Origin of the sequence: Sphingobium sp. SJ10-10 (genome assembly GCF_036038995.2) — a bacterium.
Taxonomy (GTDB): domain Bacteria; phylum Pseudomonadota; class Alphaproteobacteria; order Sphingomonadales; family Sphingomonadaceae; genus Sphingobium.
In genome coordinates this window covers 1,019,114-1,076,784 of the sequence record NZ_CP158132.1, presented here as the reverse complement: position 1 = coordinate 1,076,784, position 57,671 = coordinate 1,019,114, and the positions used below count along the sequence as shown (strand labels likewise).

Genomic DNA, 57,671 nt, shown 5'->3' with positions numbered 1-57,671 from the left:
AAGCCCCAGCGCCACCCAAGCGCCTGTCCCATCCAATTGGCCACCGGCACGCCGATGACGGTCGCGACGGTAAGGCCGGTCATCACCCGCGCCACCGCTAGCGCTCGCCGGTCGCTCGGCACCAGAGACGCCGCCACCAGCGCCGCAACGCCGAAATAGGCGCCATGGGGCAGGCCGCTCAGAAAGCGGAACAGAAGCATGGTCGCATAATCGGGCGAAACGGCGCTGAGGCCATTGCCGATCGCGAACAGGGCCATCAATCCGATCAGCAGCGTCCGCCGGGGCAACCGCGCGCCAAGCACGGCGATCAGGGGTGCTCCGACTACCACACCCAGCGCATAGGCGCTGATCGCATGGCCCGCCATCGGCTCGCTGATCCGAAGATCGTCCGCGAAAAAGGGCAACAGACTCATCGCCGCGAATTCGGTCGTGCCGATGGCGAAGGCCCCCATGGAGAGTGCAAGAATGACAAGAGCGGGATGAACCGCGCGGCTGGCCTGCGCCATCGGCTGCTCCATGTTGCGATGCGATAGGGGTTAAGCCCCGCACATGATCACGTTACCATGGAGAATCAAGCTGTAGCCCGGATGAATTTATTGCAGGTGCGTTGATATGAGGCGCAACTCAGGCGGGTTTGGCATGGCTGGTATCGAGCATCTTGCCATCGGTGATGACAACCAGATCGCCCAGCTTCGTCACGCCGAACAGCTTTTTCGCGAAGGGTTTGGGCACGCCGATGCAGCCATGGGTGGCATTGCCCCACTGCACGTCGCTGCCGTGGATCGCCACGCCGTCGCTGGTGAGCCGCAGCGTGTAGGGCATGGGCGCGTTATTGTAGGTGCGCGAATAATGATCCGCATCCTTCTCCGTAATGGGAAAGGCTCCGATCGGACTGGGCTTGTCGTCCGCGCCATAGATGATGACTGCTGATCCGATCTCATAGCCTGCCCGGAAGACGGATAGCGTTTGCGCCTTGAGGTCGACGGTGATGATGACCGGTCCCGTTGCGGGAGCGCCGCCTTCGTCCCAGACATAGTCGCCATGGCGAAAGGGGCCGTCGATCGGCAGAACGCGCTTCACCAGCAGTGCATGTGGATCGACCGTTACGGGCTGGGCGCGGGTCCGTTCGATGGGCTTGGCTGGGGTGGCCGCTTTGGTCGCCCGAACAGCAGCGGGCTGGTGCGGCGCAAGGTCGCGTCCGCGTCCCATCGACAGGCCCAGCAACAGCGCCACAGCCGCGATGCCGCCGCCTATCGCCAGCTTCACCCCTGTCGAAATCCGTCCCGCCATGAACCGTCCGTCACCGCAAAAAACCTTCGCCGGATTATCGCAGAAAAAGGTTAAGGCTTCAGCCCTCGCGCTCTACCTCCGCCGCCGCAATGGCGGTCAGGTTCAAAATTCCCCGCGCCGTCACGCCGGGCGTCAGCACATGGACCGGCTGCGCCAGCCCCACCAGCATCGGCCCGACCGTAGGCGAACTGGACGAAGCCGACAGCGCCGTCAGCGTGATGTTCGCCGCATCCAGATTGGGCATGACCAGCAGATTGGCCGGACCTTCGAACCGTGAATCCGGGATCAGCCGTTCGCGCAACCCCTGGCTCAGCGCGGCATCGGCATGCATTTCGCCATCGACCATCAATTCGGGCGCGACCTTCCTCACCAGCTTGAGCGCCTCGCGCATCTTGCGCGCGCTGGGCGAGTGGGACGCCCCGAAATTGGAGTGCGAGAGCAGCGCTATGCGTGGCGTCAGGCCGAAATGCTTGAGCTCCGTCGCCCCTAACAGCGTCATTTCCGCGATCTGCTCCGGCGTCGGATCGGGCACCATGTGGGTGTCGGTGATGAACAGCGCACCGGCGTCCAGAATGAGTCCCGACAGCGCATAGATACGGCTGTTGCCCGGAGTGCGGTCGATGATGCGCAGCACATGCTCGACCTCGCCCCAATATTCGCTGTTGCCGCCGACCAGTGCGGCATCGACGCGGCCGGTGCGCAGCAGCATGGCGGCGGTGACGCTCGGACGGCGGTAGACATGACGCACCACCTCGTTGGACGATACGCCCCGCCGCGCGGCAACGCTCCGATAGGCCTCGACCAGTTCGCCCATCAACAGATGATCGGTTTCGGGATCGACCACCTCGACATCGCGGTCCAGTTGGAAACGCAGACCCAGATCCGGCAGCTTCTGGTCCAATATCCGCCGCCGCGCCACGATGACCGGGCGGACGATGCCTTCGTCCAGCGCATCCTGAATGGCGCGCAGCACGCGCTCATCCTCACCCTCGCCATAGGCGATGCGCCGCTGGGTGCCTCGTGCAGCTTCGAACACCGGCAGCATGAGCTGAGCCGAACGCGTGTTCTGCTGCGTGAGCTGGCGTTTATAGGCTTCGAGGTCCAACTGCTTCTTGGCGACGCCGCTGTCCATCGCCGCCTTGGCGACGGCGGTGGCGATTTCTGCAATCAGGCGGGGGTCGAAGGGGGTGGGAATGATATAGTCCGGCCCGAAGACCAGCTTGCGCCCGCCATAGGCCTGCGCGACGCTGTCATGGGCGGGCATCCGGGCGAGATTGGCTATGGCGTCGGCGGCGGCGACCTTCATCGCCTCGTTTATCTCGGTCGCCCGCGCATCGAGTGCACCCCGGAAGATATAGGGGAAGCACAGGACGTTGTTGACCTGATTGGGATAGTCCGAGCGGCCGGTCGCGATGATCGCGTCGGGGCGGGCTTCTCGCGCCGCTTCCGGGCGGATTTCCGGTTCCGGATTGGCGAGCGCGAAGATCAGCGGATTGGGCGCCATCAGTGGCAGCCATTCGGGCTTCAGCACGCCCGGCGCCGACAGGCCCAGGAACAGGTTCGCGCCCGGCAACACGTCGGGCAGGGTGCGCGCATTGGTCGTGCGGGCATAGCGGGCCATGTTCGGCAACATGCCCTCGCGTTCCGAATGGATGACGCCATCCTTGTCGGTCAGCGTCACATTCTCGATCGGCAGCCCCATCGACACCAGCAGGTCGACGCAGGCCAGTGCCGCGGCGCCCGCGCCGGACGTGACCAGCTTCGCATCGGCCAGCGTCTTGCCCTGCAACACCAGCGCGTTGCGCACGGCCGCCGCGACGACGATGGCGGTGCCATGCTGGTCGTCGTGGAAGACGGGGATGTTCATCCGCTTCTTCAACTCCGCCTCGATGGCGAAGCATTCCGGCGCCTTGATGTCCTCCAGATTGATGCCGCCGAAGGTCGGCTCCAGCAGGGCGACGGCTTCGATGAATTTCTCGGGATCGGTGGTGTCGACCTCGATGTCGAACACGTCGATATCCGCGAATTTCTTGAAGAGGACGGCCTTACCCTCCATTACCGGCTTGGAAGCCAGCGCGCCGATGGCTCCCAGCCCCAGCACCGCCGTGCCGTTGGAGATCACCGCGACCAGATTGCCGCGCGCGGTATAGTCCATCGCCTTTTCGGGATCTTCGGCAATGTCGATGCAGGGCGCGGCGACGCCGGGCGAATAGGCCAGCGCCAAGTCGCGCTGGTTGACCATGCGCTTGGTCGGTTCGATCCTCAGCTTTCCGGGTTGCGGATAGCGGTGATAGTCTAGGGCGGCGCGCCGGGTGTTTTCGTCCATGGGATGGCCTCTAGAGTTATTTGGAGCGAAATGGAACATTTCGCGGCTCGGAAATCACGGCATCAAAAAGGCTGCTTTTCCGCTGGGGCAATGCCCGACCGCTCCCAAGGCGGGCTGGGGGCATAGAGTTGACCAAGAAAATCGACAAAGGCGGTGATGGCGAGTGGCGGATTATTCTGCGGCAGATGAACGGCATAAAGGCCGACATCCGACGATCCCGCGTGATCCGGCATGATCTGCCGAATGTCGCCGCGTTCCAGCGCGTCGCTCACGTCCCAGAGCGAGCGCAGCGCGATCCCCACGCCCGAAAGCGCCAGTTCGCGCACCATTTCGCTGCTGTTCGTGCGGACATGGCTGTCACCTTCGACGGAAGTCGCGCCCCTGGGGCCGATCAGTCGCCAGGGCAATTGCCCATCCGCCGCGAGCAAGCGATGTTTCCGGAGATCGGAGATCGTCTCCGGCACCCCGAACCGCTCCAGATAAGCGGGCGCGGCGCACAAGACCCGCCGGTTGGTCGCCAGCCTGCGCGCGGCCAGCCCCGGCCCCGGATCGGCACTGATGCGAATGGCGAGGTCCGCCCGCGTTGCCAGCAGGTCGGCATAGTCGTCCGACAGGTCGATCTGCATCCGCACCTTGGGATGCGTTTCCAGAAATCGGCCCAGATAGGGCGCGACATGCATCCGCCCGAAGGATGTCGGCGCCGATACCCGCAAAGTCCCCGTCGCCTCCGCCGAAGCGCCGGACACGCGCCGCTCCGCCTCATCCAGCGCCGCCATGATCGCGCGCAGATCGTCATGCAGCCGCTCGCCCGCCGGGGTCAACGCCAGCCGACGCGTCGTCCGGTGGATCAGCCGGGTGCCCAGCCGCTCCTCCAGCCGAACCAGCCGCTTCGACACCATGGCGGGCGAAATATTCAGCCGCCGCCCCGCCGCCGCCATGCCGCCTTCGTCCACGATGGTCGCGAACAGGTCATAATCCGGGTCCATCATTTGTTTCACCAGAGGAAAATCTGAATTCAAATAATATCGTCTACCGAACATAATGCGATCCGTCTATGGTCCCGCGCAAAAGGAGATCATCCCATGACCAGCATGACCGATCGCGCAGGCCTCCAGGTCGCGCAGCAACTCGCCAGCTTCATCGAGGAACGGGCGCTCCCCGGCACGGGCATAGAGGCCGGAGCTTTCTGGCAGGGCGCCGCCGCGATTTTCGCGAAGTTCGCCCCGGAAAATGCCGCGCTGCTCGCCAAGCGCGATGCAATTCAGGAGCAGATCGACGCCTGGCACGGGGAAAGCGGCGGGCGCAGCTTCGATGGCGCGGCCTATCAGGGCTTTTTGCGCGAGATCGGCTATCTCGTCCCCGAACCCGCGCCGTTCCAGATCGGCAGCGAGAATGTCGATGACGAAGTCGCCCGCCTCGCCGGGCCGCAATTGGTCGTTCCGATCCTCAACGCCCGTTTCCTGCTGAACGCCGCCAATGCGCGCTGGGGCAGCCTCTATGACGCGCTCTACGGCACCGACGCGATTCCCGGCGCGGCGGCGGGCAAGGGCTATGATGCGCAGCGCGGCGCGCAGGTCATCGCTTGGGCCAAATCCTTCCTCGACGAAGCCATTCCGCTCGCTGGCGGCTCTTGGGCTGACCTTACCGGCGGCGACATCCAGTTGGCCGACCCGGCCCAATATCGCGGCAAAAGCGAAAAGGGCCGCCTGTTCCGCCATAACGGCCTGCACATCGAAGTCGTCTTCGACCGCTCGCATCCGATCGGCAAGGACGACCCTGCCGGCATAGCCGACGTCATCCTCGAATCCGCCCTTACCACCATCTGCGACCTGGAAGACTCGGTCGCCGCGGTGGATGCGGAGGATAAGGTCGCTGCCTATTCCAACTGGCTCGGCCTGATGCGGGGCGACCTCAGCGACACGTTCGAAAAGAATGGCGCGATGATGACCCGCGCGCTCAACCCGGATCGCAGCTACACCGCGCCCGACGGTAGCAGCTTAACCCTGCCGGGCCGCAGCCTGCTGTTCGTCCGCAATGTCGGCCATCTGATGACCACCCCGGCAATCCTGCTCGCCAACGGCCAGGAAGCTCCGGAAGGCATAGTCGACGGCATCGTCACCACGCTGATCGCCTTGCACGACCTCACGAGAGAAGGCGGCAACAGCCGCACCGGCAGCGTCTATATCGTCAAGCCCAAGATGCACGGCCCTGAAGAAGTCGGTTTCACCAACCGCCTGTTCGACGCCATTGAGGATCTGCTCGGCCTTGCCCGCCACACGCTGAAAGTCGGCGTCATGGATGAGGAACGCCGCACCTCTGCCAACCTCGCCGCCTGCATCGAGGCAGTGAAGGACCGCATCGTCTTCATCAACACCGGCTTCCTCGACCGCACCGGCGACGAGATGCACACGTCGATGCGCGCCGGCCCGATGATCCGCAAGGGCGAGATGAAGACGTCCGACTGGATCACGGCCTATGAAGACCGCAACGTCCAGATCGGCCTGGCCTGCGGTCTTTCCGGCCGCGCCCAGATCGGCAAGGGCATGTGGGCCGCGCCGGACCGCATGGCCGACATGCTCGACCAGAAAGTCGGGCATCCGAAGAGCGGCGCCAACACCGCCTGGGTTCCGTCCCCCACCGCAGCGACGCTGCACGCGACTCACTATCACCGCATCGACGTCTTCGCCCGCCAGACCGAGCGCAAGGCCGAAGCTATCGCTTCGCTCGACAAGCTGCTGACCATCCCGGTCGCGCAGGGCCGCAACTGGTCCGAAGAAGAAATCGCTCAGGAACTGGACAATAACGCGCAAGGCATCCTTGGCTATGTCGTCCGCTGGGTCGATCAGGGCGTCGGCTGCTCCAAGGTTCCCGACATCCACGATATCGGCCTGATGGAAGACCGCGCCACGCTGCGCATTTCCTCTCAGCATATGGCGAACTGGCTGCTCCACGGCGTCTGCACGGCGGAACAGGTCGACGCCGCCTTCACCCGCATGGCGGCCAAGGTCGATGCCCAGAATGCCGGCGATCCGCTCTACCGGCCCATGAGCGGCAATCCGTCCAGCCTGGCCTGGCAGGCCGCGCGCGCTCTGGTGTTCGAAGGCGTCGGCCAGCCCAATGGCTATACGGAACCGCTGCTCCACAAATATCGCGCGCTGGCGAAGGCGGCGGCGTAACCAATGCGCCCCCTCCCGCTATCGGGAGGGGGCAAATGGGACGCTACCCGTCCCAATCCAAAACCCCATCGACCGATATTCCAATAAACGACGAAAAGCCCCGCTTGTGCGTTGGAGCGCTTCCCACTAAATCGCGCCTCATGACCTCGACCAACGACATTCGCCGCTCCTTCCTCGACTATTTCGGGGCCAACGGCCACACCATCGTCCCATCGGCGCCTCTGGTGCCGCACAACGACCCGACGCTGATGTTCGTCAATGCGGGTATGGTGCCGTTCAAGAATGTCTTCACGGGCCTTGAAACCCGGCCTTACAACAAGGCGACGTCGAGCCAGAAGTCGGTCCGCGCCGGCGGCAAGCATAACGACCTCGACAATGTCGGCTACACCGCGCGCCACCACACCTTCTTCGAAATGCTCGGCAATTTCAGCTTCGGCGACTATTTCAAGGAACAGGCGATCACCCACGCCTGGACCCTGCTGACCAAGGAATGGGGCATCCCGGCCGAAAGGCTGACCGCCACCGTCTATCACACCGACGATGAAGCCTTCGACCTTTGGAAGAAGATTGCAGGCCTGCCCGTGCACAAGATCATCCGCATCCCCACCAAGGACAATTTCTGGGCGATGGGCGATAGCGGCCCTTGCGGTCCCTGCTCGGAAATCTTCTACGATCATGGCGAACATATCTGGGGCGGCCCTCCGGGAAGCCCGGAGGAGGATGGCGACCGCTTCGTCGAGATCTGGAACCTCGTCTTCATGCAATATGAGCAGGAAGCGAATGAGATCGTCTCCGAACTGCCCAAGCCGAGCATCGACACCGGCATGGGCCTGGAACGCGTCGCCGCTGTACTTCAGGGCGTCCACGACAATTACGACACCGACACTTTCAAGGCGCTGATCGAGGAATCGGGTGCGCTGACCAAAACCGCTATCGATGGCGAGCATAAGGCCAGTCACCGCGTCATCGCGGATCACCTGCGCTCGACCAGCTTCCTGATCGCGGATGGCGTGCTGCCCGCGAACGAAGGCCGCGGCTATGTGCTGCGCCGCATCATGCGCCGCGCCATGCGCCACGCCCACATCATCGGCGCGAAGGAGCCGTTGATGCATCGTCTGGTCGGCAGTCTCGTCTCCGAAATGGGCGGCGCCTATCAGGAACTGGTCCGCGCCCAGCCGCTGATCGAGGAAACGCTGCTGCGTGAGGAAACCCGCTTCCGCAAGACGCTGGAAAACGGGCTCAAGCTCCTCGACGAAGCGACCGGCGACTTGCACGAAGGCGGCACGCTCTCCGGCGAAACCGCGTTCAAGCTCTACGACACTTTTGGCTTTCCCTATGACCTGACCGAAGACGCGCTGCGTTCGCGCGGCCTCGGCGTCGATCGCGAAGGCTTCGACAAGGCGATGGCGGAGCAGAAGGCCGCTGCCCGCGCCGCATGGAAGGGATCGGGCGAAAAGGCGTCGGATGAAATCTGGTTCGACATTGCCGAAACCACCGGCAGCACCGAATTCATCGGCTACACCGCCACAGTGGGCGAGGGCGAAGTCCTCGCGCTGGTGAAGGACGGCGCGCGCATCGATGCGGCGGGGCCGGGCGATGAAGTCATGATCATCACCAATCAGACGCCTTTCTATGGCGAAAGCGGCGGTCAGATGGGCGACGCGGGCACGATCAGCTCGCAGGCGGGCTTAGTCGCGGATGTGGAAGATACAGCCAAGCCGCTCGGCCGCCTCCACGCTCACAAGGCAAAGGTCGGCGCGGGCAAGATCAAGGTTGGCGACACCGTTCACCTGAGCGTGGACATCAACCGCCGCGACCGCATCCGCGCCAACCATAGCGCAACGCATTTGCTGCATGCCGCACTCCGCAACCAGTTGGGTGCGCATGTCACACAGAAGGGCAGCATGGTCGCGCCGGAACGCCTGCGCTTCGACTTCTCCCATCCGGAGGCGCTGACCCATAGCCAGATTTCCGCGATCGAGGCTGAAGTAAACGAGCAGGTCCGCCATAATGAGGCGGTGACGACCCGCCTGATGACGCCCGACGACGCCATCCAGGCGGGCGCCATGGCCCTGTTCGGGGAGAAATATGGCGATGAAGTCCGCGTTCTTTCGATGGGGAAGGGTGACGCGCACAGCTATTCGGTCGAACTCTGTGGCGGCACCCATGTCCGCGCAACGGGCGACATTGCGATCTTCAAGATCATTTCGGAATCTGCCGTCTCATCCGGCGTCCGCCGCATTGAGGCGCTGACTGGCGAAGCGGCGCGCCTCTGGCTTTCCGACCGCGAGGATCGCCTGCGCCAGTCCGCCGCCGCGCTCAAGACAACGCCGGAGGAAGTCCCGGCCCGCATCGCCGCGCTGGTCGAACAGAGCCGCAAGCTCGAACGCGAATTGGCCGAAGCGAAGAAGGCATTGGCTTTGGGCGGCGGCGGCTCCGCTCAGGCGGCAGGCCCCGAAAAGGTCGGCGCCATCAACTTCATCGGTCAGGTCATAGAAGGCCTTGACCCCAAGGAGCTGCGCGGCCTGGTCGACCAGAACAAGGCGATCTTGGGCAGTGGCGTTTCCGCAGTCCTCGCCGTGGTCGACGGGCGTGCCACCATCGCCGTCGGCGTGACCGATGATCTGAAGGACAGCATCAGCGCCGTCGACCTCGTCCGCGCGGGCGTGGAAGCGCTGGGAGGGAAGGGCGGCGGCGGCCGTCCGGATATGGCCCAGGGTGGTGGCCCTGAAGGCGACAAGGCGCAGGCCGCGATCGACGCGGTCAAGGCTACCCTCGCCAACGTCCCGGCCTAAGTCCAATCCCCTGCTGTAAGCGGGCCTTTCACCTGTCTAATAAGGGTGGAAGGCGGACATCATTTCTGTCATCCCAGCGAAAGCTGGGATCTCAGGCGATAGTGCACGGCCCGGCCTCACGAGATCCCAGCCTTCGCTGGGATGACGATATTATCAAACGTCCGCTCCTGGTTAATTACTGCCGCCCATTACCCCAATACACATTTCCCTACCCGACATCATCCCGATCAGGCTATGCCGCACCGGACTTCTGACCCATAGGAAAAATCCAAGAAAACGACCTTCTTTCGCGCTTCTATCCATGTAACCTATCACCCAAATTATTCTCCGGCATCTGAGGCCAGCCATGGACCTGCCCGCGATCCTTGCTGATATCGTCGCCCAAGCCGCGACCCGGGAAGATCGCGGTACCGTCGCCAGCTATATTCCGGAGCTGGCCAAGGTCGATCCCGGCCAGTTCGGCATCGCCATAGCCACCGCCGATGGCCGCCTGATCGAAGGCGGCGACTCCGACATCGGCTTTTCGATCCAATCCATTTCCAAGGTCTTTGCGCTGACCCTCGCGCTCGGCAAAGTCGGTGACCAGCTCTGGGAAAGGGTAGGGCGGGAGCCATCCGGCAATGCCTTCAACTCCATCGTCCAACTGGAGCAGGAACGGGGCATTCCGCGAAACCCCTTTATCAATGCGGGCGCGATCGTCGTCGCGGATGTCAATCTGGGCGGCCATCAACCCCGCGTCGCCATCGGGGAAATGTTGCGCTTCGTGCGCTATCTGGCCGGGGACGACAGCATCGCCATCAATGAAGCCGTGGCGGCTTCCGAAACCGCGACCGGCTTCCGCAATATGGCGCTCGCCAATTATATGCGCGCCTTCGGCAATATCAGGCACCCGGTCGATCTGGTGCTCGGCACTTATTTCCACCAATGCGCGATCGAAATGAGCTGCCGTCAGCTTGCCCTGGCCGGACGCTACCTGATGCTCGACGGTCAGCATCCGGAGGGTGGCCGGGTCGTTTCGTCCAGCCGGGCCAAGCGCATCAATGCCCTGATGCTGACCTGCGGTCATTATGACGCATCGGGCGATTTCGCTTTCCGCGTCGGCATTCCCGGCAAATCGGGAGTCGGCGGCGGGATATTGGCGATCGTTCCCGGTCGCGCCTCCATCGCCGTCTGGTCCCCCGGCTTGAACGAAAATGGCAACAGCCAACTCGGAACATTGGCTCTGGAAGAACTGGCCCGCCGCACCGGCTGGTCGGTTTTCAGCCCGCCGCGAGACGAGGCTTAAGGCACCTCATCCGCGCGCAATCGCCGCAGCTTGGGCGCCGTCTCAAGCTGGGCGGCATCCTTGATGTCCATTCGCAGGTCTTCCCGCATCTGATGTATGGAGGCGATCACCGGCCCCATCGCCACGCCCAGGTCGACCAGCGCGGTTTCCGCCAGTTGAAGCGAGCTTTCCAGAGTTTCCGGAACCGCGTCGCTCGCGCCCGCCCGATAGAGCTGGGCCGCATGATCGGTGTCCCGCGCGCGCGCGATGATCGGCAAGTCCGGCACCCAGCCGCGCACGCGCTTCGTCACGCGGATGGAAAGGACGGGGTCGTCCATCGTCAGGATCAACGCGCGCGCATGACCCAGGCGAAGCTTGTCGAGCATTTCGGTCCGTGACACGTCCCCGAACAGGATGGGATATCCCCTGCGCCGGGCCTCTGCGACGACATCCGGATCGGATTCCACGACGATGAAGCGCTGTTTATGCAGGTTGAGCAAGTCGCACACCATGTGCCCCACACGCCCGAAACCGATCACGACGGCAGCGGCTTCCGCATGATCTTCGCTGATTTCGGGCGCCTCTTCGCCTAGCGCCATTTCCAGCCGCCGGGCAACATCATGGCCCAGCCGCGCCAGCAACGGCGTGATGGTCAGTCCGATTGCCGTCACGATCTGCCAGAAGGCGGCGGTGGAGGGCAATATCAATTGGGCGGCGGCGGCGGCGGAAAGCACGATGAGGGTAGTTTCCGATGGACTGGACATCAGCACGCCGACTTCCAGCGCGACACCTTTCCTCGCGCCGGAGAGGTACAGCAACGCGGCGGTTACAAGCGTCTTGGCAAGAACCACTCCCACTACGGCCAGAATCAGATTTGGCCAATTGGCAAGGATGACGCGCACGTCCAGGCCCATGCCGACGGTGATGAGGAAGACGCCCAGCGCCAGACCCTTGAACGGCGCGGTCATGACCTCGACCTCGCCATGATAGTCGGTTTCGGCAATCAGCAGACCTGCCAGAAGCGCGCCGACGATCGGTGACAGGCCGGCAATGGAGGTCGCCATGCTGGAAACGATGACGACCAGAAGACTGGCGGCGAGAAACACTTCAGGGCTTTTGGTGCGCGCGGCCTGGCTGAAGATATGCGGCAGGCAGAGGCGTCCCAGGACCAGCATGATGGCGATGGTGATGCCGCTTTTCAGCAGCGTATCGGCCAGTTCGCTCCAGGGGCCCTCAGGACTGGCTGCCACGGAAGGCGCGAGGGCGCCCAGCATGAAGATGATCGGGACGAGTGCCAGATCCTCGAAAAGCAGCATGGAAAAGGCGGCGCGGCCCACGGCGCTCTGTGTGCCGACCATCGGCAGAACGACCGCCGTCGATGACAGCGCCAATGCGAGGCCAAGGCCGAAAGCGCCGGCGGGCGCCTGACCCAGTAAATAAAGGCCAAGTGCAATAAGAGTACCGCCGCCGATTAATTCTGCCGCGCCGACACCAAATACTTGAGTCCGCATGGTCCAAAGACGACGAAAGCTCAGTTCCAGCCCGATGGAGAAAAGAAGCAGGATGACGCCGAGTTCGGCAAAGGGCTCTATCGCCGCCCTGTTGGAAATGGTGACATGATAGAGCCAGGGATATTGGCCGACCAATGCGCCCAATCCGGACGGTCCCACTGCCAACCCGACCAGGATGAAGCCGATGACCGGGCTGATCCGAAGCCGGGCGAATCCTGGAATGACCAGCCCCGCTGCCCCCAATATGACGAGGGAATCGCTGAAGCTTTGTGGATTGATTGCACCGGCCATGACCGATCATCACCACAAATGAGGCGGATATCCAGCAATAAGCACTGGAATTGGGAAATTAGCGCCTGGAAAAAAAAGCTGGTGCGGACGGCGGGACTTGAACCCGCATTCCCAGGGGGAGGCGGATTTTAAGTCCGCTGCGTCTACCGATTTCGCCACGTCCGCTCGGGCCGTTACCCCCTGAAGGCTAACGGCGCAGAGGTCAAGGATGTGCTTGAATCAGACCGCAGCTTTTGTGTTCAACCGCTCGCGCATTTCCTTTCCTGGCTTGAAATAGGGAACGCGCTTCGCGTCCACCGGAACCTGCTCCCCCGTTCGCGGATTCCGCCCGGTACGCGCATCGCGCGCCCGTGTCGTAAACGCGCCAAAGCCGCGCAATTCCACTCGACCGCCACTTGAAAGGCGGTCGACTATTTCCTTGAAGAAAAGATCGACGATCCTTTCCACTTCCTGGAGGTTGAGGTTTGGATTTTCCTCAGCCAATTTTTGTATCAGTTCCGAGCGTATCATTGGTCCTCCAGACTCCCCCTTCTGGTTCCCGCTTAATTTATAATGAATCCTCAACGTTCTGACAATTGGCCAATATCGGTATGTCTTTCTCATTATGGGAAAAGAAAAAGCCCGCCGGAGCTAAGTTCCGGCGGGCTCTATTACTTAAGTTAGATATCGAAGGAGACCTTAGCCTTCGCTCTTCGCCTTCAGCGCTTCGCCAAGGATGTCGCCCAGCGACGCGCCGCTGTCGGACGAGCCATATTGAGCCACGGCCTGCTTCTCTTCAGCGATCTGCATCGCCTTGACCGAGAAGGTCGGCTTCTTGGCGCGGTCGAAACCTGTGACCATGGCGTCGAACTTCTGGCCGATCTGGAAGCGTTCCGGACGCTGCTCGTCGCGGTCGCGGCCAAGGTCGCTGCGCTTGATGAAGCCGGCGGCGCCATCTTCGCCCGCCTGGACTTCCAGGCCGCCGTCGCGCACTTCCAGAACGGTCACGGTGACGATCGCGTTCTTGTTGAGGCCAGCAGCCGCAGCGGCGGTTCCGCCAGCGGCCGGGCCGCCACGCTCAAGCTGCTTCATGCCAAGGCTGATGCGCTCCTTCTCGACATCGATGTCGAGAACGACGGCCTGAACCGTCTCGCCCTTGCGGTGCAGGGCCAGCGCGTCTTCGCCCGAAATGCCCCAGGCGATGTCCGACATGTGGACCATGCCGTCGACGTCGCCGTCCAGGCCGATGAACAGGCCGAATTCGGTCGCGTTCTTGACTTCGCCCTCGACGGTCGAACCGATCGGGTGACGTTCGGCAAAGCTGTCCCAGGGGTTGTTCTGGGCCTGCTTGAGGCCGAGCGAGATGCGGCGCTTTTCGGGATCGACTTCGAGCACCAGAACTTCGACTTCCTGGCTGGTCGAAACGATCTTGCCGGGGTGGACGTTCTTCTTGGTCCAGGACATTTCCGAAACGTGGACCAAGCCTTCGATGCCGGCTTCCAGCTCCACGAACGCACCATATTCGGTGATGTTCGTGACGCGGCCCGACAGCTTCGCGCCGACCGGATACTTGGCGGCAGCGCCTTCCCACGGATCGCTCTCGAGCTGCTTCATGCCAAGGCTGATGCGCTGGGTGTCGCGGTTGATGCGGATGATCTGGACACGGACGGTGTCACCGATGTTGATCATCTCGTTCGGGTGGTTGATGCGCTTGTACGACAGGTCGGTGACGTGCAGCAGACCGTCAATGCCGCCCAGATCAACGAACGCACCATAGTCGGTGATGTTCTTGACGACGCCCTCGATGATCTGACCTTCGGCCAGCGTCTGGATGAGGCCGCTGCGTTGTTCGGCGCGGGTTTCTTCCAATATGGCGCGGCGCGACACGACGATGTTGCCGCGGCGGCGATCCATCTTGAGGATCTGGAAGGGCTGCGGAATGTCCATCAGCGGCGTAACATCGCGCACGGGGCGGATGTCGACTTGGCTGCCGGGCAGGAACGCCACGGCGCCGTCGAGATCGACGGTGAAGCCGCCCTTGACGCGGCCGAAGATGACGCCTTCGACGCGGGCGCTTTCGGTGAACTCGGATTCCAGCTTGTCCCAGGCGGCTTCGCGGCGCGCGCGGTCGCGCGACAGCATGGCTTCGCCATGGGCGTTTTCGACGCGGTCGACATAGACTTCGACTTCGTCGCCGACCTTGAGGTCTGCCTTCTGGCCTGGCGCAGCGAATTCACGCAGCGGCACGCGGCCTTCCGACTTCAGGCCGACGTCGATCAGCGCCATGTCGTTTTCGATGCCGGTAACGGTGCCCTTGACGACGCGGCCTTCGAAGCCGCCGTCCTCGCCACCGAGAGAATCATTGAGAAGCGCGGCGAAATCGTCGCGCGAGGGGAATGCCGTAGAGGCCATAATATAGTCCTTCACTCGTCATTGCTGGCCTACCGGTTGTCTCCGGTGGTCTTTCAGGCCAAAGCGCCCGCACGGCCGAATACCGTGCGAACATCCGTTCGGCCCTGACGAGTCGACGCCCCGCGGATAAGCGAAAAGGGCGCCTGGGAATCCCAAGCGCCGTCATCGCGTCAGGCTTTTGGCCGACGTTCCAACTGAGCGTCCACCAGTGCAATGGCCTGCTGGACGGCCGCGTCTATAGTCAAATTGCTGGTGTCGAGCAAGTCCGCTCCATCCGCCACGCGCAGGGGGGCATGATCGCGGCTCATGTCGCGAGTGTCGCGGGCCTGAATGTCCGCGATCAGGCTGTCCATATCGGGGTGGCTGCCATGCGCCAGGGCGTCGTCATAACGGCGCTGGGCACGGACATGGACGCTGGCGGTGACGAAGATCTTGGCATCGGCATCGGGCGCGATGACCGTCGCGATGTCGCGACCGTCCAGGATGGCGCCGCCGGGCTGGGTGGCGAAGTCGCGCTGACGCTTGACCAAGGCCTTGCGGACGCTCTGATGGATCGAAACGCGGGAGGCGAGCGATCCGACGGCTTCGTTGCGGAGCGCCGGGTCGTTCAGCATCGCGTCGTCAAAATCGCAGGCGGCCAGCGCGTCGGCTTCATGATCGGGATCCCCGCTGGCCTTGAGGACGGCGAGGCCGACCGCGCGATAGAGCAGGCCGGTATCGAGGACGGGCAGGCCGTAATGGCGGCCGAGCGCCTTGGCGATCGTGCCTTTGCCCGATGCGGCTGGGCCATCCACGGCGATGATCATGATGTTTTGCCTTTCCGCAGCGCCTTGGCGAGACCGATCAGAGCAATGAAGGCCCAGACGACTTCCAGCGCCATCGACGCGACGTTGAAATGAACCATCAGCGAATAGATCAGCAGCAGCGAGCCGATCAGGTTCAGCAGGTTGAAGAGGGTGAAATTGAGCAGCTTCGCCATGTTGCTATAGGCATAGGCAATGACCATCAGGCCGCTGCCGATCAGGCCTATGATGTTGGCGAGGTCGAAATTCATGCCATGGCGCCGAGCGTCTGCAACAGGCCGGTGAAGCCGGGGAAGCTGGTCGCGACCGGGCGCATGTCGTCTATGGTGACGCCATTTTTCGACACGAGGCCGGCGATTGCGAAGCTCATGGCGATGCGATGGTCGAGCTTCGTGGCGATCGGGCCGCCGCCGGGAAGGAGCGCGCCGCCGCTGCCCTCTATGACGATGCCGTCCTCCAGTTCCTCGACCGTGACGCCAATGGCGCGCAGGCCCGCCGCCATGGTGGCGATGCGGTCCGATTCCTTGACGCGCAATTCTTCCAGACCCCGGAAGATGCTGCGCCCCTCCGCGAAGGCGGCGGCGATGAAGGCCACGGGATATTCGTCGATCATCGACGGAGCGCGGGCAGGATCGGGTTCGACGCCCTTGAGCGCCGAGGCCGTGATGACGAGGTCGCCCACCGGCTCGCCGCCCACGTCGCGTGGATTTTCAATGGCGATATCGCCACCCATTTCGCGCAGCAGGTCGACAAGGCCGGCGCGGGTCGCGTTCAGGCCGACATTGGCGATGATGACCTTGGATCCGGGAACCAGCAGCGCGGCGACCATCGGGAAAGCGGCGGAGGAAGGGTCGCCGGGCACGACGATCGACTGTGGGCGGAGTTCGGCTTCGCCCTTCAGCGTGATGATGCGAGTGCCGTCCGTCTCGACTTCCACATCGAGATCGGCGCCAAAGCCCTTCAGCATCTTTTCGCTATGGTCGCGGGTGGGGATGGGCTCGACGATACGCGTGATGCCTGGGGTGTTGAGCCCCGCGAGCAGGATGGCCGACTTGACCTGCGCAGAGGCGACGGGGAGGCGATAGTCCAGCGGCACGGCCGGGCATGCGCCACGCATGGTCAGCGGCAGACGGTCGCCGGGGCTGGTCGTGAAGCTGGCGCCCATGCGGGACAGCGGTTCGGTGACTCGGGCCATGGGACGTTTGCTCAAGGAGGCGTCGCCGACGAAGGTGGCGGTGATCGCGTGGCTGGCGACCAGACCCATCAGCAGGCGGGTCGAGGTGCCGCTATTGCCCATTTCGAGCGCGCTTTCGGGCTGGAGCAGGCCGCCCACGCCGACGCCGTGAATGTGCCAGATGCCTTCCTCATCCTTGCGGATGTCCGCGCCCATGGCCCGCATGGCGGCGGCGGTGGCAAGGACGTCTTCGCCTTCCAGCAGACCTTCGACGCGGCTTTCGCCCACGGCCAGCGCCGAGAGCATCAGTGAGCGGTGCGAAATGCTCTTGTCGCCCGGCACGGTGACCGAACCGGAAAGCGGCGGCGCGGCAGTGAAGGTCATGGGAGTTGGGTGGTCGAAAGAAGCGGTCACGGGTCAATCCGTCTGGAAGGAACTGAAAAATTGCGCCCGGCTTTTGACAGCGCGGTTTGGCTATGGCAAGGCGCCGTCTCTTCGCGGGCGACCCAGTCGTGCCGCGTAATATCCATTTTGAGCACTCGCAAGAAGGACAAGGCCGGACATGGTCAAGGCTGAATGGGGCACGAAGCGTACCTGCCCGAAATGCGCCACGCGCTTCTACGACCTGGGTAAGGATGACCCGGTCACCTGCATCAACTGCGGCACGGCCTGGGAACCGGAACCGGTACTGAAGTCGAAGCAACCGCTGCCCTATGAGGAAGCGCCCAAGAAGGTCATCGAAACCGCCGATGGCGAAATCGAGACGGCTGATGACGATCTGGATCTGGATCTGGACGTTGATGATGACGGTGATTCGCCGGATAATGACGTCGATCTGGGCGGTGACGACGACCTGGGCGTCGACGCCGCCGCCGATGATGGCGACGACGACAATTAAGTGAATTTTATGCTTGCCAAGGAGGAAGCTGCCACCTAATGGCAGCGACCTCGCAGGCGCCGGACCCAAACGGCGCCGACACTGGAAAACGGGGCCTTAGCTCAGCTGGGAGAGCGCCTGCATGGCATGCAGGAGGTCAGCGGTTCGATCCCGCTAGGCTCCACCAGTTTTTCGGATAAAGAAAATGTCCGTGGGGCATTTTCCCGAAAAACTCCCGAACGTAAGCGAAGGGCGTGGTGAGGTTGCAAACGACCTCGATCAACGCTCCCTAATGCAAATGAGGGACATCCGGCCGACGGCGCGAAGCCGGACATGGTTCGATCCATTGGGATGCGGTATGATGCCGCGCAACGATGGGGCCTTAGCTCAGCTGGGAGAGCGCCTGCATGGCATGCAGGAGGTCAGCGGTTCGATCCCGCTAGGCTCCACCAATTCCCGGGCAAGAAAATGCTCGGACATATCCTCACACTAAGCTCTCAAACGTCGGAAGAGAGACCGTAAACTTGGCAGGGATGCCGCAGGGCTGAGTGATGCTCTGTCGTATTTTGGCCAAAAGTGGACGTTTGATAATATCATCATCCCTGCGAAAGCTGGGATTTCGAGCGATAGCGCACGACCTAGCCTCAAGAGATCCCCGCTTTCGCTGGGATGACGGAAATGAGGGCCATCTTACCCATTGCCACTCCGGGTTTCGCGGCCAGACAATCACCCAAGCTCATCCAAAAGGCCGGCGACGCCGTCGCCCCGCATATAATTCTTTCCATCTCAGCGCTTCACGCTGCATCTGACTTGGGTTAGTCCCCTCAAGATCATGCACGGGGGCAATTTTTCGCGATGAGGGTGAAGTAGGGCGTAATGACGTTGACCCCACTTGCCGCCGTGATTCTCGGCGTCGTGCTGGCCGGATGGCTGGGCGCGGCGATCTGGGCGCTGTCGAGCGGCCAGCGCCGGCGTCGCGAAGGCATGCAGGCTCAGGGCAAGCTGGATCGGCTGTCGATTCTGCTTGCCTCCGCGCCGGCTGCCCCCATCGTCATCCACCCTGATGGCCGGCTGGAAGCGGCCGACCGGCTCGCCAAATGGCTTGGCAAGGATCGGGTACCGACCTTCGTGTCCGAACTGACTGCGCCCGACGGCGGCCTGGAAGCCGATGACGCTGCCGCATTGGCGCAGGAAATCGCCGCCGCCCAGCGCGCGGGCCGCAGCTTCGCGCTGCCGGTGCGGGGCGTCGATTCGTCCCGCCTGTTGCTGGTGCGGGGCGCGCCCGCGGGGCCGGTATTGGCCGAAAGCGGCGGGGTCGTGCTCTGGATTTTCGACGCGACCGACAGCCAGTCGGAAATCCAGACGCTGAAGGGCAAGGTCGAACAGCTCCGTGAGGCGCTGGAAGCGCTGGCGGGACTGGTGGAGGCCGCGCCCTTCCCGATGTGGCATCGCACGGCGGACATGCGGCTCAGCCTCGTCAACACCGCCTATGTCCGGGCGGTGGACGGCGAAAGCGCCCGCGAAGTCATTGCCCATGGCACCGAACTGGTGGAGACGGTCGGCGGCCTCACGCCACAAGCTGCCGCTGCCCAGACGCTTGCCGACGGCACGCCCGTCGAGCGCATGGTGCCGGCCACGATCGACGGCGAAAGGCGGACCATGCGCGTCGTCGACGTCCCGCTGGGGACGGCGGGCGTGGCCGGTTTCGCGATGGACCAGAATGAGCTGGAACAGTCCCGCGTCGAACATCGGCGGCTGGAGGCGGCGCAGCGGGACTTGCTGGACCGCCTGTCCGCCGGCGTGGCGCGCTTTGGGTCCGACCGGGCGTTACGTTTCTGGAACCAGCCCTTCATGAGCCTGTTCGGGCTTGACCAGGAGCGGTTGGCGGACAATCCGCCCTTCGAGCGGGTGCTGGACCAGATGCGCGAAGCGCGGCGACTGCCCGAAAACCGGGACTTCCCGGCGTGGCGCGCGGAAAGGCGCGACTGGTTCCTCTCGCCCGATCCCCGCGAGGAAAATTGGCTGCTGGCCGACGGCACCCATTTGCGCGTCTATGGACAGCCTTTGCCCGATGGCGGGCTGTTGCTGATCTTCGAGGATCGGACCGAGCAAGTCCAGTTGTCGAGCGCGCGCGATACGCTGCTCCGCGTCCGCACGGCGACATTCGACAATCTGTTCGAATCGATCGGCGTATTTTCCTCCGATGGGCGCCTGCATCTTTGGAACAGCCGTTTCCGCTCGATCTGGGACGTGTCCGAGGATTTGCTGGCAAAGCATCCGCGCATCGACGAACTGATGCGAGCGGTCCAATCGCGCCTCGCCAAGCCGCAGCAGGCGAATCTCGTTCGCGAACTGGTGCGCGCCGCCACGGTGGAGCGCAAGCAGCGCGTCGGCCATGTCGGCTTCGCGGATGGGCGCATCTTCGAATTCGCGGCGATCCCGCTACCCGACGGCAATGCGCTATTCACCATGCTCGACGTCACCGACAGCCGCCGGGTCGAGCAGGTGCTGCGCGACCGCAACGACGCGCTGGAGCAGGCGGATAAGGTGAAGACCGCCTTCGTCACCAATATGAGCTATGAGTTGCGCACGCCGCTCACCACCATCGCCGGTTTCGCGGAAATGATGAGCGCGGGTTATGCGGGAGAACTCAGCACGTCCGCCAGGGAATATGTCGACGGCATTCTGCAGAGCACCAACCGGCTCTCCATGCTGATCGACAATGTTCTGGATTTGACGCAGGGCGAGGCGGGGATGCTGCCCATCGAAAAAGCGCCGGTGGACCTGGCAGTGGAAGCCCGCGATGCCGTGGCGCGGATCAAGGGCGACGCCACGGCCAAGGGGATCGACCTTGCCATGTCGCTCCAGTCCAGCCTGGGCACGGTGCAGGGCGACAAGCGCCGGATCGGCCAGGCGCTGGATCATCTGCTGGAAAATGCGGTGCGCTATTGCAGCCGGGGTGGCCGCGTCCTGCTGCATGGCGACGGGACGGCGGACAATGCGCGTCTTGTCGTGTCGGATAATGGTCCGGGTATCAGCGCCAAGCGGCAGGGGACCATCTTCGACGCTTCCTCCCGGACCGAGCAGGCGCGCAACGGCGGCAAGGCCGGGATCGGCCTGCCGCTCGCCAGGCAATTGGCGCAGGCGCATGGCGGGACGCTGCAACTGGTGTCGGAACCGGGGCAGGGCACCATGGTCGTGATCGAGCTGCCCCGTGACTGAGAACGAAATCATCCTGGCGGGGGAGGGCGAGATGCTCGCATTCGGCCATCGTCTGGCCGCCTTCGTTCGCATCGGAGACGTCATTGCACTGGAAGGCGGGCTTGGCGCAGGCAAGACGACGTTGGCCCGAGGCATATTGGAAGGGCTGGGGCTGGAGGAAGAAGCGCCCAGTCCCAGCTTTGCCATCGTCCAGCCCTATGACATTCCCGAAGTCCGCCTGCCCGTTGCTCATGTCGACCTCTACCGGCTCGACAGGCCCGAGGAAGCGGAGGAACTGGCGCTGGACGAGTATCTGATGGACAGCCTGCTGATCGTCGAATGGCCCGACCGGCTGGGAGAGGGCGCCTGGCCCGATGCCTTGCGGTTCCACATCGGCATCGAACCCAACGACGCTCGGCGCTTGACAGCGCGCGTGCCGGGCGCTTGGACGGAGCGATGGTCACAGATATGATCCCGCCCGCCGCCGCTCCCGCTTTCCTCGCGCAAGCGGGGTGGGAGCATGCCGCCATCGTGCCGCTGGCCGGCGATGCGTCTTTCCGCCGCTATTTCCGGGTGATTGACGGTGCGCGCCGGGCGGTGCTGATGGATGCGCCGCCGCCCCATGAAGACCCGCGCCCCTTCATCGCCATTGCAGAGCATCTGACGGCGAACGGCTTTGCCGCGCCACAGATATTGGCCCGCGATCTGGAAGAGGGGCTGGTCCTGATCGAGGATTTCGGTGATCTGCGCGTCAAGGAGCATGTCGAGAACGTGCCCGACGCGGAATGGAATGTGTATAGCCGCGCCGTCGATTTGCTGGCTGCCCTGCATCGTCTGCCTCCCGCCGATGTTCCGCCCTATGACCGCGCCGTCTATCAGCGCGAAGCCGGCCTTCTGACCGAATATTATTGTCCTGCCATTGGTCTGCCGGTGGATGAGGATGCCTATGTCGAGGCTTGGGACGCGGTCCTGCCGATCGTCGAGCAATCGGCCAGCCCGGTCGTCACGGTGCTGCGCGATTTTCATGCGGAAAATATCATGCTGATCGATCGGGCGGCCTCCCATGGGCTGGGCCTGCTCGATTTTCAGGACGCGCTGGCCGGGCACCCGGCCTATGATCTTGTTTCGCTGTTCCAGGATGCGCGGCGCGACGTCTCCCCCGCTCTGGAGGCGGCGATGCTCGATCATTATCGCGCCATCGCCAACCCACCGGCCGACTTCGACGCCGCCTATGCCGTGCTGGGAGCGCAGCGCAATGCGAAGATCATCGGCATCTTCACCCGCCTTTGGAAGCGCGACGGCAAGCCGCGCTATCTTTCCTATCTGCCCCGCATGTGGGATCTGCTGGAGCGCGACCTCGCCCATCCCGCGCTCGCGCCGGTGGCGGCGTGGTTCGCGGCCAATATCCCCGCCGACAAGCGTCATCACGCGTTAGAGGATTTCGTTCCCGCATGATCGATACCGCGATGCTGATGGCCGCCGGATTGGGCAAGCGCATGCGCCCGCTGACCGCGACCCGTCCCAAGCCGCTGGTCAAGGTGGCGGGCAAGCCGCTGATGGATCATGCGTTGGACCGGCTGGCGGCGGGCGGCATCCGGAAGGTGGTGGTCAATGTCCACTATCTGGCCGACACGGTCGAGGCGCATCTGCATGCGCATTGCAACGGCATGCAGGTGGCGATTTCCGACGAACGCCGGAAGCTGCTGGAGACCGGCGGCGGGTTGATCCATGCCAGGGAGCAGCTTGGCGATGCGCCCTTTTTCTGCGCCAATAGCGACAATCTGTGGATTGACGGCCCACAGGAAACGCTGGGCATGATGCGGAAGATCTGGGATCCGGAGCGCATGGATGCGTTGCTGCTGCTGGTCCCGCTGGCCCGCGCCAATTGCCATAAGGGGCCGGGCGATTTTCATATGGACGCGAATGGCCGGCTGACCCGGCGCAAGACGGCCCATGTCGCGCCTTTCGTGTTTACCGGCGTCCAGATCATGTCGCCCAGCCTGCTGGTCGATCCGCCGTCGGAGGTCTTTTCGACCAATGTCTTCTGGAATCGGGCGATAGAGGCGGGGCGCCTCTTTGGCGTCTCGCACCAGGGTCTGTGGTTCGATGTCGGTACGCCGCAGGCCATCCCCGCCGTGGAGACGATGCTGGCCTATGGGTGACCGCACCCGCCCGGCGCTGTTCAACATACCGGCGCACCGCGCCTTTTCCGATGCGCTGGTCGCGGGCATCCTCGCCCAGCATGGCGGCGATCCGATGCGGCTGGCGCAGGGCATGATCCTGTTGCCCAATAATCGCGCCATCCGGTCGGTCAGCGACGCTTTCGTGCGGAAATCGGGGGGCGGGCTACTGTTGCCGCGCCTTGTCGCATTGGGTGATGCCGATTTGGGCGAACAGGTCGGCAGCGCGCTCGATCCGCTGGGCGAGGATGAGGCTGTGCCGCCCGCCATAGCGCCGATGCGCCGCCAGATGATCCTGGCGCGGATGGTGCAGCAGGCTTCGGCGCATCCCGTGGACGCGGGGCAGGCATTGCAACTCGCCCAGGCGCTGGGCACGGTCCTCGATCAGATACAGGTTGAGCGGCTTTCGGTTACCGCGCTGGCCGATCTCACTTTGTCTGACGAACTGTCGCAGCATTGGCAGACCTCGCTCAAGCTGTTCGGCATCCTTCTGGCGCAATGGCCGCAGGAACTGGCGCGGCTCGGTTGCATCGATCTGGCGGATCGCCGCAATCGGCTGTTGGATCGTGTGTCCGCCCGCTGGGCGAAGGTGCCGCCCGAGGGCTTCGTCATTGCCGCGGGCATGTCCACGACGGCCCCGGCGATTGCGGCGCTGCTGCGGCGGATCGCGCTGCTGCCCAGGGGCGCCGTTGTCTTCGCCGGTCTGGACCAGGAGATGGATGGCGACGCCTGGGATGCTATCGGTCCCTTCGACGCCGATCCACTGACCGGCCGGGCGCCCGCAGGGCATGAAACCCATCCGCAATATGCCCTGAAGCGCCTGCTCGACCGGATGAGCGCGACACGCGACGATGTGGCGCTCTGGCGCTGGGGCAGTGAGCATGACGCCCGCGCCGTGCGGGGACGCAATATTTCCAACGCCATGCTGCCGCCGCGCCTGACCAGCCGCTGGCGCGACCTCAAGACGGCGGATCGCTCGCTCGCGGGGGTGGAGGCGCTGGAGGTCGCGACACCCGGCGAGGAGGCGCAGGCCATCGCCATTGCTCTGCGCGAAGCGGTGGAGACGCCGGGCCGCACCGCCGCTCTGGTGACGCCGGACCGGCAATTGGCGACCCGCGTGTCCGCGCATCTCAAGCGCTGGGGCATCGACGCCGACGATTCCGCCGGGCAACCGCTGTCTCGCTTGCCGCCCGGAACCTTGCTGATCGCCATGGCGGAAGCATTGGCGGAACGCTTTGCGCCGGTTGCGTTGCTAACCCTGCTCAAGCATCCGCTCGTCATGCGCGGGGAGGGGCGGCTCGCCTGGCTGGAGGGCGTGCGGGGTCTCGACCTGCTGCTGCGCGGGCCAAGGCCGCAGGCGGGGATCGTCGGTCTCGACCTGCTGCTTGGCGACCGCGAGGGTGAAGATCGGCAGCGCACGCTGCGCGCTCGCACGCGGCAGTGGTGGGTGGAAGCCCGCACCCTGCTCGAACCGTTGGAGCAGGCCTTTCTGGCCGCGCCGGACCTGGCCGGGCAGTTGGCGGCCATTCGCGAACATGCCGGTCGCCTGTCGCACGATGCGGTCTGGGCCGGGCATCAGGGCCATGCCGCCGCCGACCTCTTCGCTGAGATGGAGGAGGCGGCCAGCGAAGGGCCACGCCAGGCCGACATACGCGCGCTGCCAGCCCTGTTCGATCATCTTCTGGGCGGGCTGTCGGTGCGCCCGCCGCAGGGGGGACATCCCCGCATCAGCATCCTCGGTCTGATCGAAGCCCGGCTGGTGCAGACGGACCTGATGATCTTGGGCGGCCTTAACGAGGGTACATGGCCGGGCTTGCCCGCGCCCGATCCCTGGCTGGCGCCGCGCATCCGCCGGGAAATCGGGCTGCCGGGACTGGAAAGCCGGATCGGCCTTGCCGCCCATGATTTCGCGAGTGCCTTGGGCGCGCCGCAAATCCTTATCACGCGGTCCCGGCGCGGGTCGGGTGGCCCGGCGGTCGCTTCGCGCTTCTGGCTGCGATTGAAGGCCATGACCGGGCCGCAATGGAAAAGCGCCGATCGCTATGCCGCGCTGGCGCAAGCGATCGATCATGCGGCGGACCACCGGCCCGCCAACCGCCCGGCGCCGGTGCCGCCGCTGTCGGTGCGCCCGAAAGTCATTCCCGTCACCGATGTGGATCGGCTAAAGGCCGACCCTTACGCCTTTTACGCCAAGCGCATCCTGCGTCTGGCACGGCTCGATCCGGTGGACGCCGATGCCGGGCCGGCCTGGCGCGGCACGGCGGTGCATGAAATCCTCCAACGATGGGCGGAGGAGGGCAGCGGCGACCTGGCCGATCTGGAGGCTCGGGCGCGGGCGATGTTCGACCGGCCAGACGTACATCCCTTGCTGAAAGCGCTCTGGCAGCCGCGCCTGATCGAAGCGATCCGCTGGATCGCCGCCGAGGTGGCGAGCGACCTCGCCGCTGGGCGCAAGATCCTTTCCGTCGAGATTGACGGCCGTGCGGACATTGCAGGGGTCACGCTCACCGGCAAGGCCGACCGCATCGACCTGTTGCCGGACGGGAAGCTCGGCATTGTCGACTACAAGACCGGCAAGCCCCCCAGCGCCCGGCAGGTCAAGGCTGGCTATGCGCTCCAGCTCGGATTGCTGGGTCTGATCGCGGAGCATGATGGCTTTCCCGGTCCCCACACGGCGCCTGTGGCGGGGAGCTTCGAATATTGGTCGCTCGCCAAGAAGGGCGATGCTTTCGGCTATCGGGAAAGCCCGGTCGATCCGATGGGCAAGCGGGACAAGATCATCACCGCCGACTTCACCTCCCAAGTCTATGCGCAGTTCGAGGATATTGCCGCCACCTATCTCCTCGGTTCGGCGCCCTTCGATGCGCAGGTGAACCCCGAAGTCGCGAACTATGGCGATTATGACCAGCTCATGCGGCTGGAGGAATGGTATGGCCGCGACGATGGCTAAAAAGGCCAAGGCTTTGCAACCGCTGGCCGGCGCCCAGGCGCAGGCCGCCGCGCCCGACGCCCATGTGTGGCTGTCGGCATCGGCGGGCACGGGCAAGACCCATGTGCTGACCGCGCGGGTTTTCCGTCTGCTGCTGCAAGGGGTGCGGCCGGAAAATATCCTCTGCCTGACCTTTACCAAGGCGGGCGCGGCGGAGATGGCCGATCGCATCCATGACCGGCTCGCCGCCTGGGTGCAGATGGAGGAGGGCGATCTCTTCCACGATCTGGAGGCTCTGGGAGAGGAGTCCGGCCCGGAAGCCCGCGACCGGGCGCGCCGCCTTTTTGCCGAAGTGCTGGAGTCGACTGGCGGCGGCCTGCGCATCCAGACGATTCACGGCTTTTGTCAGCAATTGCTGACCGCTTTCCCGCTGGAAGCTGACTTGCCCCCCGGCTTCCGGCCGCTCGACCAGCGCGAGCAGGCGACGCTGGCGCGCCAGACGCTGGCCGACATGGTGGTGATGGCGCAGGAACAGGGCGACGATGCGCTGATCGAGGCTTTGCAGGCGCTCAGCCTGCGCATGGGCGAGGGCGGCGCGGAGAATTTCCTGCTGCGCTGCGCGGCCCGGCTGGACGCGCTCAAGGCCTTGCCGGAGGATATCGCGCCCTGGCTGCTGCGGGAACTGGAACTGCCCGAAGGCGATATCGACGCTCATATAGCCACACAGTGCGCGGACGACCTGTTCGATATGCGCACGCTGATATGGATCGCGCAGGCCAATGCGGATTGGGGCACGGGTCGGGCGCTGGAGCGCTGCGACCGGATCGCGCGCTGGCGGAATCTCGATCCGGCGGCGCGGGCGGCCACGCTCACCGATCTTCATGCCGTCTGGGCGAAGGCCGATGGCGAACTGATCTCTACCGCCAAGGGCTGGGCGCCCCCGGTGGATGGCTATGGTGACGCCATTGCGCGCATGCATGAGCGTTGTGCCGAACTGCTGGGCCTCAGGCTCCGCGCCGCCTATGCCGCTTTGCTCGCCAAGGCGCTGCACGCCGGGCGGGTTTATGCCCGCGCCTATGCCGAGGCCAAGCAACTTGCGGGCGCGGTCGATTTCGACGACCTGATCGCCAACACCGCGCAACTGCTGTCCCAGCCCGGCATTGCCGACTGGATACGCTTCAAGCTCGACCAGCGCATCGACCATATATTGGTGGACGAGGCGCAGGACACCAATGTCAGCCAGTGGCAGATCGTCGGCGCGCTGGCGGCGGAGTTTTTCGCGGGCGAAGGGGCGAAGGGCGACAAGGTCCGCACCATCTTCACCGTGGGCGATTTCAAGCAGGCGATCTTCGGTTTTCAGGGCACCAGCCCCGAATCTTTCCGGGCCGCGCAGATCGTCTTTCAGCGCCATGCCGAGGATGCGAGTCATCCTTTTTACGACCTCTCGCTTCAGCACAGCTTCCGCTCGACGCCCGCGGTTCTGGATGTGGTCGACCGCACCATCGCGACGCTGCGCGCCGAGCGTTTCGGGCTGGAACCGGGCGAAGTCCGGCATATCAGCGCGAATCGCTTCCCCGGCGAAGTGCTGCTCTGGAAGCCTGTCGTTGCGGGCCTGTCCGACGAGGCCGAGGGGGAAGAGGATTGGGCCGCCGATCAGGAGCGCGTGCTGGCGCAGACCATTGCGCGCCAGATCAGGCAGTGGATCGATGACGGGCTGATGCTGGAAAGCCGAGGTCGCCCGGTGACGGCAGGCGACATCATGATCCTGGTCCGCCGCCGCAGCGAACTGGCGCGGCTGATCGTGGCCCGGCTCTATGAGGAAAAGGTCGCGGTGGCGGGCATCGACCGCCTGCGGTTGAACGCGCCGCTGGCGGTGCGCGATCTGCTGGCGGCGCTGCGCTTTGCCGTGCAGCCGGAGGATGATCTGAACCTCGCCGCGCTGCTGGTCTCGCCGCTGATCGGGTGGACACAGGACGCGTTGATGGACCGCCTCATCAACCGGCGCACCGGGCTGTGGCAGCATCTGACGCAGACGCTGGATGACATGTTGCTGGAGCCGCTCCGCCAGTTGCTGGGGCAGGCGGACTTCACCACCCCCTATCGCTATCTGGAGGCGATATTGTCCGGCCCGATGGATGGCCGCCGCCGCCTGATCGAGCGCTTGGGCTCCGAAGCCGCCGATCCGATCGAGGAATTGCTGAACGCCGCGCTCGCCTTCGAGAATGACGATTATCCCTCGCTCCAGCGCTTCATCGACTGGTTCGACCGGGGCGAGGTGGAGATCGTACGCGATGCCGCCACGCAGGGCGATTCGCTGCGTCTGCTGACGGTGCATGGCGCCAAGGGCTTGCAGGCGCCCATCGTCATCCTTGCCGATGCCTGTCTTGATCCGGATGCTGGCAATCGCGCGGATTCGCTCGAATGGAACGGGTTGCCGATCATCGCTCCGCGCAAGGCGGAACGGCAGGGCGCGATCGGACAGGTGGCAGAGGAAGCGAGCGCCGTCGAACGCGCGGAACATTGGCGCCTGCTCTATGTCGCTCTGACGCGCGCGGAAGAAAGGCTGGTGGTCGCCGGATCGCTCGGACCCAGGGCCAAGGGGGAGGTCAAGCCCGAAAGCTGGTATGCGGCTGTCGAAGCTGCGCTGATCTCGCTGGAGGCGGAATGGGAGGCCGATCCGCTCTGGGGGGCGCGGCGTAGTTGGCGCGGGAGTGAGATTCTCCCTCCGAAGGCGGCGGAATCCGCAATTGCGGAAAATCAGGCGGTTCATAACGAGCCGCCCTGGCTGCGTCGACCCGCGCCAGCCGAAGCCCGGCCGCCGCGCCCCTTGGCGCCCTCTGCGGCGGTGGAAGACGATGTGCCCTATCCGCCGCCGACCCCTGCGATGCGGGATGCGGCCGAGCGGGGCCGCTGGTTGCATCGGCTGTTCGAGCGGCTGGCCGATGTGCCGCCCGACAGCCGCCGCCTGCGTGCCGACAAATGGCTGGCGCAACAGGGTCTTGCCGATCCCGCGCGGCGGCATGACGTCATTGAACAGGCGTTGCGCGTTATCGAAGACCCGCAATTTGCCGGGCTTTTCGGACCGGATGCGCTGGCCGAAGCGCCGATCGCCGCCGTCGTGGGCGAAGCGGTGATCGCCGGAACCGTCGACCGGCTGCGCATCAGCGACGATCTGGTGCAACTGATCGATTTCAAGACAGGCCGCATATCGCCGCTTGTCGTGGAGGAGGTTCCGCTGGCCCATGTCCGGCAGATGGCGGCCTATGCCGCCGCGTTGCAGGTGATCTTCCCCGATCGCAGGATCGAGGCGGGGCTGCTCTACACCGCCGCGCCCCGGCTCATCACCCTGCCGTCCGAGCTGCTGGCGCGGCACAAGCCGGGCTTTCCGTCCGCGCAGGAGAATTTGCCGCTTCCGCCCGTTGAGACGGACGCCACTCCGTCCTAAATATCTGCCAACCGAAGGAGATACCCAAAATGGCTACCAAGGCAGTCACCGACCTGAGCTTCAAGCAGGACGTCATCGATGCGGACAAGCCTGTCCTCGTCGATTTCTGGGCGGAATGGTGCGGCCCGTGCAAAATGATCGGCCCCGCTCTGGAAGAAATTTCGGAAGAACTGGCTGACAAGGTCGTCATCGCGAAGATCAATATCGACGAAAATCCCGATGCGCCCGGCAAATACGGCGTGCGCGGCATTCCGACGATGATCCTCTTCAAAAATGGCGAAGCCGCCGCCACCAAGGTCGGGGCGGCGCCCAAGAGCGCGCTCAAGGGCTGGATCGAAAGCGTTCTTTGATGGAATGAGGAAAGGCCGGTCTCGGCCTTTCCAAAATATGCTCCTGCGGTGGCAGGAGCATATTTTATCTTAGGTCAGCGGGATCATGACAGTCTCGGCATAGGCTGGCTTTTCGCGCAGCCTGTCATACCAGGCGCGCGCATGCGGCACCTTTGGCCGCTCCATCTCCAGCGTGAAGAAGGTGTGGGCATAAACGCCCATCGGCACGTCCGCGACGCCGAAGCTTTCCCCCGACAGCCAGGGCTGCCCGGCCAATGCGTGGTCGAGGATCAGCATCGCTTCACCCGATGTCCGCGCCGACTTCGCCAAGGCCGCCGCATCCCGATCTTCCGCTTTCCTGCGGATCAGGTTCACAAAGGCATCCCGCTGCGCATCGGCAAAGCTGAACTGCCAATCCATCCATTTGTCGCCCTGCGCCCGTGCCGCCGGATCGGCAGGCCACATCGGCTCAGGCGCATAGCGTCCAGCCAGATAGCGCAGGATCGCGTTGGATTCCCACAGCATAACATCGCCATCCTCGATCGTCGGGATCAGGCGGTTGGGGTTCATCGCGACATAGGCGTCGCTCATGCCGAACTGGCCGCCGACATCATGGCGAACATAGGGAAGGCCGATTTCGCCGGCGAACCAGGCCACCTTCTTCACATTATGCGAGTTGAGGCGTCCCCAGATCGTCAGCATATCCGTCCTTCCCTATTTCAGCGGAACAGCCGCTCCGCCGCCAGATCCCAAAGGCGCGGTGACGAAGCCCCCAGCAGCCCGCGCCGCAGATCGCCCACGACATAGGGCGATCCGTCCAGCCGCTGGCACCGCCCGCCCGCTTCGTTGAGAAACAGCGTCCCCGCCGCATGATCCCAGGGCAAAGTGCGCGCGAAGACCGAAATGTCGTTCTGCCCCAGCACCAGGCGCGGATATTGCTCCGCGGCGCAGCGGGGAATATCCACCAGTTGGAAACTGGCCTTCGACCGGCGCTTGATGTCGGCGCGTTCTTCATCGGTCATGAAATAGACGGCGAGCGCGGCGATTGGCAGCGCTTCGCCGCTTTCCCGGGCATAGACCTGCTCGCCATCGATATGGCTGCCCGCGCCCAATATGGCGTGGCATAGACGTCCCGTCAGCGGGTCCAATATCCACCCGGCCAGGATTGTCCCCGAATCGGCCAGCGCGACCATGATGCCGAAGGGCGGCTTGCCCGCTGCGAAATTCCCCGTCCCGTCGATCGGGTCGATGATCCAGTTCAGCCCTTCGCCTGCGCGGTCCAGGATGGCGGGATCGGCAGCGCAGGCTTCCTCCCCGATGATGCCTGCTTCAGGCAATAAGGCGGCCAGCCCTTCGGCCAGTCGGATTTCGCTTTCCTTGTCCGCGATGGTGACGAGGTCGTCGGCCGCTTTCTCGCTGACTTCATGGCTGGCGAGATTCTGGTAGCGCGGCATCACGACGTCCCGTGCCACTTCGCGCATCAGCGCGACGACAGGATCGTGCAATTCGATCGGCATCGGCTCCGCCCTATTCTCAGCTACGATAATCCGCGTTGATCGAGATATAGCCGTGAGTCAGGTCGCATGTCCAAACCGTCGCCCGACCGTCGCCCAGCCCCAGATCGACGCCGATCAATATGTCCTGCCCCTTGAGATGGGCCGCCACCGGCGCTTCGTCATAGCCCTCGACCGCCAGGCCGCACGAAGCCACCTGAGTCGTGCCGAAGCGGATGGAGAGCTTGTCCCGGTCCGCAGGCTCGCCCGCCTTGCCGATTGCGGCCACCACGCGGCCCCAATTGGCGTCCTCCCCGGCGATGGCGGTCTTCACCAGCGGCGAATTGGCAATGGAGAGGGCGATGCGATGCGCGCTGGCGTCGCTTTCCGCGCCCTCGACGCTGATCTCGACGAACTTCGTCGCGCCTTCGCCGTCGCGCACCACCAGATGCGCAAGCTGGCGGCAGAGATCTCCCAGCGCGGCCGCAAAGGCATCGGCCCCCGCGTCATCCATGGAGGCGAGCGGCGCATTGCCCGCTTTACCTGTCGCGAAGGCCAGCACCGTGTCGCTGGTCGAGGTATCGCTGTCGACCGTGATGCAGGAGAAGGTCTTCCTGTTGGCGGCGGACAGCATCTGCTGCAACAGCTTGGGATCGATGGCGGCGTCGGTGAAGATATAGCCGAGCATCGTTGCCATGTCGGGCGCGATCATTCCCGAACCCTTGACGATCCCGACCAGCTCGACCCGCGTGCCGCCGATCATGGCGGAGGCCTGGGCGCCCTTGGCATAGGTATCGGTCGTGCCGATGGTCGTCGCGGCATCTTCCCAGCCACAGGGGGGGGCCGTGAAGGCGGCTTCCAGACCCGCCTCGGCCTTGTCCACCGGCAGCGGAACGCCGATCACTCCGGTCGAGGAGATGAAGATATCCGAAGGCTGGCAGTCCAGATGATTGGCGACCTTGGCGGCGATCGCCTCCACGGCGGCGCGGCCGCGATGCCCGGTAAAGGCATTGGCATTGCCCGCATTGACCACCAATGCCCGCGCCGATCCCAGCGGAATGGCGTCCCGGCACCATTCCACCTCGGGGGAGGGGCATTTGCTCTGCGTCGTGACGCCCGCGACCGCCGTGCCTTCAGCCAGCTCAACATAGGTGAGGTCGCAGCGGTCCCAATTCTTGTAGCGCGCTCGCGCCACGCGAGCCGTGACGCCCGCAATGGGCGGAAGATTGGGGAAAGCGGCGGGGGCGAGGGGCGAGCGTTCAGTCATGCCCGTCGATTAGCGCAATATGCCCGTCCGTCAACGGCGAGATGGGCGGATATACAGCTTTCCAACGCCGTCCGGCATGGCGAGCATTCGATAGGCGCGCTGCTTTGCATAGACGATCAGGCTGTCGTCGGGCCGCAGAGGCAGTTTGCGCGTTCCCATTTCATAGCCGACCAATATGGCCTCGGGCGGATCGCGGTCCAAATCCATCAAGGTTGCCGGAATCATCGCATGAATGTTGCGCGCTTCGGCCTTGTCCATCGTCCATCCCGTCCGATAGACGAAGGGGCCTGGGGCAAAGCGCCGGTCGATGTTCAGGCCGCTATCGACCAGTTGCTGGGGCGAAAGGCTGACGATCTCGTCATCGCCGGTCAGAGCGCGCACCTGCGCGCCCGCCCAGCGAGCATTGGCGCTCGCGGTCAGGATGGGTGATCCGTGGCGCGTCATCGCCGCGACATGGCGGCCCGACGGCAACAGCCCCGGCACAGCGGCAAGGCAGAGCAAAGCGATCAAACCCGGCCGCATACGACCATGCCATGCCCGCGCATCGTCCAGCATGATGCCGAGCGCCAAGCCCAGCGGCGGCAGCAGCGGCATGACATATTGAAGCTGGGACGGCGTGGGCAATGCAGCGCCGATCAATCCACCGCCGATCATCCAATAGGCAAACTGCCTCTCAGGCGGGCAGGCTCGCCCGCGATTCGCCCACGCATGACCAAGGATCATGGCAAGGCTCATCAGAGCCGGTCCCCGCCAGAGATATTTTGCGAGATCCGCGAATTTCTCACCCAATGCCAGCTCGTCGCCCGCTCCATTGGCCGCATACCAGGCGAAGGGAGCGCTCGCGGCAAAGGTGACGACGCCATAGGAAAAGGCGGCTGGCGCTGCGGCCCAGGCCATGAGCATCGGCGCGATCCCGGCCAATGCGCCAAGGGCGAGCCAAAGGGCATGGCGACGATAGGCCAACAGGGCAAAGCCACCCGCCGCCGCGCCCAATGGAATGAAATTGAGCTTGGCGGCGATCGCCAGTCCGAAGAACAACCCCGCCGCGAACCAGTGGCGCCGCCGCCCGATGTGCAGCGCTGCGATCATCAGGAGCATCGCCAGCGTGGCCAGCATGGTCGGCAGCATGTCGTTGCGGATCACGCTGGCGGTGAACTGAAACGCGGCCGTCGTGGCCATGAAGATGGTCGCGAGGGCCGCGCTGCGGCGTGAAACGCCTGCCCGGCGCTGAACAAGATATAGCAGCAGGAGTGTGCCCACCGCGCAGGCCGCCGTAGCGAGCCGCATCGCCGCCAGCATCTTTCCCGGAAACGCCCAGGCGAGCAGCGCGAACAGCCAAGCGTGCAGCGGCGGCTGAAGGTAGAGGAAGTCCCGATAGATCAGCATGTGCGAACTGAACCAGGCACCTGCGATATATTGGCTCTCATCATGATCGAAAGGCGTGGCGAGCGCCGCAATCCCGAACCAGAGGAGGGCCGCAACCGCCGCCATCACGATAAAAGTCGCGCCACGCAACTTCATGCGGGCAGGGGCGGGAACCATCGTCAAATGCCTCTCATTTTATCAGGCTTTGGCACAAGACGCCGCGATCCGCCAATATCCCGCTTATCCGATCATTTCGTTTCGGAAAATTGGGGCGGTCACCCCTTATTACACTGTCGCGCCATGCCTGCTCTGATTGACTAACGCCTGTGCGCCCCCTAAATCGCCGCGCATGTCTGCGTGCGTCGCCCTTAAGGCGCGCGCGTCCCCTTTTGTCAGGAACTTGCATGTTCGGCGCACTCGCCAAGTCCATTTTCGGCTCCTCCAACGACCGCTATGTGAAGTCGCTGGGCAAGACCGTCGAACAGATCGCGTCTTTCGAACCCACCATCTCCGCGATGACCGATGAGGAATTGACGGCGCAGACCGTTCGATTCCGGGAGCGGCTGGCGCAGGGCGAAACCCTGGACAGCCTGCTGCCCGAAGCCTTCGCCACGGTGCGGGAAGCCGCCAAGCGCACACTGGGCCAGCGCCATTATGATGTGCAGATGGTCGGCGGCATCGTCCTCCATCGCGGCGAGATCGCGGAAATGCGCACGGGCGAGGGCAAGACGCTGGTCGCGACGCTTGCCACCTATCTGAATGCGCTGGAAGGGAAGGGCGTCCACGTCGTCACGGTGAACGACTATCTCGCCAGCCGCGACTGCGAATGGATGGGGCAGGTCTATCGCTTCCTTGGCCTCACGACCGGCGTGATCGTGCCGAACCTGTCGGAAGACCAGCGGCGCGAGGCCTATAACGCCGACATCACCTATGCGACGAACAACGAACTCGGCTTCGACTATCTGCGCGATAACATGAAGTATGACCGCGCATCGATGGTGCAGCGGCCTTTCAACTTCGCCATCGTCGACGAGGTGGACTCGATCCTGATCGACGAAGCGCGCACGCCGCTCATCATTTCGGGGCCGACCGATGACAAGTCGGAACTCTATGTCTCGGTCGACGCCATCGTGAAGCGGCTGGACGAGGCCGATTATGAAAAGGATGAGAAGCAGCGCACCGTCACCCTGACCGAGGACGGGACCGAGAAGATCGAGCGCATGCTGGAAGAGGCGGGGCTGCTTCAGGGCGCCAACCTCTATGATTTCGAGAACACCGCCGTCGTCCATCACGTCAATCAGGCGCTGCGCGCGAACGCCATGTTCCGCCGCGACATCGATTATATCGTCAAGGACGGCAAGGTCATCATCATCGACGAGTTTACCGGCCGCATGATGGACGGCCGCCGCTGGTCGGATGGTCTGCATCAGGCGGTGGAAGCCAAGGAAGCGGTGAATATCGAGCCGGAAAACCAGACGCTCGCCTCCATCACCTTCCAGAATTATTTCCGCATGTACCCCAAGCTGGGCGGGATGACCGGCACGGCAGCGACCGAAGCGACCGAATTCTTCGAAATCTACAAGATGAACGTCGTCACCATCCCGACCAACCGGCCGGTGCAGCGCGTCGATGAGGAAGACAGCTTCTACAAGAATCTGGAAGACAAGTTCCGCGGCATCGCCAAGACCATCAAGGTCCACGCCGAGCAGGGACAGCCGGTCCTCGTCGGTACGGTATCGATCGAAAAATCGGAAATGCTGTCCGAGTTCCTGAACCAGGAAGGGGTCAAGCATGCCGTCCTCAACGCCCGCTTCCATGAAAGCGAAGCGCATATCGTCGCGCAGGCGGGCCGCAAGGGCGCGGTGACGATCGCCACCAACATGGCCGGTCGTGGCACCGACATCAAACTCGGCGGCAATCTGGAGATGCGGGTCGAGGATGAGCTGCGCGATATGCCGGAGGGACCGGAGCGCGAAGCGGCCATCGCCCGCATCGATGCCGAGATCGAGGCCGAAAAGGCCGAAGTGCTCGCCGCCGGCGGTTTGTTCGTCCTCGCGACCGAGCGGCATGAAAGCCGTCGCATCGACAATCAGCTTCGCGGTCGTTCAGGCCGTCAGGGCGATCCCGGCCTGTCGCGCTTTTACCTCAGCCTTGACGACGATCTGATGCGCATCTTTGGCCCGGACACCATGTTCGCCAAGATGATCCGATCGAATCTGGAGGATGGCGAGGCGCTGCCCCCGTCCAAATGGCTGAGCAAGGCGATCGAGACCGCGCAGAAGAAGGTCGAGGCGCGCAACTACGATATCCGCAAGCAGGTCGTTGAATATGACGACGTGATGAACGACCAGCGCAAGGTCATTTACGAACAGCGCAGCGACATCATGGACGCGGAGACGGTGGACGATGTCGTTGTCGACATGCGGCATGAGACGGTCAACGATCTGGTCGGCGCCTCCTGCCCGCCGGGCACCTATCCCGAACAATGGGACATGGAGCGCCTGAAGGCCCGCACAGCGGAGGTGCTGAACCTCCAACCCGATTTCGATGCCTGGCTGGCCGAGGATCATGTCGATCCGGAAATGATCGAGGAACGGCTGACCGCGTTGGCTGACGAAGCCGTGGCGGAGAAGGTCAAGGAACTCGACCCCGAAAACTGGCATATGATCGAGAAGAGCATCCTGCTCCAAAGCCTCGATCATCATTGGAAGGAGCATCTGTCGACCCTCGACGCGCTCCGCCAGGTCGTGCACCTGCGCGCTTATGCACAGAAGACGCCGATCAACGAGTATAAGCAGGAAGCCTTCGCCCTGTTCGAGCGGATGCTGGGCAATATCCGGGAAGATGTGACCGGGTCGATCGCCCGCGTTCAGTTCCGCATGGAAGAGCCGCTGCCCGAATTCGAGCTGCCGGTGCTGCCCGACTTCATCACCACGCATATCGATCCGTTTTCGGGCGAAGATAATAGCGGGGACATTGACGGCGGACAGATTGGCGGCATCACCACGACCCTGCCGCGCCCGTCTGTAGGCGCTGGTCAGGGCGGAGAATTCGCCAATCTGGACATCAGCCGCAATGCGCCGTGCCCCTGCGGTTCGGGCCAGAAATACAAGCATTGCCACGGCGCGCTTAGTTAAGCGCGCCGAGATTCTGCCGCACCGATCTAGGGTGTGTGGAGATTCAGCTCAGGGTGAGGCGAAAATTGCGGATTTCGAGAACCGGCGCGCAGCGACCATGAAGGTCGTGAGCACCGGAAGCGCAGAAAGCCGCGATTTGCAGCCCGCCATGGGCTGAATCTCCACACACCCTAAATCGACAGACCCCGCGGGCGGCCTTAATCGCCGGGCCGGCCGCCGTGCAATTTCGCCCATAATTGAGCGGTGCCGGCTTCCTGGGCCTTGTTCACATATTGCGCGGCGATCAACCATCCCTTGATCGGCCGCAGGGGCAGGATCGTCGTCAGGATCAGCACAGGAACCCCGACCGCCAGATGTACCCACAGCCCCGGTCGGGCCAGGATCTCCAGCATGATGATGAAGACCACTCCCGGCACGCAGGCGAACAACTGCACGAAAACGGCCGGCCCGTCCGCCGGATCGGCAAAGTCATAATTCAGCCCGCAGACCTCGCAATGATCGCGCACCGTCAGAAAACCGCGAAATATATGTCCCTCGCCGCAGCGCGGGCAGCGGCCCAAGAGCCCTGTCTCGATCGGTGAACGCCGTTTCCATCGTCCGCCATTTTCCGCCGCCGATTGCATCGCTGAAATCCCGCCTGTGTCGTCCATCGTCATGCCATCCTATCAACGGCAGAAATGTCTGCATTCAGTGGAATTTTCAATTGGGCTTTTTGCCCTAGGGACGCCCGCCTTCGACCATAAGGGTTACGTTACGGAAAGCGTGCGCTCTACCTTTGGGTAGATTGCCAGAAACCCGCCCCTTTGCTATGCGGACGATGATTTGGATGCCCGACAGCAAACAAGTCGCGCTCCCGGCTATCCCTTGCCCGGGGGCGCTTTTTTTTAAATTAGGTGCGTGGGCAGAAGTTCCCGTCAGCCGATCACGGCTCTCTTTCCATCGCGTCGTGCAGAACCTGATCGGGGCAGGACAGCGCCAAGGCTCTGACTTTATAGCGCAGCGCGAGTTCGCGATGGGCCGCGATCTCCTGCGACGAAGCGCTCCGCCGTGCCGCAGCATCGGCCTTCGCGGTTTCCTCTCTTGCGCGCCGAAACAGATAGCGCGCGTCAGTATCGGCAGACATCGTCACCTCCGATGATGAAGGGGCCGATTCTAGCATCGGAAAAACCGCCCCGCTTTAACCAGGATCAATTTTACCGACTTGAGGAAGGGAATGGCGGACAGGGTGGGATTCGAACCCACGGTGAGCGTAAACCCACGGCAGTTTTCAAGACCGCTGCCTTAAACCACTCGGCCACCTGTCCGTTGCCACGCTTCCTAGCGAACCCGGCGGCCATGCCAAGCGCAAAATCGCAGGAAGGCGCTTTCGGCGCTGGAATGGCGTCATGCGCCAATAAGGGGATTCACGCCACGGCATCCCTGTGCAACAAAAGGGGATAAGGAGATTCTTCAATGCGTTCGTCGATCATGTCGCTGTTGCTGGGACTGGCTGCCGTCATGGCGGGCAGCCTGACGGCCGACAGCGTCATGGCGCAGGAGGATGTCGCCTTTCGCGCCTATCTCGAATCCCTTCGTCCCAAGGCTCGCGCTCTGGGCATCCGGGACGCGACCCTGGACAGCGTGTTTCCGGGCCTGACGCCCAATCCGCGCGTGGTTCAACTCGATCAAACCCAGCCCGGCGGCAGCGTTTATGCGCCGATCCCCAATTTCGAACCCTATCGCCAGCAACATGTCGATGCGGCGCGCATCAGCCGGGGCCGCACTGCCTATCTCGCCAATCGCGCCCGGCTGGCCAGGATCGAGGCGGAAACCGGCGTGCCGGAGGAGGTCATGGTCGCCATTTACGGCCATGAAACCAATTACGGTTCCTACACCGGCGATTTCGACCTGATCCGTTCCCTCGCGACCCTCTCTTACGAAGGGCGCCGACGGACGCTGTTCGAGCCGGAATTGCTCGCGACGCTCAAGATGCTGGACAATGGCGTCCCGCGCAGCCGACTGGTGGGCAGTTGGGCAGGGGCGACGGGCTATCCCCAATTCCTGCCCAGCGTCTATCTGCGGCTGGGCAAGGATGGCGACGGCGACGGTCGGGTCGACATCTGGAATAGCGAAGCCGACGCGCTCGCATCCATCGCCAATTATTTCGTCCATGCCGGATGGCGGCGGGGTCAGCCCTGGGGCGTCGCCGTGTCCGTGCCCGTCAGCCTCGATCGCGCAAGCATCGCCGCGCGCACCAATCCGGCCCGTTGCGAGCGCGTGTTCAACCGGCACAGCCGCTGGCTCAACATGGCCGAATGGCGGCGCATGGGGGTTGTGCCGACTGGCGGAAGCTGGCCCGCCGACGGGGTGATGGCGACGCTGCTGGAACCCGATGGTCCGGGCAAGACCGCTTATCTGCTCACCAGCAATTACCGGGCGATCCTCGATTATAATTGCTCGAACTTCTACGCCCTGTCGGTCGGCCTGTTGGCCGATGCGGTGAAGCAATAGAGCGCTTTGAGATCGGCCCTCTCATGGCTAATGAAAGCGCAAGGCACTCGAAGAATCCACCAGTCCGAAGGCAGTCCCGCATGAAAAAGTCTATCGCCGCCCTCCTTTTCGTCGGGTTGCTGTCCCAGCCGCTGACCGCCGCCGCGCCGCCCTATACCGGCGAAGCGCCGATCGCCTATCTGAAGGACCTATCATCGGGCGCGGTTCTCTATGACAAGGGCGGCGAGACGCGAATGCCGCCCGCTTCCATGGCGAAGATGATGACGGTCCACGTCGCCTTCCGTCTGATCCAGAAGGGCGACCTGAAGCTCGACCAGAAATTCACGGTCCGCCCGGAAACCTGGCAGCAATGGCACGGCCCCCAGGCCGGTTCGACCATGTTCCTTTCCCCCGGCGAGCAGGTGTCGGTGGAAAATCTGCTGCATGGCATCGTCACCCTCTCGGGCAATGACGCCTGCGTCGTGCTGGCGGAGGGCATTGCCGGAACCGAGCAGGCCTTCGTCGCGCTGATGAATCAGGAGGCGAAGCGCCTAGGCCTCAAGAACAGCAATTTCGGCACCAGCAACGGCTGGCCGGACGAAGGCGTGACCTATGTGACCGCCGCCGACCTCGCGAGCCTGGCCGAAGCGACGATCGAGGAAACGCCCGGGCTCTACAAGAAATTCTACGCCACGCGCGCCTTCACCTGGGGCAAGACGATGGGCGGCGCGGATATCGAGCAGGGCAACCGCAATCCCATTCTTGGCAAGGTGGCGGGCGCCGATGGGTTGAAGACCGGCCATACCGAGGAAGCGGGCTATGGCTTCACCGGATCAGCCGAACAGGAAGGCCGCCGTCTGGTGATGGTCGTTGCCGGCCTTACCAGCGCCAATCAGCGCATTGCCGAATCCGTGCGCTTCATGGATTGGGGCTTCCGCGCATGGAAGGCGCAACCGCTGTTCAAGAAAGGACAGACGGTGGAAACCGCCGAAGTCCAGCTCGGCAGCGCCACCAAGGTCGCGCTTGTCGCGCCGCAGGACATGGCCGTGACCCTGCCCCGTGCGGCGTCGTCCAACATCTCGGTCAAGGTTGCCTATACCGGCCCGATCAAGGCGCCCATCGCCAAGGGACAGAAGATCGCCCAGTTGATCATCTCCACGCCCGATACCCCGCCGCAGATCCTGCCGCTGGTCGCGGGCGAGGAAGTCTCCGAAGCGGGCATATTCGGCCGTCTGTGGAACGGGCTGAAGTCGTTCTTCGGGTGACAGCCACTCGAACGACCAGGGGCCGCTTCATCTCGCTGGAAGGCGGGGAGGGGGCCGGCAAGTCGACCCAGCTCCGGGCGCTTGCCGCGGCACTGCGCGCCCGCGGGCTGGAAGTGGTCGAAACCCGCGAACCCGGCGGCAGCGAAGGTGCGGAAGCCATTCGCGCATTGCTGCTGACCGGCGGTGCCGATCGCTGGAGTCCCCGCGCCGAAGCGCTGCTGTTCGCCGCTGCCCGTGCGGACCATGTCGAAAAGTCGATCCGGCCTGCGCTGGATCGCGGCGCATGGGTGTTGTCCGACCGCTTTCTCGACAGCAGCCGCGCCTATCAGGGCATGGGCGAACTGACCGATGCGGACATATTGACGCTCCACCGGATCGGCAGCGAGGGCTTCCTGCCCGATCGCACCCTCTTCCTCACCTTGCCCGAGGCGGAAGCGATGGCGCGCGCCCGGTCGCGGGACGGAGATGCCTCCGACCGGATCGGTGGGCGCGATCGCCGTTTTCATCAGGCCGTTGCCAGTGCTTTTACGCGCTTTGCCGAGCAGGAGCCGATGCGCTTCCTCACTGTCGATGCGTCGGGTGATAGCGAAGGGGTGACGAAGCGCTTGCTGCATGCGCTGCGGGATTTGCTGCCATGACGTCACTTCTCGGCCATGACGAACAGGCGCACACATTGCTGAGCGCGGCGCGGAGCGGGCGTCTTCACCATGGCTGGATTCTGGCTGGCCCGCGCGGCATCGGCAAGGCGAGCTTCGCTCGCGCCATGGCGCTGCGCCTGTTGGCGGAGGCCGCCGGTCCGCCGGTTTCGGCCGAAGGGCTGGACGTGCCGCAGGATCATCCGATCCGCCGCCTGATCGAGGCCGATTCCCATCCCGACTATGCCGAGCTTTACTGCCTGGAAAAGGAGAGCGGCACGGCGCGCAACATTACGGTCGATCAGGTCCGTGGCCTTCAGCGCCTGATCCAGTCGGCTCCGTCCATGTCCTCGCGCCGCATCGTGGTGATCGACAGCGCGGACGATCTGGAGCGCGGCGCCGCCAACGCCCTGCTCAAAAATCTCGAAGAGCCGCCGGCCGACATGCTGTTCCTGCTGGTCAGTCACGCTCCCGGCCGCCTGCTTCCGACTATTCGTTCCCGCTGCCGCACACTGCGTTTCGATACGCTGGGCGAAGACGCTATGCGCACCATCCTGCGCGCAGCGGACGAAAGCCTGTCGCCGGATGAGTTGAGCGCCCTGATCCATGCGGGGGAAGGCTCTCCCGGCAAGGCATTGCGCTATGCGGGCTTGAACATCGCGGATATCGAACAGTCGCTCGCAGCCATCGCAATTGACGGCGACCCCGGCAACCGCCAGCGCCTGATCCTCGCCAAGACGCTGGCGTCGAAGGCGGCGCGGCCTCGTTATGAAGCCTTCCTCGAACGCGCTCCCGCTTTCATAGCGGCTGCTGCGCGTCAGCGGCGGGGGAGCGATCTGGGCAAGGCGCTTGACCATTGGGAAGCCGCCCGCCAGCTTGCCAGCGGCGCCATCATCCTGTCGCTGGAACCGGGCGCGGTGGTGTTCGAACTGGCCGGGCATGTCGCGGCGCTCGCGCACTGAAAAGCGGCTTTGCGCAAGGGCTAACTATCGCTAGGGAAGGCCCATGTCGAAGCCCTACACCATCACCACCGCCATCAGCTATCCCAATGGCCGCCCGCATATCGGCCATGCCTATGAGGTGATCGCCACCGACGCGATCGCCCGTTTCCAGCGGATGATGGGCCGCGATGTCTTCTTCCAGACCGGCACGGACGAACATGGGCTGAAAATGGCCCAGACAGCCCGCAACCGGAATATGGAGCCGCGCGAGTTGGCGGACGAAATGGCAAGCTATTTCAAGGCTATGAATGATGGCCTGAATATCAGCTATGATCGCTTCATCCGCACCAGCGAGCCGGATCATCACAGCGCCAGCCAGGCCATCTGGCAGGCGATGGAGGCCAATGGCGATCTCTATCTCGGCCGCTATGAAGGCTGGTATTCGGTCCGCGACGAAGCCTTTTACGACGAGAAGGAACTGACTGAGGGAGAGGGCGGGCAGAAGCTTTCGCCCCAGGGCACGCCGGTCGAATGGACGGTAGAGGAAAGCTGGTTCTTCCGCCTGTCCGCCTATCAACAGAAGCTGCTGGACCTATACGCCAGCCAGCCGGATTTCATCCAGCCGGACAGCCGACGCAATGAGATCATGCGCTTTGTCGAGGGCGGCCTTTCCGACCTCAGCGTCTCGCGCACCAGCTTCGACTGGGGTGTGAAGGTGCCCGGCAGCGACGGCCATGTGATGTATGTGTGGGTCGATGCGCTCACCAATTATCTGACCGGCTGCGGCTATCCGGACGACGCCGGACGCATGGCCCGCTATTGGTCGGAAGGTGGCGATATCACGCACATCATCGGCAAGGATATCGTGCGTTTTCATACGGTTTACTGGCCAGCCTTCCTGATGAGTGCGAAGCTGCCCTTACCGAAACAGGTCTTCGGCCACGGCTTCCTCCTCAACCGGGGTGAGAAGATGTCCAAGTCTCTCGGCAATGTGGCCGATCCGATGGAACTGGCCGAGCGTTTCGGCGTGGACCAGCTTCGCTATTTCCTGCTGTCCGAAGTCACTTTCGGCAATGACGGCAGCTACAGCGCGGAGGCGATCGTCGCCCGGTCCAACAGCGACCTTGCCAACAGCTTCGGCAATCTCGCCCAGCGGACGTTGAGCTTCATCGCCAAGAATCTCGAAGGCCGCCTGCCCGAACCGGCTGCGCAGGATGTCGACAGCGACCTCCTCAAGACCATCGCTGAGGCCGCGCAGACCTTCCAGGCCGCCATGGCCGATCTAGCGCCGTCTGTTGCCATCGAAGCATGGATGCGGGCGGTCTTCGCCTGCAACGCTTATATCGACGCGCAGGCGCCCTGGACGCTCCGCAAAACCGACCCCGCCCGGATGGAGGCAGTGCTCGCCACTTTGTACGAAGCCATCGTCCATCTCGCCATCATAATCCAGCCGGTCATCCCGGCCAGCGCGTCGGCTCTGCTCGATCAGATGGGCGTGGCCGGGGAAGGGCGGAGCTATGCCGCCATTGGCAGCGACTGGTATGCGCAGCTTCGCGCTGCGGGTTTCATCCTCGGCGCGCCCAAGCCGCTTTTCCCGCGCCTCGAACTGCCCGCCGAAGAGGCATGAGATCATGCTGATCGACAGTCACTGCCATTTAAATTACAAAGGGTTGATCGAGGATCAGCAGAATGTGCTTGAACGGGCGCGCGGCGCCGGCGTCGGCCTGATGCTCAACATCGCCACGCGTGAAAGCGAGTGGGACGATGTGCTGGGCACGGCGCTGCGCGAACCCGATGTTTGGGCGACCGTCGGCATCCACCCACATGAAGCGGACGAACATCCGCATGTCGACACGGCCAAGCTGGTCGAACGCGCCACCCACCCGCGTATCGTGGGCATAGGCGAGACCGGCCTCGATTATTATTACGACCATAGCGATCGCGAACGGCAACAGCGTAGCTTCCGCTCCCATATCGCGGCGTCCCGCGAAACGGGTTTGCCGCTGATCGTCCACACCCGCGATGCGGAGGAGGATACGCTCGCCATCATGCGCGATGAAATGGGGAAGGGGGTTTATGGCGGCGTCATCCACTGCTTCACCGCCAGCGGCGCTTTTGCCGATGCTACGATGGAACTGGGTTTCTATATCAGCATTTCCGGTATCGTGACCTTCAAGAACGCCAGGGATTTGCAGGAAACGGCTGCGCGACTGCCGATCGACAGGCTGCTTATCGAAACTGACTCTCCGTTTCTCGCGCCAGTCCCCCATCGTGGCAAATCCTGCGAGCCCGCCTTTGTGGCTGATACCGCCCGCTTTCTCGCCAACCTGCGGGGAGAGAGCGTCGAACAACTGGCCGAAGCGACGTCCGCGAATTTCCGCAAGCTTTTCAGCAAGGTCGGAGCCACATCCGCGGCATGAGCCTCAAGCTCACCATCTTGGGCAGCGGCACCTCCTCGGGCGTTCCCCGGATCGGCAATGACTGGGGCGCCTGCGATCCCGATGAACCGAAGAACCGGCGTACCCGCGCCTCGATACTGATCGAAAGTCCGACGACGCGGCTTCTGATCGACACCTCGCCCGATATGCGCGCGCAATTGCTGGCGGCGGATGTGGTTCATATCGATGCCATCCTGTGGACGCATGACCATGCCGACCACAGCCACGGCCTGGACGATGTCCGCCAGCTCTATCATCATCGCGGTACTCCCGTGCCGGGCTACGCCCGACCGCAGACGCTCAGATTGCTCCGGGAACGCTTCGGCTATGCCTTCGAAGGGCGCCACGGCTATCATCCCACGATCGAGGCCCATGCGCTGCCCGACGGCCTGCGCATCGGGGACATCAGCATCGCCTGCACCGATCAGCCCCATGGCGAAATCTTCTCCACCGGGTTTCGCTTTACACATAATGGCCATTCCATTGGCTATGCGACTGATTTTCATGACATAACGGTCGATATGCTGGCTCTTTATGATGGGCTGGACATCTGGGTGGTCGATGCCTTGCGGGAAAAGCCGCATCCGACCCATGCACATCTGGCGCTTACAATGGATGCCGTGCAGGCCGTGCGGCCCCGACGTGCCATATTGATCCATATGGACCAGAGCATGGACTATGCCACCTTGCGCCGGACACTCCCGGAAGGGGTGGAACCGGGCTATGACGGTCTGGTAGCCGAACTGGGCGAGACGTAGAAGGCGGGGTGGAAGCATGGATGGCGATCAGGCAATGTCCAGTCTCTGGTATGTGCTGGCGCTTGTCCTGGTCGGATCGGCCCTCTTGGCCCGACGCGTGCCGTCGGGCGGTCTCATGCGCATGGCGATACTTTGGATCGTCATCTTTGCCGCGCTGCTCGGCCTGTTCAAGACCGGTGAGAAATTCGGCCTGTTTTCCGGCCGCATGAGCGGGGAAGGGGGCGAGTCCTCATCATTGTCGAGCAGTGACGCGCCCGCACCATTGCCCCCTGCGCGAGCGGAGGGGCAGGCGTTGCGCATTCCCATCGCGGCCGATGGGCATTATTGGGTGGAGGGCATGGTCAACGGCACGCCGACCCGTTTCCTGATCGATAGCGGCGCAAGCGTCACGGCCTTGTCCGTAACCTCGGCTCGGGCATCCGGGCTCAATTTCGACCTCAACGCTCCCGGCGTCAGCATGATGACAGCGAACGGCAAGATCGACGCCAAACGCTCCACCATAGCGACCCTGGCCATCGGTCCGATCCGTGCCAGCGATATCGACATCGTCATTTCTCCTGCCTTCGGGGATGTCAATGTGATCGGCATGAACATGCTTTCGCGCCTGAAAAGCTGGGCAGTACAGGACGGTGAAATGGTGCTGACCCCATGACGTCACCGCTTGCGGCGCCCGATCAGCGAGATCGCCTGAAGGCCATTATCGGCGGGTCCACCGGCAATCTGGTCGAATGGTATGACTGGTACGCCTATTCAGCCTTCACCCTCTATTTCGCACAGCATTTCTTCCCCAACGAAGATCGCACGGCCCAATTGCTAAGCGCTGCGGGAATCTTTGCGGTCGGCTTTCTGATGCGACCGATCGGCGCCTGGTTGATGGGAGTCTATGCCGATCGTCATGGCCGCAAAAGCGGTCTGACCCTCTCGGTCGCGTTGATGTGCGCGGGGTCGCTGCTGATTGCCGTCACGCCATCCTATGCGACAATCGGTGTGGGTGCGCCTTTGCTGCTGGTCCTTGCCCGGCTGATGCAGGGGCTGTCCATCGGCGGAGAATATGGCGCCAGCGCAACCTATTTGTCCGAAATGGCCGGACGTAGCCGGCGCGGGTTTTATTCCAGTTTCCAATATGTCACGCTGATCGCGGGGCAGTTGGTCGCCATCTGCGTTCTGCTGCTGCTCCAGGCCATGCTGAGCGAAGCTGAATTGGACGCCTGGGGATGGCGCATTCCGTTTCTGATCGGCGGAGCGTTGGCCATTGTCGTCTTCTGGCTGCGGCGCGGCCTTTCCGAAACCCAAAGCTTTGCCGTCGCCAAAGCTGAAGGCGCGCCCAAATCCGGCTTCGTCGAGCTGATTACTCGGCATCCTCGCGAAACGCTGACGGTGATGATGCTGACGGCGGGCGGGACAATCGCTTTCTATGCCTATTCCATCTACATGCAGAAATTCCTGGTCAACACCAGCGGTCTCAGTCGAGAAATAGCGTCTCAGATCAATGGGATAACGCTTTTTCTTTTCATGCTGATTCAACCGCTTGCGGGCGCGCTCTCTGATCGCATCGGCCGCAAGCCTTTGATGATCGGCTTCGGCATATTGGGCGTGATCGGCACTTATCCGATCTTCGCGACGCTGGCCGTCACCAAGAACCCGTTTATTGCGGGCCTGCTCGTGATGGTCGGTTTGATCATCGTCACCGGCTACACCTCGATCAACGCGGTCGTGAAGGCGGAGCTGTTTCCGGCGCATATCCGGGCATTGGGGGTCGCGCTGCCATATGCGCTGGCCAACACCTTGTTCGGCGGCACGGCGGAATTCGTCGCGCTGTGGTTCAAGCAGATCGGGATGGAGCAGGCATTCTATGTCTACATCACGGTGATGATCGGCATCTCCTTGGTCGTCTATATTCGAATGCGGGATACCCAGCGGCACAGCCAGATATTGGAGGATTGAACCTGGGCGGATTGTTGTTGATTTAACATAATCCTTATTATCGAACTATCAGACGCCTGGCGGTGGATTCTATTTCGAAGTGCGAAATCCTAGGTTTTATAAGGGTTTGATCCCTTTTCCAGGAAGGCACGCAATGAACGGCTATCAGCATCTGGGTTTGGACGAGCGGCGCGACATTTATCGATTGGCAGCAACCGGACGGTCAGCACAGCAAATTGCTGACGCGCTGTGTCGGCATCCTTCGACGATTTATCGAGAGCTCAAGCGCAACCGCCATCTGGATGAGAATCCGCTGTTTCGCGGCTATTTTCCGACTGTCGCACAGACCATGGCGCGCGGGCGTCGAGTTCGTGGCGGGAAGATCGCTCGCCAACCGGAACTCGCCGCTTATATCGCTGATCGCTTGTCGGCCGCCTGGTCGCCAGAACAGATTGCGGGTTACCTGCGGCGTCATCGGGGCAACCGGGAGGCGGTGTGCCACGAGACCATTTACCAATATGTCTATGGACCTGATGGACGCCACCAGAAGCTGTGGCGCCATCTTCCCGTTGCCCGCCGTTCTCGACGGCAGCGCTACGCTCGTAAGCCACGCGGTCTCCATATTCCTGTGGCCAATACGATCGGCGCACGTCCGCAGGAAATTGCGGATCGCAGCAGCTTCGGACATTGGGAAGGCGATCTCCTGATCTTCCGGAGAGAATATGGCAAAGCCAACCTCACCTCGCTGGTCGAACGCTGCAGCCGCTTCACCTTCCTCGCGCGTAATCCGAGCCGACATTCTGCCGGTGTCATGGCCGGGATCGATCGGCATTTGCGCGGCATCCCCCCTTCCCTCCGGCGTAGCATCACCTTTGATCGCGGCACGGAATTTGCGGCTTTTGCGACACTGCGAAACAGGCTCGGCGTCACCAGTTATTTCTGCTTACCGTCCGCGCCCTGGCAGAAAGGCGGCGTGGAAAATTGCAATGGCCGAATACGGCGCTTCCTGCCCTCCAACACCGACATTGCGCTCCTGTCGGACAAAGAGATCCAGGCCGTCGCCGATCGCCTCAACAGCACACCCCGCAAGTGCCTGGGCTATCGCACCCCGCACGAGGTCCTGGGAGAACAGATCGCCCTCCTCAAGGCCGGATAAATTTTGCCATCCGGGGTGGGGCTCGCCCCACCCCGGATGAAATGCTACGCATCACCTCGGGTGTCGCGCTTCAAATGGAAACCGCCGGCGGGTAAGGCTGGCCTTCACCCCCTCGACGCCCTATCTCTCCTCATCACAACATCAATTCAGGATCCTGCATGTCCTCCACCAGCAAGGCGAGTCCAGCCGACATCATGCCGCTTGCCAATGTCATGGCTCGGCTCCGCGATCCCGAAACCGGGTGCCCTTGGGACATCGAACAGAATTTCGCGAGCATCGCTCCCTACACGATCGAGGAAGCCTATGAGGTTGCCGATGCCATAGAGCGCGACGATATGGCGGCCCTGCGCGACGAGCTGGGCGATCTGCTGCTGCAGGTCGCCTTTCACAGCCGCATGGCCGAACAGAGCGGCCATTTCGCGCTGCAGGATGTGATCGACGGCATCACGGAAAAGATGATCCGCCGCCACCCGCATGTCTTCGGTGACGGCACCGCCCGCGAAGACGGCCATGCCCAATGGGAAGCGATCAAAGCAGCCGAACGTGCCGACAAGGAGCCTGATCCCAGCGCGCTTGCCGGAGTGGCTGTCGCCTTGCCGGCTCTGCTCCGCGCCGAGAAGCTCCAGAAACGCGCCGCTCGCACGGGTTTCGACTGGCCCGACATCGACGGAGTCATCGAGAAGATCGAGGAAGAACTGGACGAAGTGCAGGCGGCAACCTCTCATATGGATCAGGAGGAGGAAGTGGGCGACCTCCTGTTTGCCGCGGTCAACCTTGCCCGCCATTTGAAGGTCGACCCCGAGGTCGCCCTACGCGTCGCCAACGCCAAGTTCGACAAGCGCTTCCGCGTCATGGAAAAGCTGGCAGGAGATGATTTTCCTGGTCTTACCCTCGACCAGAAAGAAGCTCTATGGCAGCAGGCGAAGCGGTTGTTGAAGCAGCCCTGATCCCGCCGCCGCTCAATTTCCCCGGCGTTTGACGAACCGCGCCAGTGCCGAGTCCGACAGCCTGACGTCGACCAGCATATCATCGCCCTGGGCCCGGCTGCCGATGACTTCGCCATGCTCGTGCAACCAGGCCATCGCCGCGCCATCCGCCAGCGGTACACGCAACTGATGAATCTGCGCGCCTGACGTCAGCCGCGCGCTGATCGTCCGCTGGAGACTATCGACCCCCTCGCCGGTCAACGCCGACAGGATCACGACGTCATCGCGCCTCGCCGCCGCCTCACGCGCCAGCGCCACCGCATCATCATCCAGCAAGTCCAGCTTGTTCCAGGCTTCGATGATCGGCGGCGGCTCATTGCCGTCGCCCGCTTCGAGCGCGCCCTCCCCCGCCACGCCCAGTTCGCTCAGCACGTCGATGACGTCATCGCGCTGCGCATCGCTGTCGGGATGGGCTATGTCGCGAACATGGACGATCAGATCGGCCGACAGCACCTCTTCCAGCGTTGCGCGGAATGCGGCGATCAATTGCGTCGGCAGGTCCGAAACGAAGCCCACCGTGTCCGACAGAATGGCCTTGTCCAGCCCCGGCAAGGCAATCTGCCGCATGGTCGGATCGAGCGTCGCGAACAGCAGATTCTCTGCCATGACGTCAGCGCCGGTCATCCGGTTGAACAGCGTGGACTTACCCGCATTGGTATAGCCGACCAGCGCGATCACCGGCCAGGGCGCCCGTTGCCGCCTGGCTCGATGCAGCCCGCGCGTCTTCGTCACCTGATCCAGTTCGCGGCGGATTTTCGCCATTCGGTCGCGGATCATCCGGCGGTCGGCCTCGATCTGCGTTTCACCGGGACCGCCCAGGAAACCAAAGCCGCCGCGCTGCCGCTCAAGGTGAGTCCAGCTACGCACCAGCCGCCCCGCCTGATAGTCGAGATGTGCCAGTTCGACCTGAAGCCGCCCTTCGTTGGTCGCCGCCCGCTCACCGAAAATTTCGAGGATCAGGCCGGTCCGGTCGATGACCTTGGTTTCGGTCGCCTTTTCCAGATTGCTCTGCTGCACGGGACTCAGCGCATTGTCGACGATGACCAGTTCAGCCTCTTCGGCTCTCGCCAGCGTCGCGATCTGATCCACCTGCCCACTGCCAAACAAGGTTGCAGGCTTGCGGTCGCGCACGCGAAAGGCCTGCGCCGCCCGCACGTCGATGCCGATGGCGAGGGCAAGCCCCCTCGCCTCCTCCAGCCGCGCATCGCTGTCGCGACGCTCCGGACCATGAACATCGGCGCGCACGACAATGGCACGCGCGCCACGCGACACTTCGTCAGCGGAATCTCGGTTGAAAACGGCCATGGAGGCTTAACGCTTCCGGCCCCGGCCGGCTTCATCGGAAACCGGGCGAAGCCAAGAAAAAGCGATCAATCTTCGCCCTCACCTTCGCCGGTGAGGTCGATCGCGTGCAATGGCTGCACCGTCGAGATCGCATGTTTGTAGACGAGCTGCACCATGCCGTCCCGCTCCAGCAACATGCAGAACAGGTCGAAGGCCGCGATTTCGCCCTGCAACATGACGCCGTTCACCAGGAACATGGTGACGGGGCTGCCGGACTTGCGCACCGCGCTCAGGAAGATTTCCTGGAGCAGCTTCGACTTGCCATTGCCGTCGCTGGCCTTGCGCAATTCGCTCAGATCCATGGGTTGCGCCGGCATGACGGTCGAAATCGCATGCTTGTACACCAGTTGCGACTGGCCATCCCGCCGCAGCAGCACGGAGAAATTGTCGAACCAAGTGATGATGCCCTGCAACTTCACGCCCTTGACCAGGAACATGGTCACCGGGGTCTTGCTCTTGCGCAGGCTGTTCAGGAAGATGTCTTGAAGGTTGTTCACTTTGTCGGCCATGGTCTTCACCATTCCTTTATTGGCGGGACGTTACCCGCTCTCGCACCCCTGGGCAGAGTGTCTTGCCTGCTCCCGCCTGTCGGAAGCAGGGCAAACCTACCGCAATTGCGAAGAGCCGTCCATGCCCTGATTGGGTGAAAGCGATCAACCGTCCTTGCCGTCCGTAATACCCAGCAGTTTCAACTTCCTGTGGAGTGCCGAGCGTTCCATGCCGATGAAGGTGGCGGTGCGGGAAATATTGCCGGAAAAGCGCCGAATCTGGATGCGCAGATATTCGCGCTCGAAGCTTTCCCGCGCCTCACGCAGCGGCGCACCCATGATCGCGGACTGCCCCATGCCTTCCGAATTGCCGTTGCTGGTGAGTTCGGCGGGCAGCATGTCCAGCTCGATCCGTCCGATCCGCTCGCCGGGCGCCAGGATCATCGTGCGTTCGATCACGTTGCGGAGCTGGCGAACATTGCCCGGCCATTCATTGGCCTGCAGCGCGGCCATGGCGTCGCTGGCGATTTCAGGCGGCGGAACCCGGCGCTCCGCGGCGAAGCGCGCCAGATAATGTTCGACCAGCGGCGGAATATCGTCGCGTCGTTCGGCCAGCGGCGGAATCACGAGCGGCACGACATTCAATCGATAGAACAGATCCTCGCGGAAACGGCGTTCTTCGATCTCACTCGCCAGATTGAGGGCGGTCGAGGAAATGACGCGCACATCCACCTTCACCTGCCGCTGCCCGCTGACGCGGGTAAAGCTCTGATCGGTCAGCACGCGCAGGATTTTCGCCTGGGTGGTGAGCGGCATGTCGGCAATTTCATCGAGATAGAGCGTGCCGCCATGCGCCTGCTCCAGATAGCCGGGACGCACCAGTCCGCTCGGGTCCTCGACGCCGAACAGTTCCTCTTCCACCCGATCCGGGTCCATCCGCGCGGCGGCGACGATGATGAAGGGGGCATCGGCCCGCCCGCTCCAGCTATGGAGCATGCGCGCCGCGACTTCCTTGCCCACACCGGCGGGGCCGGAGATCAGCACGCGGCTGCCTGTGCCCGCAACCTTCTTGATGGTTGCCCGCACGGAATTGATCGCCGCCGAAGTGCCGGTCAGCTCATCATCCTGCCCGAAACGAGCGCGCAACACCTGGTTCTCGCGCCGCAGCCGTTCGGTTTCGGTCGCCCGCGATACCAGATGCAGCAGCCGGTCCGCCTCGAACGGCTTTTCGATGAAGTCCGCGGCCCCCTTGCGAATGGCGGCGACGGCGGTGTCGATATTGCCATGGCCCGAGATCATCAGCACCGGAATGCTCGCATCCCGGCGCTTGATCTCGTCCAGCAATTCCAGGCCATCGAGCTTCGAACCCTGAAGCCACACGTCCAGCAGCACCAGCGAAGGCCGCCGCGCATCCAGCGCCTCGATCGCGCTGTCGCTGTTGGCGGCGGTGCGGGTGGCGAAACCCTCATCCTCCAGCACACCCGCCACCAGATCGCGAATGTCCTCTTCGTCATCGACTATCAGAATATCAAGCGCCATTGGCTGTCACTTTTCCTTTGGGCAAGGCGATCACCTGCCCCTCTTCCAGTTTTTCAAGCGCCACGACCGGGAAGCGCAGCGTCACGCGCGCCCCACCGCCTTCGGCATCTTCGAAGCGGATTTCGCCCATATGTTCCTCGACAATCTTCTTGACGATGGCGAGGCCCAGGCCAGTGCCCTTGCTCCGTGTAGTCATATAGGGTTCCAAAATGCGCTCCCGCTCAGGGGGTAAGCCGATGCCATTATCCTGCACCGCGATCAGCAGATTCCCCTCGTCATGCTCCACCGACATGCGCACATGGCCGCGCCACTGGCCGTCATCGGCGGCCGGCTTGGGCTCGATCGCCTCCACCGCATTCTTGACGATGTTGGTGAGCGCCTGTCCCAATTGCCGCCGATCGCAGACCAATTCCACGTCGGCGTCGACGGAACGATATTCGAAACGGATATCCGGATGCGCGACTTCGTGCAGGAACAGCGCGTGCCGGGCGATATCGTCCACCCGCTCCCGCCGGAACACCGGCTTGGGCATGCGCGCGAAGGAGGAGAATTCATCCACGATCCGCCGCAAATCGCCCACTTGCCGGACGATGGTGCCGGTCAGGCGGGTGAAGGTGGCCTTGTCGCTCGTTACTTCCTCGGCATAGCGGCGCTGCAACCGCTCGGCGGCGAGCTGGATCGGGGTCAGCGGATTCTTGATTTCATGCGCGATCCGCCGCGCCACGTCGGACCAGGCTGCCCGCCGCTGGTCCGAAAGTTGCTGGGTGATATCGTCGAACGTCAGGATGTGGCGGGAGGCGTCCTCCGACACCTTGACGGCCAGCGTGCGCACATCGCCATGCGCGCGGATCTGCACGATCCCCGCATCTTCCTCCGATGCGATCAACCCCGCCAGTTCCTGCGACACATCGGTCAGCGGACGCCCCACCGGATCATCGCCTTCCCGCACCAATATGTCCGCCGCCGAACTGTTGAGCAGCAGGATGATCCCGTCCCTATCCACTGAGAGCACACCGGCCGATACGCCCGACAGAATCGCCTCGATAAAGGCGCGGCGTTCATCGAGCTGGCTGTTCGCCGCCACCAGAGCGCCCGTCTGCGCCTCCAGCCGCTGGGTCATCCGGTTGAAGGCGGACGCCAGCGTGCCGATCTCGTCCCGGCTCTGCGGGCTGGTCACACGCGCCGACAGATCGCCGGCCGTGATCCGCCGCGCCGCCATCACCAGTTCGTTGACCGGCCGCACCATCCAGTCAGCGACCTTCAGCGCGATATAGACCGCCACGCCCACCAGCAGCAGCGATCCCACGAACAGCATGATGTTGAAGCGCAACTGCAAGGCACGGGATTGCGCAGCAAAAATGTCGTAATCCGACAACACCTTTTGCGCCCGCTCAACATTGCTGAACGCCGTCGAACCGGAATCGCGCGTGGCGTAGAGATAGATTTTCGCATTCGGATAGAGCAGCGTCACCGCCTCGATCTGGTTGGGCTTGGCGGCGACCACGACATCCTCTCCCGCCTCCAGCCGCTTCACCACATCGGGGGTGAGCATTTCGGAAACCGGGCGGCTTTCCGGATCGACCGTTGCCGCCGTGCGCGCCACGCCGTCCTTGCCGATCTCGATAATTGCGGACCGGTTCAACTTCCGCGTCACGACCTGGTAGATATAGCCCTCTGCAAAGCGAGGGCTGGAAACCTTCGACTGGCTCAGATAATCGCGCAGATCGCTGGCCATAGTGACGGTTTCGTCGCGCACGTCGCGCAAATTCTGTTCATAATAGCCGCGTGCCAGATCGCTCGCATTTTGCAGCATGCCGCGCGCGCTGTCGGAAAACCAGAACTGGACGCCATATTGGAACAGCAGCGACGCGAAGATCACCACCAACAGCATCGGCACGCTGGCAACGATGGAGAAGATCGCCACCAGCCGGACGTGCAACTGTCCGTCGCTGCCGATGGCAGACTGCGCCGCGCGCCGCTTCGCCACGCGTCGTCCGAGCAGCACCAGCAAAGCAATGGCGGGCACCAGATTGGCGACCAGCAGCAACGCCACGATCGGCGGCGTCAACAGCGTATAGGACTGTCCCTGCCCCGCCAGCAGGAAATAGGTGATGCCGGCCATCCCGAGAAACAGGATGAGCGTCACCGCCTCCACCACCACGGCCAGACGACGGCGCAGGAAGGGGGGGAAATGCCTTTTCCATGGCCGGCCCCGCACGGGGAGAGTCACTGCGCCTTCCATAGTGGCTTGGTTACAACATTAATGTGCCCAATCAAACACAGTAATTGATCGTGGTGCAGCCTCCGGTCGAAAAGGGCGGGCGGTTCGTCTTGCCGCTTGCCGCTCAATCGCCAATCCGAAGCTGCAAGGGGTCAAGGCCATAATCGGTCAGCTTCTTGCGCAGCGTGTTCCGGTTGATGCCCAGCAGCCCCGCCGCTCGTATTTGGTTTCCATCCACGCTCGCCAACGTCTCCTGAAACAATATCGGCTCGACCACCGCCAGCAGATCATCATGCAAATTGCGGTTGGGCTGGGTGAGGCCGATGCCCAATTGCCGCTTCGCCCATTCCCGCACCGCCTGACCCAACAGGTCGGCGGGCGCCGCATAATCGGCGGGCACCGCTTCCAGCGGCAGGCTGTTGCGCAGCATGTCGGCGGTTATCACATTTTCGCGGCTCAGCACCGCCAGCCGCTGCATCAAATTTTGCAGTTCGCGGACATTGCCGGGCCAATGATAAGCCATCAGCAACTGCGCCGCATCCTCGGACAAAGATTTGCGCGGCAGCCCGTCCTGCGCCGCCCGGTCGAGAAAATGGCGGGCAAGCAGGATCACGTCCTCCCGCCTCTCGCGCAGCGCCGGCAGGGCGATGGGCACCACGTTCAGCCGGTAGTACAGATCCTGCCGAAAGCGGTTTTCCTCGATCAGCCTGGGCAGTTCCTTGTTGGTCGCTGCGATGATGCGGACATTGACCTTGACCGATTTCGAGCCGCCGACGGTCGTGACCTCACCCGATTGCAGGACCCGGAGCAGCCGTGTCTGCGCCTCCATCGGCATATCGCCTATCTCGTCCAGGAACAAAGTGCCGCCCTGCGCCTGCTCGAACTTGCCGGCGGTGCGGGCATGGGCGCCGGTAAAAGCGCCCTTTTCGTAACCGAACAGCTCCGCCTCGATCAGCTCGCGCGGGATGGCGGCCATGTTGATCGGCACGAAGGGCTTGGTTCGCCGCTGACCCAGGCTGTGGATCGCCTCGGCTACCAGTTCCTTGCCGGTCCCGGATTCGCCCAGCACCAATATGCTGAGATCGTTGGACAACACCCGCGCAATCGTCCGATAGACCTCCTGCATCGCCGGAGAGCGTCCAACCAGCGGCAGGCCGTCATGCGGCAATCCAGCGTCGGCAGCCTCCTCATCGCCGCCCTTCCCTGAGCCGAGAGCATCGGACACGGCCCGCGTCAGTTCGTTGAGGTCGAAGGGCTTGGGCAGATATTCGAACGCGCCCTTTTCCGTTGCGCGTATCGCCGTATTCAGCGTGTTCTGCGCCGACAGGATGATGATGTTGAGGGCCGGCCGGCGCTCCAATATCTCCGATATGCCGTCCAGGCCGTCGCCATCCGGCAGCATGACGTCAGTAATCAGCACGTCTGGCGAAAAGCTGTCCAACAGGGCGCTACGCTCCCGGATCGAAGCGGCCGTCTTGACCCTGTATCCCTGTCGCCGCAGCGCTTCCCCAACGACCACGCAGATTGCCGGATCGTCATCCACCACCAAAATCGCGCCTGTCGCCGCCATCATCCCATTCCCATCGGCAGCAGGATGCGGAAGGTCGATTCCCCCGCCTCATGATCCCGCGAATATTGCACGAAGCCGCTCATGTCGCGCACCAGCTTGTCCACCAGCGCAAGCCCCAACCCCGTTCCGTCCCGCCTTCCGGTGATGAAGGGATTGAACAGATGGTCCAATATATGTTCCGGCACGCCCGGCCCATTGTCGACGACCAATATCTCGATCGGCAGGACCGCGCTGCCCTTCCCCTTGCCGACGACAACCGATACGCCGTGACGGAAGGCCGTCTCAACACGGATACGCGGCTTTTCCTTATGCTCCAGCGCTTCGGCCGCATTTTTGAGCAGGTTGATCATCACCTGCACCAGCGCATCGTCGTTGATGTTGGCGAATGGCAGGGATGGATCATAACTTTTTGTAATACGAATATTTCTTGCGAAACCGGCGGCGGCGATGTTCGCCGCCCGGTCGATCAGCGGATAGATGTTCCCGCTCCGGCACTCTAGCGTCCGATCGGTGGTGAAATCCTGCATGCGGTCGATCAACGCCGCGATGCGATCCACTTCGTTGCAGATGAGTTGCGTCAGAGCAGCATCCCGTCCCTCATTGCCCGATTCCAGCAATTGCGCCGCGCCCCTGATGCCCGACAGCGGATTCTTGATCTCATGCGCCAGGATCGCCGCCGCGCCGATGGCCGATC

Annotated in this window: 45 protein-coding genes and 4 tRNA genes (2 of these 49 running past the window's edge); 25 read left to right on the top strand and 24 right to left on the bottom strand. The window is 63.3% G+C overall.

All coding sequences use genetic code 11. The features are described from left to right. The 4 genes from VVT58_RS05140 to VVT58_RS05125 all read right to left on the bottom strand — a co-directional run. A protein-coding gene (locus VVT58_RS05140) for an MFS transporter (protein WP_327754665.1) crosses the window boundary here: on the bottom strand, nucleotides 1-506 show its start. The gene continues 691 nt to the left of window position 1, outside the view; only the first 506 of its 1,197 coding nucleotides appear in the window; the start codon lies at nucleotides 504-506; its stop codon lies off the left edge, out of view. Nucleotides 507-624: 118 nt separating this feature from the next. Continuing rightward, complete coding sequence (locus VVT58_RS05135; protein WP_327754666.1) at nucleotides 625-1,290, bottom strand: L,D-transpeptidase family protein; 666 nt, start codon at nucleotides 1,288-1,290, stop codon at nucleotides 625-627. A 58-nt stretch (nucleotides 1,291-1,348) separates the two neighbouring features. Further along, a complete protein-coding gene (locus VVT58_RS05130; protein WP_327754667.1) occupies nucleotides 1,349-3,616 on the bottom strand; it encodes an NADP-dependent malic enzyme in 2,268 nt (755 codons plus the stop codon). A 62-nt stretch (nucleotides 3,617-3,678) separates the two neighbouring features. Continuing rightward, nucleotides 3,679-4,605, bottom strand: a complete 927-nt coding sequence (locus tag VVT58_RS05125) for a LysR family transcriptional regulator (RefSeq protein ID WP_327754702.1) — start codon at nucleotides 4,603-4,605, stop codon at nucleotides 3,679-3,681. 93 nt (nucleotides 4,606-4,698) lie between these two features. Here VVT58_RS05125 and VVT58_RS05120 point away from each other — a divergent pair, with 93 nt between their 5' ends. The 3 genes from VVT58_RS05120 (at nucleotide 4,699) to VVT58_RS05110 (ending at nucleotide 10,872) form a co-directional block, all read left to right on the top strand. After that, complete coding sequence (locus tag VVT58_RS05120; protein WP_327754668.1) at nucleotides 4,699-6,792, top strand: malate synthase G; 2,094 nt, start codon at nucleotides 4,699-4,701, stop codon at nucleotides 6,790-6,792. A 140-nt stretch (nucleotides 6,793-6,932) separates the two neighbouring features. Further along, nucleotides 6,933-9,587, top strand: coding sequence for an alanine--tRNA ligase (gene alaS, locus VVT58_RS05115; protein ID WP_327754669.1), 2,655 nt, complete (start codon nucleotides 6,933-6,935; stop codon nucleotides 9,585-9,587). A gap of 346 nt (nucleotides 9,588-9,933) precedes the next feature. Continuing rightward, nucleotides 9,934-10,872, top strand: coding sequence for a glutaminase (locus VVT58_RS05110; RefSeq protein ID WP_327754670.1), 939 nt, complete (start codon nucleotides 9,934-9,936; stop codon nucleotides 10,870-10,872). On the opposite strand, the gene VVT58_RS05105 is transcribed toward VVT58_RS05110, so the two are convergent. The 7 genes from VVT58_RS05105 to aroA all read right to left on the bottom strand — a co-directional run bounded on the left by VVT58_RS05105 (nucleotide 10,869) and on the right by aroA (nucleotide 17,405). After that, complete coding sequence (locus VVT58_RS05105) at nucleotides 10,869-12,653, bottom strand: cation:proton antiporter (RefSeq protein WP_327754671.1); 1,785 nt, start codon at nucleotides 12,651-12,653, stop codon at nucleotides 10,869-10,871. The two genes, VVT58_RS05110 and VVT58_RS05105, sit on opposite strands and share 4 nt — an antisense overlap. A gap of 79 nt (nucleotides 12,654-12,732) precedes the next feature. After that, nucleotides 12,733-12,818, bottom strand: a tRNA-Leu gene (locus tag VVT58_RS05100). Between the two features lie 54 nt (nucleotides 12,819-12,872). Continuing rightward, entirely contained in the window at nucleotides 12,873-13,163 is a 291-nt protein-coding gene (locus VVT58_RS05095; RefSeq protein WP_066557492.1) for an integration host factor subunit beta, read from the bottom strand. 168 nt (nucleotides 13,164-13,331) lie between these two features. Continuing rightward, nucleotides 13,332-15,044, bottom strand: a complete 1,713-nt coding sequence (rpsA, locus tag VVT58_RS05090; RefSeq protein WP_066557495.1) for a 30S ribosomal protein S1 — start codon at nucleotides 15,042-15,044, stop codon at nucleotides 13,332-13,334. 170 nt (nucleotides 15,045-15,214) lie between these two features. Beyond that, a complete protein-coding gene (cmk, locus tag VVT58_RS05085) occupies nucleotides 15,215-15,850 on the bottom strand; it encodes a (d)CMP kinase (protein ID WP_327754672.1) in 636 nt (211 codons plus the stop codon). Next, nucleotides 15,847-16,098, bottom strand: a complete 252-nt coding sequence (locus tag VVT58_RS05080; RefSeq protein WP_066557499.1) for a hypothetical protein — start codon at nucleotides 16,096-16,098, stop codon at nucleotides 15,847-15,849. The genes cmk and VVT58_RS05080 overlap by 4 nt, the downstream gene beginning before the upstream one ends. After that, entirely contained in the window at nucleotides 16,095-17,405 is a 1,311-nt protein-coding gene (gene aroA, locus VVT58_RS05075; RefSeq protein ID WP_327754703.1) for a 3-phosphoshikimate 1-carboxyvinyltransferase, read from the bottom strand. The genes VVT58_RS05080 and aroA overlap by 4 nt, the downstream gene beginning before the upstream one ends. Before the next feature lie 178 nt (nucleotides 17,406-17,583). Between aroA and VVT58_RS05070 the strand changes: the two genes are divergently transcribed. The 10 genes from VVT58_RS05070 to trxA all read left to right on the top strand — a co-directional run bounded on the left by VVT58_RS05070 (nucleotide 17,584) and on the right by trxA (nucleotide 30,003). Beyond that, nucleotides 17,584-17,919, top strand: coding sequence for a TIGR02300 family protein (locus VVT58_RS05070; RefSeq protein WP_066557504.1), 336 nt, complete (start codon nucleotides 17,584-17,586; stop codon nucleotides 17,917-17,919). Between the two features lie 90 nt (nucleotides 17,920-18,009). Beyond that, a tRNA-Ala gene (locus VVT58_RS05065) sits at nucleotides 18,010-18,085 on the top strand. A 189-nt stretch (nucleotides 18,086-18,274) separates the two neighbouring features. After that, a tRNA-Ala gene (locus VVT58_RS05060) sits at nucleotides 18,275-18,350 on the top strand. Nucleotides 18,351-18,774: 424 nt separating this feature from the next. Then, nucleotides 18,775-21,120: a PAS-domain containing protein gene (locus VVT58_RS05055; RefSeq protein ID WP_327754675.1), complete on the top strand. Its 2,346-nt coding sequence runs from the start codon at nucleotides 18,775-18,777 to the stop codon at nucleotides 21,118-21,120. Further along, complete coding sequence (gene tsaE, locus VVT58_RS05050; protein ID WP_327754676.1) at nucleotides 21,113-21,571, top strand: tRNA (adenosine(37)-N6)-threonylcarbamoyltransferase complex ATPase subunit type 1 TsaE; 459 nt, start codon at nucleotides 21,113-21,115, stop codon at nucleotides 21,569-21,571. The genes VVT58_RS05055 and tsaE overlap by 8 nt, the downstream gene beginning before the upstream one ends. Beyond that, the gene (locus VVT58_RS05045) at nucleotides 21,568-22,554 is read left to right on the top strand and encodes a phosphotransferase (protein ID WP_327754704.1); all 987 of its coding nucleotides are present in this window, start codon (nucleotides 21,568-21,570) and stop codon (nucleotides 22,552-22,554) included. Before tsaE ends, VVT58_RS05045 begins: the two co-directional genes overlap by 4 nt. Then, nucleotides 22,551-23,261 carry a nucleotidyltransferase family protein gene (locus tag VVT58_RS05040; protein ID WP_087574232.1) on the top strand — a complete coding sequence of 237 codons (711 nt, stop codon included), beginning with the start codon at nucleotides 22,551-22,553 and terminating at the stop codon, nucleotides 23,259-23,261. Before VVT58_RS05045 ends, VVT58_RS05040 begins: the two co-directional genes overlap by 4 nt. After that, nucleotides 23,254-26,229, top strand: a complete 2,976-nt coding sequence (addB, locus tag VVT58_RS05035; protein WP_327754678.1) for a double-strand break repair protein AddB — start codon at nucleotides 23,254-23,256, stop codon at nucleotides 26,227-26,229. Before VVT58_RS05040 ends, addB begins: the two co-directional genes overlap by 8 nt. Continuing rightward, nucleotides 26,210-29,653, top strand: a complete 3,444-nt coding sequence (gene addA / locus VVT58_RS05030) for a double-strand break repair helicase AddA (protein WP_327754679.1) — start codon at nucleotides 26,210-26,212, stop codon at nucleotides 29,651-29,653. The genes addB and addA overlap by 20 nt, the downstream gene beginning before the upstream one ends. Before the next feature lie 29 nt (nucleotides 29,654-29,682). Continuing rightward, the gene (trxA, locus tag VVT58_RS05025) at nucleotides 29,683-30,003 is read left to right on the top strand and encodes a thioredoxin TrxA (RefSeq protein WP_066557531.1); all 321 of its coding nucleotides are present in this window, start codon (nucleotides 29,683-29,685) and stop codon (nucleotides 30,001-30,003) included. Between the two features lie 69 nt (nucleotides 30,004-30,072). On the opposite strand, the gene VVT58_RS05020 is transcribed toward trxA, so the two are convergent. From VVT58_RS05020 to VVT58_RS05005, 4 genes are read right to left on the bottom strand one after another with little or no spacing between them, the layout of a single operon-like run. Continuing rightward, nucleotides 30,073-30,684, bottom strand: coding sequence for a glutathione S-transferase family protein (locus VVT58_RS05020; protein WP_327754680.1), 612 nt, complete (start codon nucleotides 30,682-30,684; stop codon nucleotides 30,073-30,075). Between the two features lie 17 nt (nucleotides 30,685-30,701). Then, on the bottom strand, nucleotides 30,702-31,499 hold the full coding sequence (locus tag VVT58_RS05015) for an inositol monophosphatase family protein (protein ID WP_327754681.1): 798 nt from the start codon (nucleotides 31,497-31,499) through the stop codon (nucleotides 30,702-30,704). A 16-nt stretch (nucleotides 31,500-31,515) separates the two neighbouring features. Next, the gene (argJ, locus tag VVT58_RS05010; protein WP_327754682.1) at nucleotides 31,516-32,742 is read right to left on the bottom strand and encodes a bifunctional glutamate N-acetyltransferase/amino-acid acetyltransferase ArgJ; all 1,227 of its coding nucleotides are present in this window, start codon (nucleotides 32,740-32,742) and stop codon (nucleotides 31,516-31,518) included. Nucleotides 32,743-32,772: 30 nt separating this feature from the next. Beyond that, nucleotides 32,773-34,284 (bottom strand): glycosyltransferase family 39 protein, encoded by a 1,512-nt coding sequence (locus VVT58_RS05005; protein ID WP_327754705.1) that lies wholly within the window; start codon nucleotides 34,282-34,284, stop codon nucleotides 32,773-32,775. A gap of 227 nt (nucleotides 34,285-34,511) precedes the next feature. Here VVT58_RS05005 and secA point away from each other — a divergent pair, with 227 nt between their 5' ends. Beyond that, nucleotides 34,512-37,244: a preprotein translocase subunit SecA gene (gene secA / locus VVT58_RS05000; protein WP_327754684.1), complete on the top strand. Its 2,733-nt coding sequence runs from the start codon at nucleotides 34,512-34,514 to the stop codon at nucleotides 37,242-37,244. Between the two features lie 197 nt (nucleotides 37,245-37,441). Here the strand turns inward: secA and VVT58_RS04995 are convergent, their stop codons facing one another. From VVT58_RS04995 to VVT58_RS04985, 3 genes are all read right to left on the bottom strand, one after another. After that, nucleotides 37,442-37,894: a DUF983 domain-containing protein gene (locus VVT58_RS04995; protein WP_352000025.1), complete on the bottom strand. Its 453-nt coding sequence runs from the start codon at nucleotides 37,892-37,894 to the stop codon at nucleotides 37,442-37,444. A gap of 272 nt (nucleotides 37,895-38,166) precedes the next feature. Beyond that, a complete protein-coding gene (locus VVT58_RS04990; RefSeq protein ID WP_327754686.1) occupies nucleotides 38,167-38,367 on the bottom strand; it encodes a hypothetical protein in 201 nt (66 codons plus the stop codon). Nucleotides 38,368-38,458: 91 nt separating this feature from the next. Beyond that, a tRNA-Ser gene (locus VVT58_RS04985) sits at nucleotides 38,459-38,548 on the bottom strand. A gap of 148 nt (nucleotides 38,549-38,696) precedes the next feature. On the opposite strand from VVT58_RS04985, the gene VVT58_RS04980 reads away from it, so the two are divergent. The 11 genes from VVT58_RS04980 (at nucleotide 38,697) to mazG (ending at nucleotide 49,776) form a co-directional block, all read left to right on the top strand. Continuing rightward, on the top strand, nucleotides 38,697-39,734 hold the full coding sequence (locus tag VVT58_RS04980) for a lytic murein transglycosylase (RefSeq protein ID WP_327754687.1): 1,038 nt from the start codon (nucleotides 38,697-38,699) through the stop codon (nucleotides 39,732-39,734). A gap of 80 nt (nucleotides 39,735-39,814) precedes the next feature. Beyond that, a complete protein-coding gene (locus VVT58_RS04975) occupies nucleotides 39,815-40,978 on the top strand; it encodes a D-alanyl-D-alanine carboxypeptidase family protein (RefSeq protein ID WP_066557644.1) in 1,164 nt (387 codons plus the stop codon). Next, entirely contained in the window at nucleotides 40,975-41,616 is a 642-nt protein-coding gene (gene tmk, locus VVT58_RS04970; RefSeq protein WP_327754688.1) for a dTMP kinase, read from the top strand. The genes VVT58_RS04975 and tmk overlap by 4 nt, the downstream gene beginning before the upstream one ends. Then, nucleotides 41,613-42,575 carry an AAA family ATPase gene (locus tag VVT58_RS04965; protein ID WP_327754689.1) on the top strand — a complete coding sequence of 321 codons (963 nt, stop codon included), beginning with the start codon at nucleotides 41,613-41,615 and terminating at the stop codon, nucleotides 42,573-42,575. Before tmk ends, VVT58_RS04965 begins: the two co-directional genes overlap by 4 nt. Nucleotides 42,576-42,618: 43 nt before the next feature. After that, nucleotides 42,619-44,181: a methionine--tRNA ligase gene (gene metG, locus VVT58_RS04960; RefSeq protein ID WP_327754690.1), complete on the top strand. Its 1,563-nt coding sequence runs from the start codon at nucleotides 42,619-42,621 to the stop codon at nucleotides 44,179-44,181. A gap of 4 nt (nucleotides 44,182-44,185) precedes the next feature. After that, the gene (locus VVT58_RS04955) at nucleotides 44,186-44,974 is read left to right on the top strand and encodes a TatD family hydrolase (protein WP_327754692.1); all 789 of its coding nucleotides are present in this window, start codon (nucleotides 44,186-44,188) and stop codon (nucleotides 44,972-44,974) included. Next, on the top strand, nucleotides 44,971-45,750 hold the full coding sequence (locus VVT58_RS04950) for an MBL fold metallo-hydrolase (protein ID WP_327754693.1): 780 nt from the start codon (nucleotides 44,971-44,973) through the stop codon (nucleotides 45,748-45,750). Before VVT58_RS04955 ends, VVT58_RS04950 begins: the two co-directional genes overlap by 4 nt. Nucleotides 45,751-45,766: 16 nt before the next feature. Then, complete coding sequence (locus VVT58_RS04945; RefSeq protein ID WP_087574239.1) at nucleotides 45,767-46,402, top strand: TIGR02281 family clan AA aspartic protease; 636 nt, start codon at nucleotides 45,767-45,769, stop codon at nucleotides 46,400-46,402. Continuing rightward, complete coding sequence (locus VVT58_RS04940; protein ID WP_327754694.1) at nucleotides 46,399-47,694, top strand: MFS transporter; 1,296 nt, start codon at nucleotides 46,399-46,401, stop codon at nucleotides 47,692-47,694. Before VVT58_RS04945 ends, VVT58_RS04940 begins: the two co-directional genes overlap by 4 nt. A 133-nt stretch (nucleotides 47,695-47,827) precedes the next feature. Further along, entirely contained in the window at nucleotides 47,828-48,829 is a 1,002-nt protein-coding gene (locus VVT58_RS04935) for an IS30 family transposase (protein ID WP_061934287.1), read from the top strand. A 158-nt stretch (nucleotides 48,830-48,987) separates the two neighbouring features. Beyond that, complete coding sequence (mazG, locus tag VVT58_RS04930; protein WP_327754806.1) at nucleotides 48,988-49,776, top strand: nucleoside triphosphate pyrophosphohydrolase; 789 nt, start codon at nucleotides 48,988-48,990, stop codon at nucleotides 49,774-49,776. A gap of 12 nt (nucleotides 49,777-49,788) precedes the next feature. Here mazG and hflX read toward each other — a convergent pair whose 3' ends face one another. From hflX to VVT58_RS04900, 6 genes are all read right to left on the bottom strand, one after another. Next, on the bottom strand, nucleotides 49,789-51,120 hold the full coding sequence (hflX, locus tag VVT58_RS04925) for a GTPase HflX (protein ID WP_327754805.1): 1,332 nt from the start codon (nucleotides 51,118-51,120) through the stop codon (nucleotides 49,789-49,791). Between the two features lie 65 nt (nucleotides 51,121-51,185). Beyond that, entirely contained in the window at nucleotides 51,186-51,680 is a 495-nt protein-coding gene (gene hfq / locus VVT58_RS04920) for an RNA chaperone Hfq (protein ID WP_327754804.1), read from the bottom strand. Nucleotides 51,681-51,812: 132 nt separating this feature from the next. Continuing rightward, entirely contained in the window at nucleotides 51,813-53,186 is a 1,374-nt protein-coding gene (locus VVT58_RS04915) for a sigma-54 dependent transcriptional regulator (protein ID WP_066557676.1), read from the bottom strand. After that, complete coding sequence (locus tag VVT58_RS04910; protein ID WP_327754803.1) at nucleotides 53,176-55,428, bottom strand: ATP-binding protein; 2,253 nt, start codon at nucleotides 55,426-55,428, stop codon at nucleotides 53,176-53,178. Before VVT58_RS04910 ends, VVT58_RS04915 begins: the two co-directional genes overlap by 11 nt. Before the next feature lie 103 nt (nucleotides 55,429-55,531). Next, the gene (gene ntrC, locus VVT58_RS04905) at nucleotides 55,532-56,977 is read right to left on the bottom strand and encodes a nitrogen regulation protein NR(I) (protein ID WP_327754814.1); all 1,446 of its coding nucleotides are present in this window, start codon (nucleotides 56,975-56,977) and stop codon (nucleotides 55,532-55,534) included. Further along, nucleotides 56,977-57,671, bottom strand: the 3' portion of a protein-coding gene (locus VVT58_RS04900; protein WP_327754802.1) for an ATP-binding protein. It continues 436 nt past the right edge of the window; the window shows 695 of its 1,131 coding nt (coding positions 437-1,131); its start codon lies off the right edge, out of view — the gene reads right to left on this strand; it ends in the stop codon at nucleotides 56,977-56,979. The genes ntrC and VVT58_RS04900 overlap by 1 nt, the downstream gene beginning before the upstream one ends.

Bases quoted from the DNA above. Each gene is read 5' to 3' on its own strand.
- VVT58_RS04980 (WP_327754687.1), top strand. From the start codon at position 38,697: ATGCGTTCGTCGATCATGTCGCTGTTGCTGGGACTGGCTGCCGTCATG.
- VVT58_RS05070 (WP_066557504.1), top strand. From the start codon at position 17,584: ATGGTCAAGGCTGAATGGGGCACGAAGCGTACCTGCCCGAAATGCGCC.
- VVT58_RS05110 (WP_327754670.1), top strand. From the start codon at position 9,934: ATGGACCTGCCCGCGATCCTTGCTGATATCGTCGCCCAAGCCGCGACC.
- VVT58_RS05105 (WP_327754671.1), bottom strand. From the start codon at position 12,653: ATGGCCGGTGCAATCAATCCACAAAGCTTCAGCGATTCCCTCGTCATA.
- VVT58_RS05080 (WP_066557499.1), bottom strand. From the start codon at position 16,098: ATGAATTTCGACCTCGCCAACATCATAGGCCTGATCGGCAGCGGCCTG.
- trxA (WP_066557531.1), top strand. From the start codon at position 29,683: ATGGCTACCAAGGCAGTCACCGACCTGAGCTTCAAGCAGGACGTCATC.
- VVT58_RS04975 (WP_066557644.1), top strand. From the start codon at position 39,815: ATGAAAAAGTCTATCGCCGCCCTCCTTTTCGTCGGGTTGCTGTCCCAG.
- VVT58_RS04955 (WP_327754692.1), top strand. From the start codon at position 44,186: ATGCTGATCGACAGTCACTGCCATTTAAATTACAAAGGGTTGATCGAG.
- ntrC (WP_327754814.1), bottom strand. From the start codon at position 56,977: ATGGCGGCGACAGGCGCGATTTTGGTGGTGGATGACGATCCGGCAATC.
- VVT58_RS04950 (WP_327754693.1), top strand. From the start codon at position 44,971: ATGAGCCTCAAGCTCACCATCTTGGGCAGCGGCACCTCCTCGGGCGTT.
- addB (WP_327754678.1), top strand. From the start codon at position 23,254: ATGGGTGACCGCACCCGCCCGGCGCTGTTCAACATACCGGCGCACCGC.
- hflX (WP_327754805.1), bottom strand. From the start codon at position 51,120: ATGGCCGTTTTCAACCGAGATTCCGCTGACGAAGTGTCGCGTGGCGCG.
- VVT58_RS05125 (WP_327754702.1), bottom strand. From the start codon at position 4,605: ATGATGGACCCGGATTATGACCTGTTCGCGACCATCGTGGACGAAGGC.
- VVT58_RS04965 (WP_327754689.1), top strand. From the start codon at position 41,613: ATGACGTCACTTCTCGGCCATGACGAACAGGCGCACACATTGCTGAGC.
- argJ (WP_327754682.1), bottom strand. From the start codon at position 32,742: ATGACTGAACGCTCGCCCCTCGCCCCCGCCGCTTTCCCCAATCTTCCG.
- alaS (WP_327754669.1), top strand. From the start codon at position 6,933: ATGACCTCGACCAACGACATTCGCCGCTCCTTCCTCGACTATTTCGGG.
- VVT58_RS05015 (WP_327754681.1), bottom strand. From the start codon at position 31,499: ATGCCGATCGAATTGCACGATCCTGTCGTCGCGCTGATGCGCGAAGTG.
- VVT58_RS04995 (WP_352000025.1), bottom strand. From the start codon at position 37,894: ATGGACGACACAGGCGGGATTTCAGCGATGCAATCGGCGGCGGAAAAT.
- cmk (WP_327754672.1), bottom strand. From the start codon at position 15,850: ATGATCATCGCCGTGGATGGCCCAGCCGCATCGGGCAAAGGCACGATC.
- VVT58_RS04945 (WP_087574239.1), top strand. From the start codon at position 45,767: ATGGATGGCGATCAGGCAATGTCCAGTCTCTGGTATGTGCTGGCGCTT.
- hfq (WP_327754804.1), bottom strand. From the start codon at position 51,680: ATGGTGAAGACCATGGCCGACAAAGTGAACAACCTTCAAGACATCTTC.
- VVT58_RS04990 (WP_327754686.1), bottom strand. From the start codon at position 38,367: ATGTCTGCCGATACTGACGCGCGCTATCTGTTTCGGCGCGCAAGAGAG.
- VVT58_RS05135 (WP_327754666.1), bottom strand. From the start codon at position 1,290: ATGGCGGGACGGATTTCGACAGGGGTGAAGCTGGCGATAGGCGGCGGC.
- secA (WP_327754684.1), top strand. From the start codon at position 34,512: ATGTTCGGCGCACTCGCCAAGTCCATTTTCGGCTCCTCCAACGACCGC.
- VVT58_RS04915 (WP_066557676.1), bottom strand. From the start codon at position 53,186: ATGGCGCTTGATATTCTGATAGTCGATGACGAAGAGGACATTCGCGAT.
- VVT58_RS05020 (WP_327754680.1), bottom strand. From the start codon at position 30,684: ATGCTGACGATCTGGGGACGCCTCAACTCGCATAATGTGAAGAAGGTG.
- VVT58_RS05040 (WP_087574232.1), top strand. From the start codon at position 22,551: ATGATCGATACCGCGATGCTGATGGCCGCCGGATTGGGCAAGCGCATG.
- VVT58_RS04940 (WP_327754694.1), top strand. From the start codon at position 46,399: ATGACGTCACCGCTTGCGGCGCCCGATCAGCGAGATCGCCTGAAGGCC.
- VVT58_RS05130 (WP_327754667.1), bottom strand. From the start codon at position 3,616: ATGGACGAAAACACCCGGCGCGCCGCCCTAGACTATCACCGCTATCCG.
- aroA (WP_327754703.1), bottom strand. From the start codon at position 17,405: ATGACCTTCACTGCCGCGCCGCCGCTTTCCGGTTCGGTCACCGTGCCG.
- mazG (WP_327754806.1), top strand. From the start codon at position 48,988: ATGTCCTCCACCAGCAAGGCGAGTCCAGCCGACATCATGCCGCTTGCC.
- VVT58_RS05120 (WP_327754668.1), top strand. From the start codon at position 4,699: ATGACCAGCATGACCGATCGCGCAGGCCTCCAGGTCGCGCAGCAACTC.
- VVT58_RS04935 (WP_061934287.1), top strand. From the start codon at position 47,828: ATGAACGGCTATCAGCATCTGGGTTTGGACGAGCGGCGCGACATTTAT.
- addA (WP_327754679.1), top strand. From the start codon at position 26,210: ATGGCCGCGACGATGGCTAAAAAGGCCAAGGCTTTGCAACCGCTGGCC.
- VVT58_RS04910 (WP_327754803.1), bottom strand. From the start codon at position 55,428: ATGGAAGGCGCAGTGACTCTCCCCGTGCGGGGCCGGCCATGGAAAAGG.
- metG (WP_327754690.1), top strand. From the start codon at position 42,619: ATGTCGAAGCCCTACACCATCACCACCGCCATCAGCTATCCCAATGGC.
- VVT58_RS05055 (WP_327754675.1), top strand. From the start codon at position 18,775: ATGACGTTGACCCCACTTGCCGCCGTGATTCTCGGCGTCGTGCTGGCC.
- VVT58_RS05005 (WP_327754705.1), bottom strand. From the start codon at position 34,284: ATGGTTCCCGCCCCTGCCCGCATGAAGTTGCGTGGCGCGACTTTTATC.
- rpsA (WP_066557495.1), bottom strand. From the start codon at position 15,044: ATGGCCTCTACGGCATTCCCCTCGCGCGACGATTTCGCCGCGCTTCTC.
- VVT58_RS05095 (WP_066557492.1), bottom strand. From the start codon at position 13,163: ATGATACGCTCGGAACTGATACAAAAATTGGCTGAGGAAAATCCAAAC.
- VVT58_RS05045 (WP_327754704.1), top strand. From the start codon at position 21,568: ATGATCCCGCCCGCCGCCGCTCCCGCTTTCCTCGCGCAAGCGGGGTGG.